The sequence below is a fragment of the Jannaschia aquimarina genome, assembly GCF_000877395.1.
Classification (GTDB): Bacteria; Pseudomonadota; Alphaproteobacteria; order Rhodobacterales; family Rhodobacteraceae; genus Jannaschia; species Jannaschia aquimarina.
In genome coordinates, this window is the sequence record NZ_JYFE01000036.1 from 1 (window position 1) to 57,671 (window position 57,671).

The 57,671-nt window shown below is 64.6% G+C and carries 48 protein-coding genes (1 of these 48 running past the window's edge); 22 read left to right on the forward strand and 26 right to left on the reverse strand.

Annotation, left to right across the window (positions count from 1 at the left end):
* Nucleotides 1-114 precede the first annotated feature (114 nt).
* A complete protein-coding gene (locus tag jaqu_RS09355; protein WP_052500881.1) occupies nt 115-2,844 on the reverse strand; it encodes a S8 family serine peptidase in 2,730 nt (909 codons plus the stop codon).
* A gap of 511 nt (nt 2,845-3,355) precedes the next feature.
* On the opposite strand from jaqu_RS09355, the gene jaqu_RS09360 reads away from it, so the two are divergent.
* Nucleotides 3,356-4,513 (forward strand): polysaccharide pyruvyl transferase family protein, encoded by a 1,158-nt coding sequence (locus jaqu_RS09360; protein WP_052500882.1) that lies wholly within the window; start codon nt 3,356-3,358, stop codon nt 4,511-4,513.
* On the opposite strand, the gene jaqu_RS09365 is transcribed toward jaqu_RS09360, so the two are convergent.
* The gene (locus jaqu_RS09365; protein ID WP_052500883.1) at nt 4,486-5,706 is read right to left on the reverse strand and encodes a glycosyltransferase family 4 protein; all 1,221 of its coding nucleotides are present in this window, start codon (nt 5,704-5,706) and stop codon (nt 4,486-4,488) included. The genes jaqu_RS09360 and jaqu_RS09365 overlap by 28 nt on opposite strands.
* Before the next feature lie 244 nt (nt 5,707-5,950).
* Here jaqu_RS09365 and jaqu_RS09370 point away from each other — a divergent pair, with 244 nt between their 5' ends.
* From jaqu_RS09370 to jaqu_RS09380, 3 genes are read left to right on the forward strand one after another with little or no spacing between them, the layout of a single operon-like run.
* Nucleotides 5,951-8,164: a GumC family protein gene (locus jaqu_RS09370; RefSeq protein ID WP_043918717.1), complete on the forward strand. Its 2,214-nt coding sequence runs from the start codon at nt 5,951-5,953 to the stop codon at nt 8,162-8,164.
* Entirely contained in the window at nt 8,151-9,377 is a 1,227-nt protein-coding gene (locus jaqu_RS09375) for a polysaccharide biosynthesis/export family protein (protein WP_043918718.1), read from the forward strand. Before jaqu_RS09370 ends, jaqu_RS09375 begins: the two co-directional genes overlap by 14 nt.
* Complete coding sequence (locus tag jaqu_RS09380; RefSeq protein WP_043918719.1) at nt 9,374-10,501, forward strand: glycosyltransferase; 1,128 nt, start codon at nt 9,374-9,376, stop codon at nt 10,499-10,501. The genes jaqu_RS09375 and jaqu_RS09380 overlap by 4 nt, the downstream gene beginning before the upstream one ends.
* A gap of 21 nt (nt 10,502-10,522) precedes the next feature.
* Here jaqu_RS09380 and jaqu_RS09385 read toward each other — a convergent pair whose 3' ends face one another.
* Both jaqu_RS09385 and jaqu_RS09390 read right to left on the reverse strand, forming a co-directional pair.
* Entirely contained in the window at nt 10,523-12,067 is a 1,545-nt protein-coding gene (locus jaqu_RS09385) for a glycoside hydrolase family protein (RefSeq protein WP_141134365.1), read from the reverse strand.
* Nucleotides 12,068-12,237: 170 nt separating this feature from the next.
* Nucleotides 12,238-13,638, reverse strand: coding sequence for a protoporphyrinogen/coproporphyrinogen oxidase (locus tag jaqu_RS09390; RefSeq protein ID WP_052500885.1), 1,401 nt, complete (start codon nt 13,636-13,638; stop codon nt 12,238-12,240).
* 96 nt (nt 13,639-13,734) lie between these two features.
* Between jaqu_RS09390 and jaqu_RS09395 the strand changes: the two genes are divergently transcribed.
* Nucleotides 13,735-14,649: a glycosyltransferase family 2 protein gene (locus jaqu_RS09395; RefSeq protein WP_043918720.1), complete on the forward strand. Its 915-nt coding sequence runs from the start codon at nt 13,735-13,737 to the stop codon at nt 14,647-14,649.
* A gap of 199 nt (nt 14,650-14,848) precedes the next feature.
* Nucleotides 14,849-15,514: a calcium-binding protein gene (locus jaqu_RS09400; protein ID WP_043918721.1), complete on the forward strand. Its 666-nt coding sequence runs from the start codon at nt 14,849-14,851 to the stop codon at nt 15,512-15,514.
* 76 nt (nt 15,515-15,590) lie between these two features.
* On the opposite strand, the gene jaqu_RS09405 is transcribed toward jaqu_RS09400, so the two are convergent.
* Both jaqu_RS09405 and jaqu_RS09410 read right to left on the reverse strand, forming a co-directional pair.
* On the reverse strand, nt 15,591-16,670 hold the full coding sequence (locus jaqu_RS09405; RefSeq protein WP_043918722.1) for a glycosyltransferase family 4 protein: 1,080 nt from the start codon (nt 16,668-16,670) through the stop codon (nt 15,591-15,593).
* Nucleotides 16,667-17,437, reverse strand: a complete 771-nt coding sequence (locus tag jaqu_RS09410; protein ID WP_141134364.1) for a hypothetical protein — start codon at nt 17,435-17,437, stop codon at nt 16,667-16,669. The genes jaqu_RS09405 and jaqu_RS09410 overlap by 4 nt, the downstream gene beginning before the upstream one ends.
* Nucleotides 17,438-17,673: 236 nt before the next feature.
* On the opposite strand from jaqu_RS09410, the gene jaqu_RS09415 reads away from it, so the two are divergent.
* Entirely contained in the window at nt 17,674-19,110 is a 1,437-nt protein-coding gene (locus tag jaqu_RS09415; RefSeq protein WP_043918724.1) for a hypothetical protein, read from the forward strand.
* A 127-nt stretch (nt 19,111-19,237) separates the two neighbouring features.
* The gene (locus tag jaqu_RS09420; protein WP_043918725.1) at nt 19,238-20,734 is read left to right on the forward strand and encodes an oligosaccharide flippase family protein; all 1,497 of its coding nucleotides are present in this window, start codon (nt 19,238-19,240) and stop codon (nt 20,732-20,734) included.
* A gap of 5 nt (nt 20,735-20,739) precedes the next feature.
* On the opposite strand, the gene jaqu_RS09425 is transcribed toward jaqu_RS09420, so the two are convergent.
* The 3 genes from jaqu_RS09425 to jaqu_RS09435 all read right to left on the reverse strand — a co-directional run bounded on the left by jaqu_RS09425 (nt 20,740) and on the right by jaqu_RS09435 (nt 24,194).
* Nucleotides 20,740-22,185 carry a mannose-1-phosphate guanylyltransferase/mannose-6-phosphate isomerase gene (locus tag jaqu_RS09425; protein ID WP_043918726.1) on the reverse strand — a complete coding sequence of 482 codons (1,446 nt, stop codon included), beginning with the start codon at nt 22,183-22,185 and terminating at the stop codon, nt 20,740-20,742.
* Nucleotides 22,186-22,302: 117 nt separating this feature from the next.
* On the reverse strand, nt 22,303-22,995 hold the full coding sequence (locus jaqu_RS09430) for a sugar transferase (RefSeq protein WP_052500886.1): 693 nt from the start codon (nt 22,993-22,995) through the stop codon (nt 22,303-22,305).
* Nucleotides 22,996-23,270: 275 nt separating this feature from the next.
* Entirely contained in the window at nt 23,271-24,194 is a 924-nt protein-coding gene (locus tag jaqu_RS09435; protein ID WP_052500887.1) for a sulfotransferase family protein, read from the reverse strand.
* 212 nt (nt 24,195-24,406) lie between these two features.
* On the opposite strand from jaqu_RS09435, the gene jaqu_RS09440 reads away from it, so the two are divergent.
* Entirely contained in the window at nt 24,407-25,186 is a 780-nt protein-coding gene (locus jaqu_RS09440; protein WP_052500888.1) for a sulfotransferase family protein, read from the forward strand.
* 9 nt (nt 25,187-25,195) lie between these two features.
* Here jaqu_RS09440 and jaqu_RS09445 read toward each other — a convergent pair whose 3' ends face one another.
* The 3 genes from jaqu_RS09445 to jaqu_RS20620 form a co-directional block, all read right to left on the reverse strand.
* Entirely contained in the window at nt 25,196-25,918 is a 723-nt protein-coding gene (locus jaqu_RS09445) for a metallophosphoesterase (protein WP_052500889.1), read from the reverse strand.
* Between the two features lie 186 nt (nt 25,919-26,104).
* Nucleotides 26,105-29,746, reverse strand: a complete 3,642-nt coding sequence (locus tag jaqu_RS20615) for a sialate O-acetylesterase (protein WP_052500890.1) — start codon at nt 29,744-29,746, stop codon at nt 26,105-26,107.
* A 30-nt stretch (nt 29,747-29,776) separates the two neighbouring features.
* Complete coding sequence (locus jaqu_RS20620) at nt 29,777-30,019, reverse strand: DUF2793 domain-containing protein (RefSeq protein WP_052500891.1); 243 nt, start codon at nt 30,017-30,019, stop codon at nt 29,777-29,779.
* Between the two features lie 192 nt (nt 30,020-30,211).
* On the opposite strand from jaqu_RS20620, the gene jaqu_RS09455 reads away from it, so the two are divergent.
* Genes jaqu_RS09455 through jaqu_RS09465 form a run of 3 tightly spaced genes read left to right on the forward strand, consistent with a single transcriptional unit; the run spans nt 30,212 to nt 33,230 of the window.
* Nucleotides 30,212-31,177: a Bug family tripartite tricarboxylate transporter substrate binding protein gene (locus jaqu_RS09455; protein ID WP_043918729.1), complete on the forward strand. Its 966-nt coding sequence runs from the start codon at nt 30,212-30,214 to the stop codon at nt 31,175-31,177.
* Between the two features lie 54 nt (nt 31,178-31,231).
* On the forward strand, nt 31,232-31,684 hold the full coding sequence (locus jaqu_RS09460; protein WP_043918730.1) for a tripartite tricarboxylate transporter TctB family protein: 453 nt from the start codon (nt 31,232-31,234) through the stop codon (nt 31,682-31,684).
* A 10-nt stretch (nt 31,685-31,694) separates the two neighbouring features.
* Nucleotides 31,695-33,230: a tripartite tricarboxylate transporter permease gene (locus jaqu_RS09465; protein WP_043918731.1), complete on the forward strand. Its 1,536-nt coding sequence runs from the start codon at nt 31,695-31,697 to the stop codon at nt 33,228-33,230.
* 18 nt (nt 33,231-33,248) lie between these two features.
* Here jaqu_RS09465 and jaqu_RS09470 read toward each other — a convergent pair whose 3' ends face one another.
* From jaqu_RS09470 to jaqu_RS09525, 12 genes are all read right to left on the reverse strand, one after another.
* Entirely contained in the window at nt 33,249-34,250 is a 1,002-nt protein-coding gene (locus jaqu_RS09470; RefSeq protein ID WP_043918732.1) for an ABC transporter ATP-binding protein, read from the reverse strand.
* Nucleotides 34,247-35,218, reverse strand: a complete 972-nt coding sequence (locus tag jaqu_RS09475) for an oligopeptide/dipeptide ABC transporter ATP-binding protein (RefSeq protein ID WP_043918733.1) — start codon at nt 35,216-35,218, stop codon at nt 34,247-34,249. Before jaqu_RS09475 ends, jaqu_RS09470 begins: the two co-directional genes overlap by 4 nt.
* Nucleotides 35,218-36,159: an ABC transporter permease subunit gene (locus tag jaqu_RS09480; RefSeq protein ID WP_084629655.1), complete on the reverse strand. Its 942-nt coding sequence runs from the start codon at nt 36,157-36,159 to the stop codon at nt 35,218-35,220. The genes jaqu_RS09475 and jaqu_RS09480 overlap by 1 nt, the downstream gene beginning before the upstream one ends.
* 4 nt (nt 36,160-36,163) lie before the next feature.
* Nucleotides 36,164-37,087 (reverse strand): oligopeptide ABC transporter permease OppB, encoded by a 924-nt coding sequence (oppB, locus tag jaqu_RS09485; RefSeq protein WP_043918734.1) that lies wholly within the window; start codon nt 37,085-37,087, stop codon nt 36,164-36,166.
* A 46-nt stretch (nt 37,088-37,133) separates the two neighbouring features.
* A complete protein-coding gene (locus tag jaqu_RS09490) occupies nt 37,134-38,750 on the reverse strand; it encodes a peptide ABC transporter substrate-binding protein (RefSeq protein WP_043918735.1) in 1,617 nt (538 codons plus the stop codon).
* Between the two features lie 266 nt (nt 38,751-39,016).
* The gene (locus tag jaqu_RS09495) at nt 39,017-40,735 is read right to left on the reverse strand and encodes an ABC transporter substrate-binding protein (RefSeq protein ID WP_043918736.1); all 1,719 of its coding nucleotides are present in this window, start codon (nt 40,733-40,735) and stop codon (nt 39,017-39,019) included.
* A gap of 37 nt (nt 40,736-40,772) precedes the next feature.
* On the reverse strand, nt 40,773-41,048 hold the full coding sequence (locus jaqu_RS09500) for a DUF2160 domain-containing protein (protein WP_043918737.1): 276 nt from the start codon (nt 41,046-41,048) through the stop codon (nt 40,773-40,775).
* 52 nt (nt 41,049-41,100) lie between these two features.
* Complete coding sequence (locus jaqu_RS09505) at nt 41,101-41,391, reverse strand: GIY-YIG nuclease family protein (RefSeq protein ID WP_043918738.1); 291 nt, start codon at nt 41,389-41,391, stop codon at nt 41,101-41,103.
* Nucleotides 41,392-41,469: 78 nt separating this feature from the next.
* On the reverse strand, nt 41,470-42,360 hold the full coding sequence (locus jaqu_RS09510; RefSeq protein ID WP_043918739.1) for a carbohydrate ABC transporter permease: 891 nt from the start codon (nt 42,358-42,360) through the stop codon (nt 41,470-41,472).
* The gene (locus tag jaqu_RS09515) at nt 42,357-43,232 is read right to left on the reverse strand and encodes a carbohydrate ABC transporter permease (protein ID WP_043918740.1); all 876 of its coding nucleotides are present in this window, start codon (nt 43,230-43,232) and stop codon (nt 42,357-42,359) included. Before jaqu_RS09515 ends, jaqu_RS09510 begins: the two co-directional genes overlap by 4 nt.
* Nucleotides 43,229-44,314 carry an ABC transporter ATP-binding protein gene (locus jaqu_RS09520; RefSeq protein WP_043918741.1) on the reverse strand — a complete coding sequence of 362 codons (1,086 nt, stop codon included), beginning with the start codon at nt 44,312-44,314 and terminating at the stop codon, nt 43,229-43,231. The genes jaqu_RS09515 and jaqu_RS09520 overlap by 4 nt, the downstream gene beginning before the upstream one ends.
* Nucleotides 44,314-45,402 (reverse strand): ABC transporter ATP-binding protein, encoded by a 1,089-nt coding sequence (locus jaqu_RS09525; RefSeq protein WP_043918742.1) that lies wholly within the window; start codon nt 45,400-45,402, stop codon nt 44,314-44,316. Before jaqu_RS09525 ends, jaqu_RS09520 begins: the two co-directional genes overlap by 1 nt.
* 253 nt (nt 45,403-45,655) lie before the next feature.
* Here jaqu_RS09525 and jaqu_RS09530 point away from each other — a divergent pair, with 253 nt between their 5' ends.
* The 3 genes from jaqu_RS09530 (at nt 45,656) to jaqu_RS09535 (ending at nt 47,004) form a co-directional block, all read left to right on the forward strand.
* Entirely contained in the window at nt 45,656-46,414 is a 759-nt protein-coding gene (locus jaqu_RS09530) for a DeoR/GlpR family DNA-binding transcription regulator (RefSeq protein WP_043918743.1), read from the forward strand.
* Nucleotides 46,415-46,549: 135 nt separating this feature from the next.
* Entirely contained in the window at nt 46,550-46,741 is a 192-nt protein-coding gene (locus jaqu_RS21360; protein ID WP_141134363.1) for a hypothetical protein, read from the forward strand.
* Complete coding sequence (locus jaqu_RS09535; protein ID WP_043918744.1) at nt 46,738-47,004, forward strand: DUF1289 domain-containing protein; 267 nt, start codon at nt 46,738-46,740, stop codon at nt 47,002-47,004. The genes jaqu_RS21360 and jaqu_RS09535 overlap by 4 nt, the downstream gene beginning before the upstream one ends.
* Nucleotides 47,005-47,030: 26 nt before the next feature.
* On the opposite strand, the gene jaqu_RS20625 is transcribed toward jaqu_RS09535, so the two are convergent.
* Nucleotides 47,031-49,337, reverse strand: a complete 2,307-nt coding sequence (locus jaqu_RS20625; RefSeq protein ID WP_052500892.1) for a calcium-binding protein — start codon at nt 49,335-49,337, stop codon at nt 47,031-47,033.
* A 217-nt stretch (nt 49,338-49,554) separates the two neighbouring features.
* Between jaqu_RS20625 and jaqu_RS09545 the strand changes: the two genes are divergently transcribed.
* Complete coding sequence (locus jaqu_RS09545) at nt 49,555-49,869, forward strand: TraR/DksA family transcriptional regulator (protein ID WP_043918745.1); 315 nt, start codon at nt 49,555-49,557, stop codon at nt 49,867-49,869.
* A 138-nt stretch (nt 49,870-50,007) separates the two neighbouring features.
* The gene (locus jaqu_RS09550; protein ID WP_043918746.1) at nt 50,008-52,023 is read left to right on the forward strand and encodes a M3 family metallopeptidase; all 2,016 of its coding nucleotides are present in this window, start codon (nt 50,008-50,010) and stop codon (nt 52,021-52,023) included.
* Between the two features lie 641 nt (nt 52,024-52,664).
* Here jaqu_RS09550 and leuC read toward each other — a convergent pair.
* Nucleotides 52,665-54,071, reverse strand: coding sequence for a 3-isopropylmalate dehydratase large subunit (gene leuC, locus jaqu_RS09555; RefSeq protein WP_043918747.1), 1,407 nt, complete (start codon nt 54,069-54,071; stop codon nt 52,665-52,667).
* Nucleotides 54,072-54,393: 322 nt separating this feature from the next.
* On the opposite strand from leuC, the gene jaqu_RS09560 reads away from it, so the two are divergent.
* From jaqu_RS09560 to rlmH, 5 genes are all read left to right on the forward strand, one after another.
* Nucleotides 54,394-55,731, forward strand: coding sequence for a mechanosensitive ion channel family protein (locus tag jaqu_RS09560; protein ID WP_043918748.1), 1,338 nt, complete (start codon nt 54,394-54,396; stop codon nt 55,729-55,731).
* A gap of 35 nt (nt 55,732-55,766) precedes the next feature.
* Nucleotides 55,767-56,003 (forward strand): hypothetical protein, encoded by a 237-nt coding sequence (locus jaqu_RS09565; RefSeq protein ID WP_043918749.1) that lies wholly within the window; start codon nt 55,767-55,769, stop codon nt 56,001-56,003.
* Between the two features lie 111 nt (nt 56,004-56,114).
* Nucleotides 56,115-56,921 carry a methyl-accepting chemotaxis protein gene (locus jaqu_RS22300; RefSeq protein ID WP_084629661.1) on the forward strand — a complete coding sequence of 269 codons (807 nt, stop codon included), beginning with the start codon at nt 56,115-56,117 and terminating at the stop codon, nt 56,919-56,921.
* Between the two features lie 243 nt (nt 56,922-57,164).
* On the forward strand, nt 57,165-57,575 hold the full coding sequence (rsfS, locus tag jaqu_RS09575) for a ribosome silencing factor (RefSeq protein WP_084629673.1): 411 nt from the start codon (nt 57,165-57,167) through the stop codon (nt 57,573-57,575).
* A protein-coding gene (rlmH, locus tag jaqu_RS09580; RefSeq protein ID WP_043918751.1) for a 23S rRNA (pseudouridine(1915)-N(3))-methyltransferase RlmH crosses the window boundary here: on the forward strand, nt 57,576-57,671 show its beginning. 357 nt of this gene lie beyond the right edge of the window; only the first 96 of its 453 coding nucleotides appear in the window; the start codon lies at nt 57,576-57,578; its stop codon lies beyond the right edge, outside the window.

A 57,671-nucleotide genomic window follows, 5' to 3' on the forward strand; every position in this document is an offset into this window, starting at 1 on the left:
ATCCGTGATCGTGGCGGGCCCGACATTTTGCCGAAGGAGATGGGCCCGCCCGATGCCGCCTCCGCATGTGGAAGCGGAAACGGGAACGGGTGGGCCCAGATATTCGTCGGTGCCTCAGGAGAGGATGAACGTGTCCTCACCCATGACGTTCACGGAGATATCGCTGAGATCTTCGCCGCGTACTTCGGCAATCCGATAGGTCGTACCACCGGTCCGGACCTCCAGGAAGGTATCGGCGTTCTCGACAACGAAATCGACGTCGAAGTCGGAGCCGGTATCCACGCTCTCCACGGCGATCGCGTCACCTTCGGACGCATTGAAGTCGAGGATGAGGTCGATGGACCCGGCGCTCGCATCGGCGAGGTCGAAAACGAACAGGTCGGCTCCTTCGTCGCCCTTCAGAACGTCGTCATCCGCCCCGCCTTCGAGGGTATCGTCCCCTTCACGGCCGCGAAGGACATCGGATCCGGTTCCGCCGCGCATGACATCATTGCCGCGACCACCAATGGAATTATCGTTCCCCGCGCCGCCTTCGAGGGTGTCGTGGCCATTGCTGCCACGCAGGCTGTCATTGCCAAGCCCGCCGAAGATGTAATCGTCGCCAGCCCGTCCGTGCAAGTAGTCGTCGCCCTTCAATCCGTCGATCGAGTCGTCACCGGCGGTTCCGCGCAAGCGATCGTTCGAGGTCGTTCCTTCCAGAACTTCGTCGAAGACGGGCTCCGGTTCGGGCTCGGGCTCCGGTTCGGGCTCGGGCTCCGGTTCCGGCTCAGGCTCCGGTTCCGGCTCGGGCGTCGGTTCCGGCTCGGGCTCGGGCTCGGGCTTGGGCTCCGGCTCGGGCGTCGGTTCCGGCTCGGGTTCGGGCGCGGTTTTCCCGCCGTCCTTGATCCAGGCCTTCATCTCATCGAGCGTGAGAGTGACATCCGTGAACCGGTAGGTCTCGATATCCAGGATCAGGCTGGTGCCGAAATCCGCCAGGCCGATCATCATCTCGCCCGCCTTCGTCAGGAAGGCCTCGACGGAGCCGATCTTGGCGTCGACGTGCAATGTGTCCTTTCCGGCTCCACCGTCGAGCGTGTCGTTGCCCGCGCTCATGTAGAGCGCATCGTTCCCGCGGCCGGCAGACAGGTGGTTGGCCGCCTTGGAGCCCTTGAGCGTATCGTTCCCGTCGCCGGTGAATGCGTTCTCGATCCGATTGCCGGTGATGTCGACATTGATCCCGGCGATCATCGATGCACCGCCCGAAAGGTCGATCATGCTATCGGACGTGACGGCCGCAGCATTCAGGGTATCGGTCCCACCATCGGTGTCGGTCAGGTCCTTGCGGCGTTCCAGATCGGCGCCGTCGTAGAGCGAGCCGAATTCGTCCGTATAGACGTACAGGTCGTTCTTGATATCGGCGTCGCCATGCGCCTGGAACTTGTACCCTTTGAGATAGCCGGTGCGGCCCTCGGTTCCCTCGCTGTGATCCTTGATCTCGACGGTCCAGGTGCCTGCGGACATCTCGCCCATCGTGGCGACCGAGCTGAGCGTGAAGTCCCGGATCGACTCGCGGCTCGTCCCGCTGAGGTTGTAGACGAGATGGACGCTCGTTCCCTCGGGTGAGGTCAGGATCAGATCCATGTCGCCGGCATAGGCCCAGCTCAGGTCGAGCGACAGCTCGACATGCTCGATCTCGACGTCTTCCTTCACTTCGAAGCTGAACTTCAGCGTGTCCTGCTTGCCGCCCTGGATCTGCTTGTCGAGGCTTCCGGACTTGGTCACCGTGGCACGGTTCTCGAAGGTGGACTGCTCGGTCCAGGTTTCGGCCAGGCGGACGGCCGAGGTGGCATCCACCATGCCGTAGCCGAAGACATCGCTGTGGTGCAGCCCGCCGCCGTTGAAGCCATCGGATCCGTTCGTGATCCAGCCCTGGCCGATCTTGTGCGTGTCGGCCAGGCCTTCGCGCTTTGCCGTCAGGGCGAGGATCTGCTGAATGTCGCGGTAGCCAAGCTCGGGATTGGCCTCGAGCATGAGACCGATGACGCCGGACACGGCCGGGGCCGCGAACGAGGTTCCGTTCGCAAAGTCGTAGCGGTCGCCGATGGTCGTCGTCATCACGTCCACGCCCGGCGCGGAGACCAGTACGTTCGCGCCGATGCTGGTGAACTTCGCGCCCGCGCCGTCAGGGGCGACTGCGCCGACGGCGATCGAGAACGGCGAGTTCTGGAAGTTGTGGTAGTTCGACGATCCCCACTCGCTATTGTTTCCGGCGGAGAAGACGGCGGAAGTGCCAAGGCCGTCACGACCGTTGACGGCGAGGTTCTTCAGCGCCGCCGCCATGTCGGAATAAGTCTTGCTCGAGAAGTCGTCCGCGAAGTTCTGGGTGAAGCTCCAGCTGTTGTTGACGACGTCAAGGTCGGCTGCGGCCCAGAGCCCTTCGACGATCTGATCGACCACGTTGCTGGCGCTGTAATGGACGCCGAGACCGACGAGCGTCGCCCCGGATGCCACACCGGCCGAGCCGATCTCGTTGTCCTTTTCGCCCGAGATGATCCCCGCGACCCTCGTGCCGTGATCCGTCGTCAGCGCGCTGCCATCGCTTGGCACGTCGCCGGTATCCAGGTCGAAGTTGTAGTCCAGCTTGGTGTCGTAGGCCTTGGCCAAGTCGACATGCGTGAAGTCGATCTGCGTGTCGAGCACCCCGATCTTCACGCCCTTGCCCGAATAATCCTGCCAGGCGGTCTCGACATTGATGTGGAGTTCGGACTTGCTTGATTGTTCGAGATACCAGGTGGCACGGCCCTTCGGGTCGTTCACTTTCTGGTCCGCGGTCACTAGGTCGCCGGAGGGGGCGGATCGGATCATGGCTTTTCTTCCCTTCGAATATGCGGCCGCCGGATCCGTGAAGTGAGCAATCAAACCGGATCCAGGCCGAGCAAGCGGCGTTTGGAAACTTTGAAGTCGGAGAACGCGGCCTGAGATGGTCGAAATAATGGTAAGGCACGTTCGGTAGTGCGGGGTTTGTTTCAAAATGGCAGTTAATGGAACGTTAAGAGCGGCCAATAAATCGCGATCGGCAACAATCCACCGATCCGCCTTGGGCAGGACAAAATCGAGACACATTTTCAATGAGTTCGACCGAAATGAGACAATCGCCTCAGCGGACAATCCGCTCAAGATTCGTTGTCTGTTCGCACTGGTCTTTTGGGTGACTTTGCGTAATCGAGAGCGGCGCGCGCTTTACCCTTACGTCAATATCTCGCCGCTATTAACGTTAGGTCAATCTTTGCTAATGCGTCGTCAATCAAGATTAATTAACCCAAGGTAAATATCGCGTGCCACAATGACAGATTCGAACGCGCCAAAGATCCGCTGCATGAACGTCAAATACAGCCCGAACCTGGGAGACGGTCTTCTGTCGGAATGCCTCGAAGCCGCGCTGCTCGACTGTGGCGCGCTGGAAGCGGTCTCGATCGACCTGGCTGCGCGGGCCGACTACGGTAGCCAGATGGCGGGGCGGGGCAAGATCATGGCCGTTCTGTCGGCCATGCCCGACTGGTTGAGGCATCAGGCCGTTCGCGTGCCTCTGGCCCTCGCATCGCGCAGGATCTGGGGGCCGCATTACGCCGCAGGCCTCAAAGGGGCGAATGCGGTCGTCATCGGTGGAGGAAACCTCCTCTCCGATCACGATCTGAATTTCCCGACGAAGCTTGCGCTCGCGTTGGACACGTGTCGTGCGCGGAAGCTCCCCGTCGCGTTCTTCGCTTGCGGAATGGCTGCCCATTGGTCGGAGGAAGGTGACCGCCGTCTGAGGCGCGCGTTGAAGGATCATCCACCCGCCGCCGTCTTTCTCAGGGATCAGGCTTCGAAAGAGCGATGGGACGATCGTTTCGCGGAGGTGGCGGGGCTTGAGGCCGAGGTCGTTCGCGATCCGGGCCTGATGGCAAGCTTGCGATATGATCCGCCCGCTCGTCCCACATCCGGTCGACCGCGGATTGGACTGGGCATCATGAGCGATGTCGCCATACGCTACCATTCGGATGCCCGAATGGGCGCATCCGAACTCGGTCGGCGTTTTGTCGATCTCTCTCGCGCGCTTTTGGACAAGGGCGCGCAGGTCGTGGCCTTCACCAATGGCTCTCCGGAAGACATCGAGATGGCCGAGGCGATCCAGTCCGAACTCCGGGAGATCTCTGTTTCCGCGGAGCGACCAGCGCGACCGTCCGATCTGGCGGCGATCGTTGCCGGATGTCACGCGATCGCCGCCTATCGGATGCACGCGATCATCGCGGCGCATTCGTTCGGTGTGCCGCAACTCGCCTTCGCATGGGACGACAAGGTCGCTGCGTTCCTTGGATCCGTCGGGCGGTCCGATTGCCTGCACGACTTCGCTGCTCTGTCCGCTGAGGAGGCGGCGGACATCCTTTTGCGCTTTGCGGAGGAGGGAATGGAGGACACGGCGCGGGCGGCTGTCGTCGCCGAGGCGAAGGCGGATACCAAGCGCCTCTACGACGCTTTGATCGCCGCCCTGTAGAGCTCGATCTGTGCGTCGATCCATTGGTCGGGCGTCGTGCACAAACCGTGCGCGCCACGTGCGCCCGTCTCGCTCATCGTCCTGATCTCCGACGCGTCCATGTCGGCGACTTTGCGCAAACTGGCCGCAAAGGCGGCCGGGTTCCGCGTGTCGCAAGTGAAGCCAAGCCCAGCCGCTTCCATTTCCGGGCCGAGCAAGGCGGTCCGGGACAGGATCACGGGGAGGCCGGACAGACTGGCTTCGGCGGCGACGAGGCCGAACGGCTCCGGGTAGCGCGAGGGCATCACAAGCGCGCGGGCTTGTGCCATCTCGTGCGCGATCGCGTCGCGGTCGAGCCAGCCGGTGAAGCGCACCTTCGGATATCTGCGGGCCAGGGCCTCCCGTAGCGGCCCCTCTCCTGCGATGACGAGGGGGACGTCCGCTTCGGCGGCGGCTTCGACCAGGTCCTCGACGCCCTTTTCGGCCTCTACACGGCCCACGAAGAGGAACGTGTTGTTCGCTTCCGCCTCCACGCGCGCCTCGGTGGGGGCGGTCGCCGGGTTCCGAAGGGCGCGCAGCCGATCTGTCGGATAGCCCGCCTGAGCCAGAAGCGGCTCCATCCCGGGATGGATCATCAGGATCCTTGCCCAGGGGGCGGTCCGGGGCAGGGTCCGGCGAAGGATCAGCTGCCGGGTGACGCGCCACACCTTCTGCGCCCGGCTCCGCTTGTCGCAATGTGTCGTGAGGCAGTCGACGGACAGGGGAATCCGGGCGCATGGCTCCATCGCCTGGTAGTCCATGTATCCCCCGTTGGGACAGGCGAGAAAGAAATCATGCGCGTGGATGAAAACCCGGTTCGCGACGTCCGAAAGCGGGGCGAAGACCGCCGCCGTCAGGGTCTTGGACCACGAATGCACGTGGTAGACCGTCTTCCCGTCGTCGTGAGACGCGATCAGGTCCGAGAGCTCGGCCGCGACCTTGCGATTGTAGAGCCCTCGCGTCGCGGCCACGTGAGGCGGCGCTTTCATCAGCGGATCCGCGCCGGCGTTGCGCCAAGTCACGCCGAGAGATGTCAAATCCGGGTTCGGATCCCGATCGGCGGCGAAGAACGTGCACTCGATCCCCCGCGCGGCAAGCTCGCGGGCCTGCAAGAGGGCGAGCCCGGTCGCACCGCCGCGCGCGACGCTTGCATCGTTGACGATGACGACACGCATCCGCCAGTCCTCTCGGGTCCCGATTTTCGCGCACTCTTTCCGGTGAGGCGGGCGAAGACAAGGCAAGCGGCGAAAGCGCCGCATTCAAGATGTCCGACGGGGTGCGACCCTTGCAACGAAAGCCATGCCGTGCGAGCGAATAAGGCGTGGTATGAACTCCGCCGGGGTCGGAAACGTCCGAGGGACCTCAGATCCGGGAAAACCGGGCGGCGTGCGGATTTCTCGGTTCTTGGGACGTCCTATCGTGAACAGCAACGCAGACAATCTGACAGTGCCCCAGTTCGGCCCGCCGATGCGGCCGGCGCCGACGCAGGATACGGTCGACCTTCGCCGGCTTCTCATTGCGCTGTGGCGGCGGAAATGGCTGATCGTCGGCGCGACGGTCATCGGCATGCTCATCGCCTACGCGATCGTCTCGCGTCTGACCCCGCAATACACGGCCAGAGCGAGCGTGATGCTCGACCCCCGGACGGTGCAGGTCGTCACATCGGACGAGATCATCTCTGACCTGACGCTGAACAATTCCGTCGTCGACACGGAACTCGCCGTCCTGCGGTCAAACCTCCTTCTCGAACAGGTGATCGCCAGCTTCGGTCCCGGAGAACTGGATCCCATCGATCCCGCCAATGATCCCCCTGGCCTACTGTCCCGGCTCAGGGGCGCAATCGGCCTGGGCGGCTCTGGCGGCGGGGCCGAGGGGGCCAGCGCGCCGATCACGCAGGAAGAACGGCGGATGCGCCGCCTTCTCGTCTCCATGCGCCGCAAGGTCACGGTCTGGCGGGAGGGGCAATCCTATCTCTTGTCGATCGGGGTCACGACGACCGATGCCGTCCTGTCGAAGGAGATCGCGAACCGGATCGCCGAGACCTACATCTCCAGCCAGATCGAACAGCGCAGTGCGACGATCCGGTCCGCGTCGAGCTTCCTGACCGAGCGGGTCGAGGAAATCCGCGCCTCGGTCGAGGCCGCGGAGGCGGCCGTCGAGGAGTTTCGCCGGAGCCAGCTCGAAACGGCGGGCGTATCGGCGGAGACGCTTGAACAGCAGCTGCTCGAACTCAGCTCGCAGGTCTCGGTCGCCAAGGCGGACCTCGCCTCCGTCAAATCGCGCTTCGACCGGATCCAGACCCTTATCGACGCCGAAGGCATCGAGGCGGCATCCGAACTGCTGTCCTCGCCCCTCGTCGTCGCCCTGCGGGAGCAATTGCTTGCCCTGCGGCGCGAGGATGCCGATCTCGCGACCCGTCTCGGTCCGGAGCACCCGCAACGGCAGCGCTTGCAGGCACAGATCGACGCCATCGTCGAGGATCTCGCCGCAGAGGTCCGCAAGATCGTCGCGGGCCTGCGGAACGACGCCGAGGTTGCCCAGATCAGGTCCGAGTCTCTCGAAAGCAGCCTTTCGGAAATCGAGGAACGTGCGGGCGCCATGTCGAGATCGTCGCTCGAGCTGCGGCAACTCGAGCGGGAGGCCGAGGCGATCCGTTCAATCTACCAGATGATGCTTGAGCGACTGAACGAGACCCGGTCGGTCGAGCAGTTGCAGCGCGCGGACGCCCGAATGGTGAATACCGCGCAGGTGCCCGGCGCTCCATCGGCGCCGCGCACGACGCTGTTCTCCGTCCTAGGCGGGACCGTCGGCTTCATGATCGGCGTCATCGCCGCTCTTGCCGGTGCGATCTCGACGCGGGGGTTCAATCGGGCCTCCGAGATCGAGCGCTCTTTCGGCATCACCGTCCTGACGTCGCTGCCGCTCGGCGCCTGGCGATCCTTGCGTGGGATGCAGAAGTCGATCCAGAAACTTCCCTATCAGCCGTTCGCCGACAGGCTGCGGATCCTGCGGGAGAACATTCGGCCGCGTCACATCTCCGGCACGCAGCGAACCGTCCTGATCACATCTTCCGTTCCCGGCGAGGGCAAGACGACCACGGCCGTCGGATTGGCCACAGTCGAAGGTCTGGCCCACCGTCGATGCGTCCTTCTGGATTTCGATCTGCGGCGGTCCAACCTCGGACGGGAACTGGAATACGATCCCCAGGGTGGCGGAGATCTGACGGCCCTGTTGCGCGGCGAATGCAACGTCGAGGCTGCTGTCCACCGGGTCGATCCGTTCGGGTTCGATCTGATCACGACGCGCGGACGGAACCCCCAACTGATCGACGACACCTCCGTCGAGCGGCTGCGGGAGGTCATCAAGGACCTCGAGTCCCGCTATGAGATGGTCATCGTCGATACCCCGCCCGTCCTGCTGGTCGCGGATACGCTGACGCTCGTCGGTCTGATCGATACCGTCCTGATGGTCGTCAAACAGACGACCACCCGGCGAAATGCGGTTCAGGATACTCTTCGGACGGTCGAGGATGCGGGTGCGCGGTCGATCGGCCTTGTCATGTCGATGGTCGACTCGCGAGATGAGCAGGAAACCTACGGGACTTCCGGAGACTACAGCTATGCGAATCGCTAGAACCTTCGTCCTCTGTGCCGGCATTGCGGTGCCGGCAGGTCTCGTGGCGACGGCCGGGGCCGCTCAGGAAGGTGGATATCGGCTGACCCAGGGGGATCGGATCCAGGTCAACTACACCGGCGCGATCGACCCGGTCATCGTTCAGGTCGATATCGACGGAGAGGTGCGGCTGCCGGGCATCGGCGGCGTCGCGGCGGCCGACCTGACGATCGACGAAGTCGAGGACGCGGTTGAAGCGACGATGACCGAGGAGGGTCTGTTCGTCGACCCCCAGGTCAATATCTTCGTGACCGAATATGCCCCGGTCATCGTCACCGGCGACGTCAGCGGGCCGGGCCGTTTCGATTTCATCCCGGGAATGACCGTCACGACGGCCCTGGGCCTGGCCAAGGGAACGCAGACAACCGGCGTGAGCCGCTTCGAGGTTGAACGGGCGCGGGTCGCGAACGAAGGCCAGCTTCGGATCCTCAACCTGGAAATCGCGGATTCCATCGTCGAACTCGCGCGTCTCGACGCTGAACTCGCCGGAGAGGCGATCGTCGAGTTGGACATGGAACTGCGCCAGCGGATCCCGATGCCCGCAGCCCTTGATCTGGATGTGCTGATCGCGAACCAGCAGCAGGCGTTGGACAACGTCAGGGGTCGTGAAGAGGAACTGTTGGGGATCTGGGCCCGCATAATCGAGACAGCCGAGGCTCAAAGCGAACTGTTCGCCCAGCGCATCGCCGTGCAGGAGGAATCCGCCGCCCGGCTTGCCGAGGATCTGCAGAACGCACAGGACTTGCAGGAACGTGGGTTGCAGACGGCCCAGCGCCTCCTGAATGCGGAACAGCGCGAAGCCGAGGCGCGGTCGCGCATTCTCGAACTCGAATCCGCTCAGATCGTGGCCGCGAATACGATCGCGGATGCGGAGCGGTTGAGGACGCTCTTCCTGCGCAACCGCCGTGAGGACGCGCTCAAGTCACGTGCGGAGGCCCTCGTCCGGCTCGAAGACACCAAGTTGCGCTACGCACGGGAGCTGGAGCAGCGAGGGGTCCTGTCGGGTGGCAATGTCGAGGCGCTCATCACCGCCGAATTGATCGACGTCACCTTCGAGATCTTCTCATCGCGCGATGCGGCCCCGGATCGCGATCCGGTCGAACAGACGACGCCGCTTCTGCCCGGCGATACCTTGGTCGTGACTGTGGACGCCTCGTCTGCGGTCTCGCAATGAGCCACCCGAGTCTGGGCGGCCCTCGGGTCGCCATCATCCATTACTGGCTCGTCGGCATGCGGGGTGGCGAGAAGGTCGTCGAGGCCCTTTGCGGCATGTTCCCGCAGGCCGATATCTTCACCCATGTCGTCGTACCCGAAAGCCTGAGCCCCATTCTGAGATCGCACCGGATCCAGACGACCCGGATCGGCAGGCTGCCGATGGCGCCCAAGCTCTACCAGAAGTACCTGCCGCTGATGCCCCGCGCCCTCGAAGAGCTGGATCTGACCGGCTACGATCTGGTGCTCTCGTCAGAGGCCGGACCAGCCAAGGGCGTGATCCCGCCGCCGGATGCGCCGCATCTCTGCTACTGTCATTCGCCCATGCGGTACCTCTGGGATCAGTATCATGTCTACCGGAACGGAGCCGGTGCATTGACCCGTGCCCTGATGCCGCCTCTTGCCCATCGTCTGCGACAATGGGACGTGACGAGCGCAGCCCGGGTGGACGGCTTCGCGGCCAACTCCGCTCATGTCGCGGCCAGGATCCGGAAATACTGGCGCAGGGAGGCGGATATCGTGCCTCCTCCGGTCGCCGTCGAGGAGTTCGCGCCGGTCGCTGCCTCCGAGAGAGGTGATTTCTATCTCTGGGCGGGGGAATTGGTGCCCTACAAGCGGCCGGACCTTGCGGTCGAGGCATTCAAGAAGCTGGACAAGCCCCTCGTCGTGATCGGTGGGCCGGACGAAACGGTCAGGCGGCTTGCGAAGGATGCGGGCCCCAAGACCAAGTTTCTGGGCAAGGTTCCTTTCGCCACGCTGAAGGATCATCTGGCCCGGTGCCGTGCCCTGATCTTTCCCGGAGAGGAGGATTTCGGGATCGTGCCCGTCGAGGCGATGGCCTCTGGCAGACCCGTGATCGGGTATGGACGCGGTGGCCTGCTCGATACCGTGGTCGAGGGCGAGACGGGACTGTTCTTTCGGGATCAGAGCGTCGAAGCCATCATCGACGCCGTGGAACGCTTCGAGAAATCGGATCTCTTCGATGCCGATCCTGACGGCCTGGTCGCACATGCGAGGAATTTCGACCTGTCCGCTTTTCAAACGGGGATACGCAGGTCGCTCGATCAGATCGGCGCGCCCGCTTGATGACCGGAGGCGGACCCCCGCTCAGCTCTTGGACAAAGTGATCCGGTACCGCGTCACGTCGCCCCGAGGCGTCAGGTTCGGACCGACGGCGATATCGAGCGTCTGGCCCGCCGCAAGCTCTACCGCGTTCATCGCCAGCTCGATCGGTTCCCTGTCGACGATATCGGCGAGGATCTCTTCTCCGCGCGTCACACGCACCCTGATCCCGTCGGCGCTGCGCGCCGCTGCCGCAAAGCTGGCGGCCAGATCGAGAACCTGATCGGTTTCGGCCACGTAGCGATGCAAGATCTCGACCGGATCGTCATCGGTGCCCGCGGGGACAAGGCTGTCGGCCGAGAGACGGGCCGGGTTCATGCCATTGGGGGCCCGGTAGGGGAACCAGGGAACGCCCCCGGTTTCCTGGCCCGGACGGGTCAGGAGGGGGTGCAACTCCCCTCCGCGGCGCGCGAAACGCTCAAAGGGGTCCGCCGGACCCTGGGTCTCGTCTCCGCGGGGATACCCGTAATGGTCGAAGCTGTCCGCGAGGATGCCATGGGCACCGAGCTCGATCTCGTTCGAAATGTCCCCTCCTTCCCGGGTGAAGATCAGGGGCTCGTCACGGTCTAGTCGGTACGGGGGAGAGGTCGGTCTGCCGTTGGCCGAAAACACCTGGACGTCGTCTCCAATGCTGACGTCCCGCGGCGCGCCCCACAAGACGAGGACATCTTCGCCATAAAGGCAGCCATAGGTCACCGCATCGGTGGATGCGTCCGAGAGGGGTCGATCCTCCATCCGGGCGGCGATCAGACGATAGGCCCGGCCCGCAGGCGTGACCCGTCCGTCCGGGGTGAACAGCGGCACCATTCCGTCATCGCGCCGGTTCATCGGATACCAGATCGCACGGGTCACGCCCGCGAGACCCATCTGGCAGTAATTCCGCACGAAGTGAGCGGCCGCCCTTCGGGGATCGGGATGACCGAATTCGGTCACTTCAAGGGGGAGATCCCGTGCGAGCGGATGACGGCGCAGAACCTCTACCTGACGGACGAGCTGCTCGGCAGGTGTGGTGTAGGGATGGATGGCGAGCGCATCCAGAAACGGCGCGCCGCCCGCTTCGAGAACTTCCCAGAGATATCCGGCCGGCAGCGAATGAGTGGAGCCGCCGATGATCCGGATATCCGGGTTTTCGAGCCGGGCTTCGATCGCCGCTTCCCGGAGCAGCGGGACGTAGGCGCGGGCCCGCTCCAGCGGGGACATGCGGGCGATGGGGCCGCGCACGAAGTTCGTCCCGTTGAATTCGTTTCCGATCTCCAGATTGTCGATCTCCGGGAATGCCGACACGAGCGCGCCCGCGAGCGATCCGAAGGCGCGTATGCCCTCGGGAGAGGTCGGCGTGTCGCCCCCTTCGTAGATCGGGTTGCCCCAGTTCAGGACGACCCCCACATCCGCATCCGTCCGTAGGAGAAGCCGGGGATAACCGGTCCGGGGCGTCGTGAAATCGAACACACCGGGACGTTGTTCGACGCGTCGCCAAGCCATCCCATCCCTGAAATCCGTCACGCCCAGCCGCCGGGCGAGCCGGATCACGTCAGGCTGAGAGCCTTGGGACAGGTTTGACGCCGCTCCCAGCGCCGGCCCCCGCATCCCGTCTGCCCAAGCTGCCAGCGGGAGGGATGCCAAACCGGCGACAAAAGCCACGCAAAGGCCACGGATCGCTCGTCTGAGAGGGAAGGCGCCTGGGGCTCTCATCGCGTAGGCTAACTTCTCGCTGGATCGGTCGTTTCGCTATTGGAAACACTTAGGGGCACGAGGTCGGAACTCGCAAGCTCCTCCGAGACGCGGCGGATGACACCGGTGGATGTCGGCAGATATTCGAAGCGGCCCTGTCGGCCGAGGCTTACGATGCCGAACTCGGAAATCCTGTCCAGGATCCGCTGAACTTCGTCCTGCAGCCCGACCGAGTAGACGGGATAGGCATGCGGCACGACCGTATGCCCTTCGAATGACATTCCTTCGGCCAGACCAAGCCCCTCCATATGGGCAGCCGTCTCGGTGAAGGCCTTCTCCGGGTCGGGCGATGACCCGGGGGGCAACGTGATTTCGACCGCGAAGAAGGCACGGCCGTCGCCCTGCTCGGGGTAAAGGCGAGAGTAGATCGTCGCGCGTTTCCAGGCTCCGTCACGCTCGAAATTGTAGAGGACGTTGCCTGCCTCTTCCGTGATCGATGCGGCAGAGACGAAGAGCGTCAGGAGGTTCAAGGAGACGAGACCGGTCGTTTCTCCGAAGAGGAGCCTGTGCACCACCTCCACCGGGATCGTGCTGACTACAGCATCCGCTGAATATCGGGCTTTCGCAGTTTCGACGGTCAGGCCCGCCGCGCCTCGCGCTATTCCGGTCACGGGCTCTTCGAGGTTGAGGGAGACGCCAGCGTCGGACAGTTCACGCGCGATCGCACCGAAGATCGGAGCGTACCCCTCGGCCGGGCGGATATACAGTGGAGGCCACACCTTTACCTGGCGTTTCTTTAGACGCAGGATCCGAAGTCCCTGGTCGAGAATGGCCTTGGAGCGTGTCGCCCGGTCGATCTGCGACATCCGGCTGAAGAAGAAGGCTTCGTCGATCTGGTTGGCCGGGATGTGGTGAAAGCGCGCGATGTAGTCGGACAGGCCAGTCCCGGCATAGATCGTGTCCCCGAGCCTCCGACGGCAGATCGCGTCGAGCGTCCCGTCGCGTCGATGGCGCATCCGGGCGGTTAGAAGATCGAAGAGTCCCACGACCAGCTGCCGCGGGGGCCAGCGACGCAGTTCAGACAGGGTGAAGGCATAGGGCTGGATCTGCCCCCCGCGCGCCACGCGCCGTAGGATCCGCTTGCGGGTCTGGCACATCTCTTTCAGACCCGGTGCGAGATCGAAGAGCCGCGCCCCACCTTCGTAGAAGAATGAACCTGCATCGAAAGTGTAGGGGCCGATCCGGAAGTCCCGATGCGTGCCGCCCAGCCTGCCCGTCGCCTCGAGCAGAGTCACAGCATAGCCGGCCCGGTTCAGCCGATAGGCTGCCGAGAGACCCGCGATGCCACCCCCAAGCACCACGACATGCTTTTTCCCGGCGCTCGCCCCCTCATTCAACGCGGGGGGCGTCGGCGCCTCTTGCGGAGCCATACCATTTCCAGTTTTCCAACCGGCCCTTGCACGCTTAAGACGACTGCCTATCAACGCAAAGAAGAAAACGCGGACGATCCGTCGGGACGGGACCGAATGACACAGCGCACCTTCGCGAAATCTCGCCTGGCCGTCGCGATCTGTTCTGTCGGCCGTCCGGATTGTGTGCGGGATCTGATCGAGCCGCTCGTCCGGCAGACACGGCAGGCGGATCTGATCGTCTTTGCCGTGACGCGGCCGGAAGATATTGGCTTCGACCCATCCGAACTCTTTCCGGACGAGACGGAGGTTTCCGTCGTCCTGTCCGAGAAAGGCCTGCCCCGTCAGCGGAACGCCGCTTTGGACAAGATCGGAGACAGGGCAGACATCGTGGTTTTCTATGACGACGACTTCGTGCCCACGAAGACGTCACTCGCCGGTGTCGAAGCGTTCTTCGACGCGTTTGCCGATGTGAATGGGGCGACCGGCGATCTCATCGCGGACGGGATACACGGCGCGGGTTACTCACACGGGGACGCGATGGACCTCGTGACGGCGTACGAACGGGATCACTCGGAGCAAGCCCCGACGATCATTCGCGAGGGTCTCGCCGGCCTCTATGGCTGCAACATGGTGTACCGCCTCACGGCGGTCGGGACGGAACGGTTCGACGAGACCCTTCCGCTCTATGGGTGGCAGGAGGATATCGACTTTGCGGCCCGGATCCCGGGGCGACGGGTCAAGACCGATGCGTTTGCCGGAGTGCACCGGGGCGCGAAGTCGGGGCGAGAGACCGCGGGCCGGCGGCTTGGATACAGCCAGATGGCAAATCCCTGGTATCTCTGGCGCAAGGGAACCATGACGAGGCGGTTCGCCCTGCGGCTCATGTCACGCAACCTGGTCGCGAATCATATCAAGATGTTACGTCCGGAGCCTTGGATCGATCGCCGTGCCCGCGCCAGGGGAAACTGGAAGGCATTGGCCGAAATCGCCACTGGAAGGGCCGATCCGCGCCGTATCCTCGATATGTAGGTGCGAAAACGCGAACAATAGGATTGACGGCTCCGTAAATGACTGTGTTTCCGAAACAATCTGGAACGAATCACTGCGGATTATCGTGTCAAGTGCTGGAATCCGGCAAGAAATTTCTTACCCTTCGGTCGGTAAATTTGGTAGGAACATGGCAGCAGTTAGACTGACTGCGTGTTTTTAGTTCCGAAAGGGGGAAGTCATGAGTGCAATTATCGGTACGGACGGTCCGGACGATCTCGTAGCAGGTCTTGGTGGTGACACGGTCGACGGCGGTGCCGGCGACGATACCATCCACGGTTCCAGTGAAAGCGATCTTCTGATCGGCGGCGATGGAAACGACTCTGTGGCCGGCGGTCACGGTTCCGACAAGATCGAAGGCGGCGCCGGTGACGACACGCTGGACGGCGATGCCGGCCAGGACCGGATTCGTGGGGGCGAGGGCAATGACCTCTTGCTCGGCGCGACCGGCAGCGAGCGTCCGAACGAGGACGGCGAAGAAACGCTTCCGTCCGCAGACCGCCTGCAGGGCGGTGACGGCGAGGATACGCTGATCGGCGGGAACGGCGACGACATCCTGTTCGGCGATTCGACGGCCGGCGGTCGTACGAAGTACAGCGACACCTACGTCTTCGACAACGACGACGGCAACGACGAGGTCGTCCGCTTCGACGATGGCACCAGCGAAGATGGTGTCCAGGACGTGCTCGTCTTCGTCGGCGCGGCCGAGGCGGATGTGATGGTGGCGCAGGTCGGCAAGCACACGATCCTGACCTATGGCGACACGACCGTGAAGCTGCGCGGCCAGGATGCCGACGAGATCACGTTCCTCGGCTTCAACGCCGATGGCGACGCCACATTTGGCTGAATGAACGGCTGCCTCCTGTGCGGGGGCGATTGGAATGATGAACGGGCCGTCCTTCGGGGCGGCCCGTTTCTTTCGTTCAGAGCAATGGTTGAAGGCACGACCAGACGCGCGCGCCTGCCGAGGCCCACGTCAATTGCTCCGCCCTCGCCTTGCCCTTTGAGATCAGGTCGGCGGACAGGTCCGGTTGATCGCAAATCGCCTGCAATGCCGCTCTCCACGCCCGGGTGTCGGCGGGATCGACGAGGATCGCACCGTCGGTGCAGACCTCCGGCATCGCACCCGCATCCGCGGCGACCACGGGCGTGTCGCAATGCATGGCTTCGACCGGCGGCAATCCGAATCCTTCGGTCAGGGACGGAAACGCAAAGAGGCTCGCACCGGCGTAGAGGCTGCGGAGTTCCGCGTCGGATACGAAGCCCGTGAAGACCGTCCCCGCCGGAGGTGTCCACCCCCGCGCTTCGTAGGCAGTCGCCGGCGGCCCTCCGGCGACCACAAGAGGCAATTCTTCCGCCAGAGGTTCCCGCATCGCGTCGAAGACCCTGCGGATATTCTTGTAACCCTTTGCCGAGCCGAGGGTCATCACGTAGCGGCCCCGGGTCAGCCCATGCCGTGCGAGGATGGACGGATCGGGCGCGACATCGAGGATGTGGTCCGTGCCGTTGTGGACAACGTCGATCTTCGCTTCGGGCGCGATGCCATATTTCGCGAGCATCTTCCTCGAAAAGTCCGAGACGGTAAGCACCCGGACCGCCCGGCGTCCGATCCACGGCAGCAGCATGCGGTAGGCCACCGCCTGCCGCCCCGTGTAGTCTTCGGGGTAGAGATACGTCTGGACGTCATGGATCATGACGACCGATCGCGGGTGCAAAAGCGGCGCGAGATTGCAGAAGTTGACCAGCAGTCCGTCGCGCGCTGCGCGGGGCAGGGTCAGCATTTCCCATCCCTGCCCGGGGCCCAGCCGACCCTGCACCACGCGCGGCACGAGGCGCGGAAAAGCCGGGTCGGGCGAAAAGGGCCGGGGGGCGAGAAGCTCGATTTCGGTCTGCCCGCCGCCCTGTCGCAGAAGCGCATCGGAAAAATGGGCGGCTGTCCGATGCACGCCGTTCAGGCCGGCGCCAAGAAACTTGCCGTTGACGTAGATCTTGCTGGCCGTCATTCGCTGGCGCTTTTCCGGTCGATGCCCGCGAGCGACTCTTCAAACATCTTTTGGTCGGAGGCGTAATAGGACGCGATGAAGTCCTCGACATCGGATCCCAGATCGACCTGCGCATAGCCACCCGCCGCGTCCGCGAACGCGCCGCTGCGCGCCCAGATCGGATGAAGGGCCCGCTTGATGGCATGGGGCATCAGGTACCTCCCCGCGAAGCGCGCGATCGGCTGTATCGGACGAGCCCATGGCTTCGGTTGGCGTCGGGCATGGTCGTGCGTGATTTCGATATGCAATCCGGCCTCATCCAGCCAATCGGCGACGGCATCCATCCGGTCGGTCGGAAAGATCGCGTTCACGATCCGACGTCCGTCCATGTCTATGAAATGGCTCTGCGGGATGAAGTGGACGTATTCCAGCGCGACCGGGCGAGCCTGCGTCGCAAGCCATTCGCAGACGCGCGCCGCCTCTTCCCGAACCACCGGATCGTCGGAGCGGATCGGGCCCGTGTCACGAAACTCCCGCAGGCGCTGCATCACCGCGGACAGGAAACGGGGGCGGACAGCTCGAACGAGCGCAAAGCTCTGCGCGTCCCTCAAGATCCGCCAAGATGCCGGGAACCGTTCCTTAAGAAGCCACAGCGGCAGATGGGCAGGATGGATCATGCCGAGTTTCGGAACGTCCATGCCCTTCTCGACCGCCACCTCCGCTTCGGCCTCGGAGATGCCGAGATCCTTGGCAAGCGGCGCGTAGGAGATCGCCGTCGCCCTAGCCATCGCGTTCCGCACGCTCTGGCCTGCGTTTTTTGGGATATGAATGAAGACAATGTCCGCTTCGGGGGCATATCGCATCGGAGAAAACCACCTTCTTGAACGAAACGCTTGGCACACCGAGAAATCCAGGCGAACCCGCAGACACCTCCCTGCTCCCCTGCTATAGACGATCCAATGCCGTAAGGTACAACCGCCTGAGTTCCGAGCGGCCTTTCCCCGCGCACCTGAACCGACACATCATGCAGATCCTCGTCAGCACACCGATCGTGTTCGCCTTCCTCATCCTGCTGGCGATCCGTGGTCCCTATGCGGGCCTCACCGCGCTGGCGGCGATCCTGCCCTTCGGAATGATGGCCGCCATCAACATGCCTGCGATCGGCAACACGTCGATTCTGGGGATCGACCTCGCCGTGCTCACGATGTTCGTCCTTATGTTGCTGCGTCAGGGCATCTGGACGGATATCGGAACGGTCTTCTCTCCGGGTCGGATCGCTGTCCCGCTCCTGCTGCTGCTCGTCTGGGCGATCTTCGTCAGCGCCTTCATGCCGCGCGTGTTTCAGGGTCAGACCGAGGTCTTCAGCCTGAGCCGCGCTGCGAACGTGGACGGGATCATCTCCATTCCTCTCAGGCCGACCACGGGAAATCTGTCGCAACTCTATCGGTACATGCTGTGCCTCTGCATATTCCTCGTGGTCGCGCTCGTGATTTACCGGGATCCCCGTGCGGGTCGCCTTCTGACTGCGATGAAAGTGGCGACGGGTGTCCATGTCGCCTTGGGTCTGGCGGATATTCTGAGCGCAGGCGCCGGGCTGTCCGCCCTCCTGTCTCCGATCCGAACAGCGAACTACGCGCTCACGCTCGGTCAGGAGATGGCCGGCCTCCGGCGGATGATCGGCGGGTTTCCGGAGGCGTCGAGCTACGGAGCCTTTGCGCTTGGCCTCTTCGGTTTCTGGCTGAGCCATTGGTTCACCGGCAGCGCGACGGGACGGCGCGGATCGGGGATCTGGCTTGCCCTTGCGACGTTCGCTCTGATCCGGTGCACGTCGTCCTCGGCCTATGTCGGGGCAGCCGGGTTCGTCTTTGTGTTCGCTTTGACCCAGATCTTCTCGGGGCAATCGCCGGGCCTCACGCGCGGGTCAAGCCGCATCCTGATCTCGGCCATGGCGACGCTGCCGCTCGTGATTGTCGGAAGCTACGCGGTCTATTCCCTCGTCCCGGCCGTCGAGTCCTTCATCGACCGGTCCCTGCTGGACAAGCTGGACAGCAATTCGGGCGTCGAACGGATGAGCTGGAACCGGCAGGCCTTCCAGAACTGGCTCGATACGAACCTGCTGGGCGCGGGTCTCGGATCGGTCCGAGCGTCCAATTGGGTGCCGGCGGTGCTGGCGACATTGGGGCTGCCCGGCATGGTCTTCATGCTGATCTTCTACGCGCGCCTTCTTGCGACCCGCCTTTCCGGGGCGGATTACGAGACGATCCGCGTCGCTTCCGCCCTCAAGATGGGATGCGTCGCTTTGATCATGCGCTCGCTCGTCGTGCAGGCGTCCCCGAATATGGGTTTTCTCTTTTTCTTCATGGCGGGCGGTGTCGCCGGCCTTGCGAGTGCCTATTGGTGGGCATCTCAGCAGGACGATCTGCCACCGAGGGAGAAGGCCGTTTCGATTGGCGCAGGCTGAGGACCCGGTTATGGATCGCGGAGCCGTTCGGCTGACCCGAGTTTAGAAGGCAGAGCTTTTTGATTGCATTTACGATTTTGGCGGGCAGCGGAAGCCGCGCCGCGTTGCTGTTCGGGACTGGCGGGGCGTGACGGATCTTCCTCCGGAAGGCGGCAAGACACTCGGTCGGCGGACGCTTGCCGGATCGATCTGGATGCTTTTCGCGCGGCTCGTCGTCCGGGGATCGGACTTCATCGTGCTGCTAGTCCTCGCCCGCCTCCTCCGGCCCGAGGATTTCGGCCTCGTCACCATCGCGATGGCAATCGTCACGATCCTCGACGTCGTGACCGACCTGCCGTTGACCACCCCCCTGGTTCGGCTCGACAAGGTCGAGGACCGGCATTTCAACACGGCCTTCACTCTCGGCTTGCTGAGAGGGACAGTCTTGTTCGCCATAGTGGCGCTGCTGGCCTACCCCGTTGCCGCCTTCTACGACGACCCGCGTCTTGCGCCGCTGTTACTGGTCCTCGGTATCGGCCCCGCGGTTCGCGCGATGATGAGCCCGAAGATGTCGGCCTTCTTCAAATCGCTGCTTTTCAGACAAGCCTTCATCATGGATGTGGGTGGCAAGTCGCTCGGTGTCGTCGCCGCCATCACCTTTGGCCTTCTGACGCAAAGCTACTGGGCGCTCGCCGTCTCTCCGCTGGTGACACGCGTATCGGCGGTGTCGTTGTCCTACTGGCTTGCCCCCTACCGACCCCGTTTGTCACTCTCGGAATTCCGCTACTTCTGGGCGTTTCTCGGGTGGATGTTTCCGGCGCAGTTCACAGTTGCGATCGGCTGGCAGTTCGATCGGCTCTTTCTCGGAACATTCATCCCCACCGCAACTCTCGGGCTCTACGGCGTCGCGGCCAATCTGACGGGCATCGTCGAACAGTCGGTGCGGACGTCGGTCAACGCACCGCTCGTGTCGAGCTTCGTGATTGCGGGCAAGGACCGGGACAGGTTGCGAAGGGGGTATACCCTGGCGGATACGGCGATCCTGACGATGGGGTTGCTGGCCTACCTGCTGACGGCGGTCTTTGCGGAGCCGTTCGTCGCCTTGGCCTTCAGCTCGGAGTGGCAGGCCGCCGCCCCGTTCCTGCAATTGCTCGCCATCGCGATGATGCCAGCGCTTGTCCGCATCCCGTTCCGCGCGCTTGCGATGGCGGCGGGACGGACCGATCTCGTCTTCTTTGTGGCCGCGCTTGCCCTTGCGATCAGGGTTCCGGCCATTGCCTTCGGTTTCGCGTTCGCAGGGATCGAAGGCGTCATCGCTGGGATCGGGTTCGGGAACCTCGCGAATGCCGTGATCGCCATGGTGTTCGTACGAACGTTGACGGGCATGTCGGCGGCGGCCCAGCTCCGCTCCATGCTGCGTCCGGTGGTCGCCACGTTGGTCGGCGCGGGCATTGGCTGGACGATCCTCCGGCTCATCGTCCCGTCTGAAGGCCTGGCCCTGTTCGGCGGCCTCCTGTTCGGCACGCTTGCCGTCTCCCTGGCCTACCTCGGCACCGTGTTCCTGCTCTGGCGGCTCGCAGGGTCGCCCGCCGGGATCGAGAAAAAGGCGATCGGGCTCGTCGCGGACCGTCTCCGGCGGCGTTGATCGCCTCAATCCGCCAGGTCGGCGTTCCGCGCGTAGCGGTCCTCGTAGCGGACGATATCGTCCTCGCCGAGATACGAACCGGTCTGGACCTCGATCAGTACCATCGGGACCTTGCCGGGGTTCTCCAGCCGATGCGTCGCGCCGAGCGGGACGTAGATGCTCTCGTTCTCGGTCATCAGTCGGACGTCGTCATCGACAGTCACCCGTGCTGTGCCTTCGACCACGATCCAGTGTTCCGACCGGTGGACATGGCTCTGCAGGCTGAGAGCAGCACCCGGATGCACGTGGATGCGCTTCACCTGGAAGCGGGAGCCCGAGATCAGGCATTCGAACCAGCCCCAGGGCCGATGGTCGATCGGGAAGGTCTCGGCCTGAGCGGTCTTGCTTTCCCTCAGCGTGGTGACGGCTTTCTTGACGTCCTGCGTACGGCTCTTGTGCGCGACGAGAACGGCATCGTTCATCGCGACCGCGACGATGTCCTTCAGCCCGATCCCCACGACTTCCACCTGGTCGCTCTCGGATCGGAGAAGCGTATCCTCGCAATCGATCGCCGTCGCTCGATGGTCGGCGACGACCCCGACGGGATCTGGGGAAGAGGCACGCCAGACGGCCTCCCAGTCACCGAGATCCGACCAGCCCGCGGTGAAGGGGACGACCCGTAGATCGGGGACCTTCTCCATGACCGCGTAGTCGATCGAGATATCGTCTGCTTCTTTCCATGGCTCGGGGGCGAGACGCAGGAAGCCGAGATCGCTCTGCGCTTCGTCCAGCGCCCGGGTGACCCAGGGCATGATGGTCGGGGCATGTCGTTCGAACGCCGCGACGATGTCGCGGACAGCAAAGAGGAAGATGCCAGCGTTCCAGAGATAGCGGCCCGAAGCCAGCATCTCGGCTGCGCGCTGGGCATCCGGCTTCTCGACGAAGCCGCCCAGGGGCTGGACACCCGCGCCGGCCGCCTCGCTCAGTTCCAGATAGCCATAGCCCGTCTCGGGCCGGTCCGGAGCGATCCCGAAAAGACAGAGCTTCTCTTCCTCCACGGCCGCGAGGCCCGTGGCTACGGCCCGATGATAGGCGTCTGTATCGGGGATCATGTGGTCGGACGGGGCGACCAGCATGATCGCATCCGGATCCTGTCGCTGTAGATGCAGGGCGGCGGCCAGGACGGCTGGGGCCGTATTTCGCCCCTCCGGCTCGATCAGGACGGCTGCGGGATCGACCCCGACATCCATCAGTTGCGATGTCACGATGAACCGGAAATCCGAATTCGTGACGATGACGGGATCTGCGAACCCGAACTCGGCGGGGCCGCCTGTCATCCGCTGCGCAGTCGACTGAAACAGCGTCTGCTCGCCGGTCACCTGTGCGAATTGCTTCGGATAGCTCTTTCTCGACAGCGGCCAGAGTCGCGTGCCGGAACCGCCGCAGAGGATGACGGGAACAATGGTCTTCATGGTCGCTCCGATGGCGGACCCGGGATCGGTCCTGTTGGCGATGGCGTGTGACGCGGCCTTGAACCGCGTCGGTCACGGCAGGTCAACGGGAAGGCGGATCCGGGGCCGCCTGCGCTGTCAGCGACCGGTCCGAGCGATCACTGCGCCCAGCGTTCCGAGGATGATCTGGATATCCAGCCGAAAGCTCATCTTCTGCTGGTACTCGACATCCATCATGACCCGTTCGTCGTAGGAGACATCGTTGCGGCCGGATACCTGCCAGAGGCCGGTCACACCCGGACGCTCGGCCATGTACTCGGCGGCATGGCATCCATAACGCGGCAACTCTGCGCGGACGATCGGGCGCGGTCCGACGAGGCTCATGTCACCGCGGATCACGTTCCAGAGCTGCGGCAGTTCATCGAGGCTCGACTTCCTCAGGAACGCGCCCAGCGGGGTGACACGCGGATCGACCGTCAGCTTCTGATCCCTGGCCCATTCGGCCGCGGCGTCGGGGTTCTTGGCAAGATGCTCGACAAGGGCAGCTGCCGCATCGACGCGCATGCTCCGCAACTTCCAGCACTTGAAGGGCTTGCCATCCCGGCCGATCCGCACGTGCCCGAAAAAGCCCGGACCGCCATCCCTGCGGACGGCCAGCCAGAGCACGAGGACGATAGGGGCGATCAACGGAAGCAGCATGAGTGCGAACACAAGGTCGAAAACACGCTTAAATGTTGAACGATACATGCCGCCAGTCCTCCGCGAGGGATCGGCCTGATCTACGTAAGCGCCCAAAGCATCAACTGATATTGCTCCGAGTTCCTTCGACATGTGTTCCCCCTTACCCAATCACGCTGTACGGCCCGTTCGTACGGGAACGGGCGAGAGCAAGACGGCAGGTCTCTGCCGTTGCCTACTCCCACCAGTTGTAAGGTCAAGGGTGCCGACACAAGTAGGCAATCCCTGACCTATCTGTTGACTTTATGTGCACGACAATTTGCCGGCGCACATGATTCGAGCGTAGTTCTACCACATTTCCCGCGTCTTACACTGTGCGGCAGGACACCGTTTCGAATCGCGAAATTCGCTGATTCGCCGGGCAACCTTTACTTCCATTGGTTAATTTCTCGCCCGATCAGCCGTTCGAACTCTTTCGTCCGGGGGGCGAGTTGGTCCGTAAGCCAAGCCCGTGCCTCGCTTTCGTCGATGTCGGATTTCGAGAATTCCGTCGTGGCCGTCTTCCGCAACTGGGCGACGATACTCGCGGGAAGCCGCTTCCTCATGCTCGCCCAGAGCGCGGAATCCCGGAATGCCTTCACGAACGGCAGACGCTGCCGGCGGGAGACCGGCGGAGAGCGATGAACATCGGCGAGTTGCTCTTCGCTGTAGGCAAATGGCTCCAGCCCCAGCCAGACCATCAGGTCGTCCAGAACCTCTCTGCGGTTCTCGCGCAGTTCCTCGGCGACCAGCACATAGATCTGGCTGCGATCGAAATGCTCCAGATATTCGGACATCTGCAGGGCATAGTCCGACGTGGTCCGGTAGAGCGGATTCTCCCGGATCGCCCGGTCCAGGGGGAGGGGCTCGGCGAACTCCTTGAATTGCTGCCAGTAATGTCCGATGGCGCGGGTCACGGGCTCCCTTACAGTGTAGACGATCCGAGCATCCGGGCAGGCCGCGGCGATGCGTGCCGGGACGCCCGATCGGACCGGCGCCTGCGAATAGAAGACCGATCCCTCTCCGCGATACGTCGCGGCCTCTCCGCCCCGCCAGAGATCCAGATAGGCCTGCCAGTCATGGCTGCAGGCCTGCCGCGCCATGATCGGCCAGGCCTTTTCGAGTTCTTCCTGGTCCACGAAGAAGCAAGGCTCCTTCTCCCGGCTCATGTGGATCTCCGGATGGTGCCGAAGGTAGGCGTGCAGCGCGCTGGAGCCGGATTTCGATGCGCCGATCACGAAGAGATTGGGCATCAGGGCCCGCGATGCCGGGTCGGCCGGGGGCGGTATCAGTCCCTGCGCATGATGGTTCATCTCGCATCACCCTCTGGTCGGCGTCTCGATCGGCGCAATGAGGACCCATTCCGGATCGCTCGCCCTCGACGTGGAAAGCTGCGGCCGCCTCTTTCGGCTTGCACATCCGGGGCCCCTTGGCAAATGCGCCCCCCGCCGCCCCCGGCGCGCCTTGACTTCCCGGCCCGGACGCGCCGGTGTTTCCGGGTCAATTCAGGGGACACGGGAACAGCATGACCGTACGTGACACCGCCAAGAGGGCCTTGGGCGCATCTGTCGCCACGGTCAGCCCCCAATGTCGCTACGACCGGCTGATCGTCGTGGTTGCGCATATGCGGTGCGGCTCGACCGCCCTCAGCAACGTTCTGTGTTCCCGCCCCGATATCTCCGGCTACGGAGAGGCGCATATCAGGTATGACGGGCAGGGCGCGCTTGGACGACTACTGGTAAATCAGGCGCTCCGCCGAAGCTGGTCTCCGAAGGCGCATTCGCTGTTCGACAAGATCCTGCACGACCGCCACGATCTCGATGCGACTCCCGGGTTCTACCGCGCGCGGGCCATCTTCGTGGTCCGACCGCCGGGGGCGACGATCCGGTCGATCCGCAAGCTCTTCTCCTCGCTGGACCGCGGAGAATACGAGGACGACGAGGCGGCGGCCCGCTACTATGCAGACCGCCTCGCAACCATGTCAGACCACTGGTTCCGGTTTCCTGTCGACCGGCGTGTCGGAATCCTCCATCCACACCTAATCAGCGACCCGGAGGCGACCCTCGCGCGGATCTCGTCTGCGCTTTCCTTCGATCCGCCGCTCGAGAACAGCTATGTCAGCCGGGCCGTATCGACGAAGGGCGGCGCCGGCGATCCGACGGCGAGTGCGAAACACACCCGGATCGAACGGCGGACAGGGCCGGAACCGGCCGACACGCTGGAAGGTCTCGCGATCTCCGAGGCCACCGCGCGTGACGTGACGGAGGCCTACAGGGCCTTTGCTTCTGTGATCGCCGCATCCTGAGTGGCGTTTCTAAAGCTCGACGGTCATGAACCTCACGTCGCCGTCCACTGATATGGCGGCCGAGGTCAACCGGCCTGTCTCGTATGCGCCGGTATCGACGGCGATGCGGCGGTCTTCGACGACCGGTTCGTCGACGGTGGTGTGGCCATGCGCAACCCATAGGTCGTCCTGACGCGGTTCGGCCAGAAATCTGGGATGCCCCCAGAGCATCGCCTCCGGACGCTGCCGTTCCATCGGCAAGGCCGGGTCGAGCGCGGCGTGGACGCAGACCAGGTTGCCCGAAGACCAATAGGTCGGCAGCCCTTCGAGCCACGTCACCGTGTCCGGCGAGAGGGCCTTTCGGAGCGACCGCGCCGCCCTGCGAAGGTCGTCCGAACTGTCATCAGCGCGGACCGGAACGATGCCGTAACTCAGAAGCGTCCGGATGCCGCCATGGCGGAGCCACCGGCGGGCATCCCCCTCCGGCACGCGGATGAAATCCAGCAGCATCCGCTCGTGGTTCCCCATCAAGGCGACCACATCCAGATGAGGATACCGTCTGCCCAAGCGCCTCACGAGGTTCAGAACCCCGCGGCTGTCGCCGCCCCTGTCCACGTAATCGCCGAGCAGGACGAGGGCGCCCTTGTCCCCTGATCTCGACCCGGCTGACAGGTCCGCCTCGATCCCAAGAAGAGCTTTTTCAAGAAGATCCAGCCGTCCGTGAACGTCGCCCACAACCCAGACCGGCCGCATCGGTCGCAGCGACCTGTCTTGAGGCGGAACCCCCAGAACTCGGGACAGGATACGCATAGGGTGTTGAGTGTGCTCTCGGCTGGTTCGCTTTCGCTATAGCTCACCCTTTCTTTCGGAACCATTGAACGTGAGACGGCCCCGCTCCTTTCCGAAGCGGGGCCGTCGCGATGTTCGTTTTCGAAGGCGTCAGGCGAACGCCGCGTGAAGCGCGTTCACCGCTTGCGCAAGATCCGTCGCCTCTGCCGGCGACAGCGCTCCGCCAAAGGCGCCGATCCCCAGCCCGACCCCATCGCCGACGCCGCCATTCGGGTTGCCGAAATAGAGCTTGGGGCTTGTCGGCGCGATCGACGGCTGAACGGCGCTTTGCAGCAACGATCCGTCAGGCCCGTACACGCCCACCGTGTCTCCGTCGCGAACGACCAGCCGCATGCCCGCCACCGGCGCGGGGTCAGACAGGTTGTTGTTCGAACCGCTGTGCAGGTTCGCCCGGATTGCTCCGGAAAGGCGGGCGCGGAGATAGATCGAGGTGTCGTCCCCGATCAGCGAGGGCGCGGTATTGTCCTGCAACGTCGAGAACCATGCCGCAAACGCGCAAGAGGTTTGGGGCATGTCCACGACAGGGTTGATCTTCAGATCGAGGGCAGACCGGGATCCGGCGCCTGTCGCCCACCCCGCACTGCTCCATGGCATCGGGGCGACGCCGCCTTCATTCATGTTCGTCAGACTCGTGATCTGGTCGCGCAGATCCAGGGAAGACGAAACCTCGTCCGCGAGCCGCAGATAGAGGCGCACAGTCTTGGGCCACCAGGACGACGTCTTCGCCGCGACAAAGAACGCATCCAGAGCACCGGCGCGGGCGCCAGAGATCGTCAGGCCCCCATTGGCGACGACCTGCTGGATGAAGGCATCGGTTTCCGCCTCGTAAGAGGTCGCCCCAGCCGCCGTCGTCACCGTCCAGCTCGTGGTCACGCCACCCACCGACAGTCCGACCGAGCTCGCGGTAGCGGCGGCAGATGCCGAGGTCTGTCGCAATTGCAGCTTCTGAAACTTGTCCACAAAACCCGAGCTCTGCCAATCCGCGACGACGCTGTCTGCGTTCAAGCGATTGAGCGTCCGGAACTCGCCTCCGGTGGCCGTAACGGGTGTCCGCCGCTCGATCCCGGCCACTTCGACCGCTTCCGAGACGATCGAGGTGGCTTCCGGAACGTCCGGCTGATCGGTGAACGAGATCGCGTCCGGGACCGTATCGTCGATTGGGCCATAGATGGCATCGTATGTGCCCTGATAGGCCGCCCAGCTCCGCAGGCCCATTCCTTCGGTCCAAGGCTCGGTGGGATGAATGCTTCCGAAGTTACCCTGATCGAAGTCGGTGTCGATCGTCGTCGCGTTCCCGTCCGCCTCCGGGACCGCAACTTGGGCTTCGCGAACGTCCCACGCCCGCAACCAGCCTTGTTCGGTCGTCACCCCATCACCTGCATCGTAGCCGAGGGGACGGATACGCTGGACGATAATCCGCGCGCTTGCCGAAACACGGGCGCGCACCGCGGCGAACCAGTCCGAGAAGTTGGCGGCGTAGTCCGCGGCCGCCGTCCCCATCGGGCCGGCCCCGACATTCGCGTCCGCCTCGCCCTGGTTCCAGATGATCAACTCCTCGCCGAACCCGCCGGGTGTCAGCGTCCGGGCGCGCGCCACCTTCTCTTCAAAGCCTTCGAACTGCCCTGCCGTGGTATCGGGATGCCACTGATCGAAGAGGTTCTGGCCATTCCGGCTGTGCTTCACGAGATAGACGGGCCGCGTGTCGCCGGATTGACGCATCTGATAGACGAATTCCGCCTCGCAGCCCCAAGCGAACCCCGTATTGTCCGGGTCCGCATTCGAGGTGATGTCGTAGGGCTCGAAGGTCGCGTCCGAGATGTCGGTGCCTTTCACCAGGACGAAGACATCGTCGAACACGCCCGGTCCGGTGTATTTCGCTTGCGGGGTTCCCGACGAATTGCCCGCGACCCGGCTGTTCGACTGACCCGCGATCATCAGAAGCAGGGGCTCCGCCCCGGAGGCCGTGTTTTCTTCGACGGTAAGCGTGAACTGCTCCGAATACGCGCCTGCGGACACTGTCACCCCAAAGGATCCGGCCGCCGCGACGGTCGACCCGACCACGATCTGCGCGCCGTTCAGCGCCGCGCGGCCGCCGCCTCCGGACAGGGCGAAGCCACCGGTCCAGGGGGCGCCATCGGATGTCGTCGCCGTCAACGTGCCTACGGTCGTTCCGGCCGCTGCGCCTTCGAGGAATGTGTCGTTCGACAGCTGGATATCGGTGACGAAGTGAGGTGTGGGTCCGTCGCTTCCCACGAGATCGTCGAAGCTGAGGTCCGAGACCGGCGCGATGGTCCGCGTCGCCGCAGCCAGCGTCACCGATCCAGTATCATGGTCGCTCTGCGGGACCTTGAGCGCCATGGCCTTCGAGGTCTCCCGCCGCATCGTAGCCGAGGGAACTGGGAGCATCGACAGGCCCGCGAAACGGATCGCATGGGTCGGCCCCGTATCCGGGTAGCCATTCCATCCGCCGGACCGGTTGGAATAGTTGGGCCGGATCGCAAGCCGCACGGCCGCGGTTCCCGGCGGGAAGTTCAGCGCGGCGTTCGTCCCCGACAGATCGACGCCGCCGATGTAACCGGTCGCCTTGTACCAGTGTCCCGTCTCCGCCAGCGCGACCGAATTCATCACGCAGTTCTTGCGCGACAGACCCCGATCGGAGTTCGCGATCGGCGTGCCGGCGGGCCAGGTTCCCGATGGATGATCGGGGTTGCCCATCGAGGCGGGCAGGGGCGTCTTGAGCGTGATCTGTCCACCAGCCCGGTCCACGCCAGTCAGATCGAAGAGATCCGCTTCCACGATCCGGCTGTAGCCGCCCTGACGGACCCCTGCCGCATTCCGATACGCAAAGATCACGGCGCCCCGCGCCTCGGGATCGGTGTCCACATCGTTCCAGTTCGAGGCGTCGGTTACGCGAATGACCGTGTCCCCGGGGGACAGGGGGGCCGCCAGCGTGGTCAGGCTGTCACCGCCGACCCCTTGGAACCGCATGTGGTGGATTGGCCGGATCTGAAGGCCGTCGGAATCGTAGGCGATCAACCCGATCTGGTGCTGGTGGCGCGCGCCTTCCGCAAAGCTCGCCCAATCGCCCGCGATCGTATCCTGCTGGAGCATTGCCTGCAGCCGATAGACCTGATCGGTCTGAACGGGAATCGGCTCCGCGCTCAGAACCGTTTCGGCTCCGTAGCCGCGGAAGACGAACGCCCCCGGCAGGCCGGGCGTTTGCGAGGCATCGAAATCCAGGCCCGGAAAGTTGTAGCTGTTGCCCAGATACCCCGTGCCGTTCGTGATCAGATCGCCGCCGCGGGCCGTGACGTAGGCCGTCGTCGTCAATGGCGAGTCGCCGAATTCGGTGCTTGCGAGGCCATCGACGCCTTGGGGAAAGCGGACCCGTCCCGTCGCCCCATCTGCCTCGATGGCCTGATGCCAGGTCGCCCCATCCGGGCTGACCTTCACGCTGAACGCATCCGTCCCGGCGGTTCCCATCTCGGCCCGGCCGGAAAAGCCGGTCTGAAAGAGAAGCGTCGCGGTCTCGGCCTCGCCGGCCTTGTTGAGCTTGAGCTGGTGCCCGTTGCCATCGTGGTTGAGCAGGGTCGCGGGCGACGCGACGCTCAGCCGGTTGACCGGATCCGCGCCGGAATTGATGCCCAGCGTCTCCAGGCCGGACAGGTCGTTCTGTTCCACGAACCAGCGCGACCCGTCATAGGCCCAGACCGGGCCGCCGACCTGCCGCATCTGCCAGCCGGGTTTGGGAACCAGGAAGCTTTAGGCTCCGTCCGTCCTCCACGCGACCTTGCCGTCCTGTCCGGCCCAGTCGCCCGTCGCGGGATCGTCGACGATGTAGCGGGCGCCCTCCTCCGGCGTGCCGGGCGGAGCGGCAAGGGGTCGATCCGCCACCACCGGCTGAACCAGCGCGTCGAGGACGCGCAGCGCCTCGTTGTGGGTCACATGCTTCTGAGCCTGGGACGGCTGAATATAGGGTAGCGACAGATTGACCGAGCTTTCCATGACGGCCCTACCTCCTTGTACGAGAAGGGCGGAGACTCGGTTTGAGCGGTAAACGGATCGTTAATCGAAAGAGCACCGTACGGTGGGTCTTCGGGACCGGGCACTAAGGGGGTGGCGCAGGCCTCCCCATTCCCGTTAGCCTTTGCATCGTAGAAGATCCGCGCTCGATCGCGGACGGACAGGGAGGAATGAATGAAGACGATCCTAACCGGGGCGGCAGTTGCCCTCATCGCGCTTGCGGGCACCGCCCATGCGGACGGCCACCAGAAGGTGGCGGACATCCACTTCCTCATCCCCGGCGGCGCCGGTGGCGGCTGGGACGGCACCGCCCGCGGCACGGGCGAGGCTCTGACCGAGGCGGGTCTCGTCGGCAGCGCCACCTACGAGAACATGTCAGGCGGCGGGGGCGGCAAGGCGATCGCCCATCTGATCGAGACCGATGATGGCGGCACGATGATGGTCAATTCGACGCCCATCGTCATCCGGTCGCTGCAAGGCGTCTTCCCGCAGAGCTTCCGCGACCTCACGCCGGTCGCTGGCACGATCGGGGACTACGCGACGCTGGTGGTGAACACGGACAGCGACGTCCAGTCCCTCTCCGATCTTGTCGCGATCTATCAGGACGATCCCACGGCGCTCGCCATCGGCGGCGGCTCGGTGCAGGGCGGCATGGATCACCTCGTCGCGGCGCTGGTGATGAAGAATGCCGGGACCGATCCAGCGCAGATCAAGTACATCCCCTACGACACCGGTGGCCCGGCGATGGCCGCGCTGCTCTCCGGTGAAATCCAGGCGCTCTCGACCGGCCTCGGCGAAGCCATCGAACTGGCCCGTCAGGGCGAGGTTCGCATCCTCTGCCTGACCTCGCCAGAGCGGGTCGATGCCGTCGCCGACGTTCCGACCTGCGCCGAAGCGGGCTCCGAAGGAACAGAGTTCGTCAACTGGCGCGGCTTCTTCGCCGCCCCCGGCATCGACGCGGACACGCTGGCCAGCTATCAGGCTGCCCTCGAAGCGATGTACGACACCGACGCATGGGCCGAGGTGCGCGATCGCAATGGCTGGGTCGAGATCTTCAATTCGGGCGAGGACTTCACGACCTTCCTCGAAGGGCAGGAAGAGCAGATCTCCACGCTGATGCGAGAGCTCGGCTTCCTCTGATATCATCGCCAGAGGGCGGCGGCATCACGGCGCCGCCCTCGCTTCGGGGAAAACATGCTGACCAAGACCCGCATCGGCGGCGCCCTGCTGCTCGTATTCTGCCTGACATATTGGTGGCTGATCCGGGACATCCGGCTCCTGCCATTCCAGGTCAATCAGGCATTCACGGCCCGGACGATCCCGGAGCTCCTGGCGATAATCGGCAGCGGCCTCGCGGTACTCTGCCTCATCCTCCCCGGATCCGGAGAGAAACCCGATCTCAAGGGCCTCGACTGGCCGCGCGTGATCGGCTTCCTCGTCCTGATGAGCGCCTATGGCCTCCTGATCCGCCCCCTCGGATTTCTCCTGTCCACGACGGCGTTCCTGATGATCGGCTTCACGATGCTCGGCGAACGCCGGATCTGGATCAGTGCCGCCGTCGCCGTCCCCCTCGTGGTCGGATTCTGGGTCCTGATGACGCAAGGGCTCGACGTCTACATCGCGCCCCTTCCCGCCGCCCTGAACTGAGGTCGCCTGCATGATCGACGGCATCCTGATCGGCCTCTCGACGGCCCTTTCGCTCCAGAACCTGCTTTTCGTGATGATGGGCTGTCTGGTGGGCACCTTCATCGGCATGTTGCCCGGCCTGGGGCCGATGTCCGCCATCGCGCTGATGATCCCCATCGCCGCCACGCTGGACCCTGCGGCGGGGATCATCCTGATGGCAGCGGTCTATTACGGCGCGATCTTCGGAGGATCGACGTCGTCCATCCTGATCAACGCGCCGGGCGTCGCCTCGACCGTGGCCACGTCCTTCGACGGCTACCCGATGGCGCGCTCCGGGCAGGCCGGCAAGGCGCTGGCGATCGCAGCCTATTCGTCCTTTTCCGGTGGGGTGATCGCGGCGATCTTCCTGCTGGTGGCCGCGCCCTCGCTCGCCAGCGTATCGCTTGCCTTCCAGTCAACCGACTACTTCGCGCTGATGGTGCTGGGCCTCGTGGCCGTCGCCGCCTTCGCGGGCAAGGGCAGCATGGTCAAGGCGCTGCTCATGACGGTCGTCGGCCTGATGCTCTCGACCGTCGGTACCGACCAGACTCAAGGTGTCGCCCGGTTCACGCTCGGCATGATCGACCTCGTCGACGGGATCTCGTTCCTGCTTCTGGTGATGGCGACATTCGCCCTGTCCGAGGCGCTGATGGCGATCCTCAGGCCCAAGGACGACAGCGCCCGCCTCGAAGAGAAGGAAGCCTCGCAGAAGCTCGGCTCGATGAAGGTCAGCCGCGAAGAAGTGAAGGAGATGGTCCCGGTCATCAGCCGCTCCTCCGTTCTCGGCTTCATCGTCGGCGTCCTACCGGGCGCGGGAGCGACCATTGCGTCGTTCCTCGCCTACGGCACGGAACAGCGCATCGCCGGCCCGAAAAAGGGCGCCGAATTCGGCAAGGGCAGCGTGCGTGGCCTGTCCGCGCCAGAGACGGCCAACAACGCCGCCGCGACCGGCAGCTTCGTGCCCCTCCTGACGCTGGGAATTCCCGGCTCGGGGACGACGGCGATCATGCTGGGTGCACTGATCGGCTACGGCATCCAGCCCGGCCCGCGCCTCTATCTCGATCAGCCCGACGTCTTCTGGTCGGTGATCGTGTCCATGTGGATCGGCAACATCATCCTGCTGATCCTGAACCTGCCGCTGATCCCCTATATCGCGCGCGTCCTCGCGATCCCGTCGCGGTTCCTGTTGCCGCTGATCCTCTTCTTTTCGCTGATCGGCGTCTACTTCGTGTCGTTCAACACGTTCGACATCCAGTTGATGGTGCTCTTCGCCATCGCGGCGGTCGGATTGCGGCTGCTCGACTTCCCTATGGCGCCGATGATCCTCGGCTTCATCCTCGGCGGGATGATGGAAGAGAACCTGCGCCGCGCACTCCTGATCAACGACGGATCGTGGTCGTTCCTGTGGGAGCGAGGGCTGACCCTTTCGATCCTCGTCATCGCTGCTCTGTGCTTGCTGGCCCCGCCGCTGGTGGGTTGGATCACGAAGTACCGCAATCGCAACACGACGGACGCCACGCCCGACTGACGCGCCCAAAGGGGCGCGTCAGGAATTCACCGCGGCCCGGACGGGCTCCGAGTGGTAGGGGCAGGCCACCATCCGGCCCGGCGCCGGTTCCGCAAGGGCGGGCGCGCCGGCGGAGCAGTCGGGCCGCGCCACGGGGCAACGTGTGTGAAAAACACATCCCGACGGCGGAGCCAGCGGCGACGGGAGTTCTCCTTCCAGCGCGATCCGTGCGCGTTTGCGGGTCGGATCGGGGCGCGGGATGGCCGAGATCAGGGCCTTTGCATACGGATGCAAAGGGGCGCCCACGACCTCGCGGGCAGCGCCCTCCTCCATCTTGCGACCGAGATACATCACCATGATCCGGTCCGAGACGTGGCGCACCACGCTCAGGTCATGGGCGATGAAGATCATCGCCAGACCCATCTCCCGTCCGAGCCGGCGCAGCAGGTTGACCACCTGTGCCTGCACGCTGGCATCCAGCGCGCTGACCGGCTCGTCGCAGATCAGCAGCCGCGGCTCCAGGATCAGTGCGCGCGCGATACCGATCCGCTGGCATTGCCCGCCCGAGAACTCGTGGGGGTAGCGGTTCACGAGGTTCGGCAGCAGGCCGACCCGCTCCATCATCTCCTGCGAGGCGCGGCGCGCCTCGTCGCGGGTGACGTCCCGATGGGTCCGCAGAGGTTCCGCGATGATCTCGCCCACCGTCATCCGGGGATTCAGCGCGGCCAGCGGGTCCTGAAAGACCATCTGCACCTCTGCGCGATGCTTGCGGCGGGCCGCGACCGACAGGCCGGTCAATTCCGTTCCCTGCCAGACGACCCGCCCCGACGAGGCCGGGATCGTGCCGATCACCGCGCGCGCCAGCGTCGATTTGCCCGACCCGCTCTCGCCGACGACGCCCAGCGTCTCGCCGGCCTTCAGGTCGAACGAGATATCCTGCACCGCACGCAGCTTCTGCGGCGGCGTCCACGGCATCGCCCCCTTGCGCGGCACGTCGAAGGTGACCGAGAGATCGCGGACGGAGAGAAGCGGCGCGCTCATGCGACTGCCCTCGGTTCGGCATGGCAGGCCCGGCGCACGTCGCCCAACTCCTCCAACACCGGACGGACCTCGCGGCAGGTTTCCATCACCAATGGGCAGCGTGGCGCGAAGGGGCAGCCAGGCGGCAGGCGCGACATATCGGGCGGGTCGCCCGGGATCACGGCCAACTCGCTGTCGTCGCCATCGAGCCGCGGAACGGCCGACAGCAGACCCGCCGTATAGGGATGGCTCGGCGCCTCGAACAGGGCGCGGGTCGGACCCTGTTCCATCACCCGCCCGCCATACATGACGACCGTTCGGTCGCAGCTCTCGGCCACCAGCGCCATGTCATGCGTGATCAACAGCAGCGCGGTCCCGAACTCCGTACGCACGTCTTCCAGCAGGTCCATGATCTGCGCCTGCACGGTCACATCCAGCGCGGTCGTCGGCTCGTCTGCGATCAGCAGCTTGGGACGGCACAGCAACGCCATCGCGATCATCACCCGCTGACGCATCCCGCCCGAGAATTCGTGCGGGTATTGCGACAGCCGCCCCCGCGCATCCGGGATGCGTACCGCATCCAGCATCCGCGCGCTCTCGGCCAGGGCGTCGCGCCGGGACAGGCCTTTATGCAGTTCCAGAACCTCGGCCATCTGGGTGCCCACGCGCATGTAGGGGTTGAGCGACGTCATCGGGTCCTGGAAGACCATCGCGATGGATTGGGCCCGGATCCGGTTCAGCTCGGCCGAGGGCAGGTTCAGCACCTCGCGCCCCTCCAGCCGGACGGAGCCTTCGGCGCGACCGTTCCGTGCCAGCAGGCCCATGATTGCAAACGCCATCTGGGATTTGCCCGACCCGCTCTCGCCCACCACGGCCAGCGTGCCGCCTGCCTCCAGGCTCATCGAAAGGCCGTTCACGGCCTGGACGGGGCCGTCATTTGTCTCGAACGTCACGCGCAGATCCGTGACCTGGAGCAGCGGATCGGCCATCATCGGTCCTTCGGGTCGAGCGCGTCGCGCAGCCCGTCGCCCACGAAGAACAGCGCGAAGAGCAGCGTGCAGAAGAAGAAGAGCGGAAAGCCCAGCATCCAGGGCGTCTCGTTGCGCAGGTTCTGCGCCCCCCCGTTGATCAGCGCGCCCAGCGAGGTCGACGGCTCCTGCACGCCCAGTCCCAGAAAGCTGATGAAGCTCTCGAACAGGATCATGCTCGGCACCAGCAACGTGGCGTAGACCGCGACGATGCCCAGCAGGTTCGGCACGATGTGGCGCAGGATGATCCGGGGGGTCGACACGCCCGTCGCGATGGCCGCCTCGACGAATTCGCGGTTCTTCAGGGTCAGCGTCTGTCCCCGCACGATCCGCGCCATGTCCAGCCAGGAGATTAGGCCGACGCCCACGAAGAGCATGATGACCGACCGTTCGAAGACGACCATCAGCAGGATCAGGACAAACATGTAGGGGATGGCGATCAGCACGTCGACGATCCGCATCATCACCTGATCCGTACGCCCGCCCACATAGCCCGACACCGCTCCGTAGAGCGTGCCGATGATCACGGCGACCAGCGCGCCGACGATGCCCACGGCCAGGCTGATCCGCGTGCCCTGCACCGTGCGGGCAAAGAGGTCGCGCCCCGTCTCGTCGACGCCGAACCAATGGCCGTTGGCGAGGCTCGGCCCGCCGACCTCGGGCACCCGGCCCAGCATGGCCCAGTCGATTTCCTCGTTGGACCATTGCGCGATCAGGTCGCCGAACAGCGCGAACGCGATCAGAAGCAGCAGGACGATCAGGCCCCCGGTCGCCGCCTTGTTGCGCAGGAACCTCGCCCGGGCATCCGCCCAGAGAGAGCGGCCGGCGACGATTTCCGTCGCGCCCTCGGGGTAGGGGTTCGTGGCCGGTGAGATGAAGGCGCGGGCGAAGCGGCGGAACATGGCGCTACAACCGGATCTTCGGGTCGATCCAGGCATAGGCCAGATCGACGACGAGGTTCAGCGCGACGACGATGATCCCATAAAGGACGGTCACGCCCATGATGACCGAATAATCCCGCCCCAGGGCGGCCGCGACGAAGAACTGCCCGATCCCCCCGGTCGAGAAGAAGACGTCGATCAGCACCGAACCGGTCAGCAGGAATGCAAAGGTGGGCCCGAGATAAGAGATCACGGGCAGCATTGCGGGCTTCAGTGCGTGCCGCAGGATCACTCGGCGCATGGGCAGTCCCTTGGCCTGCGCCGTGCGGATGAAGGGCGCGTTCAGCACTTCCAGCATCGAGGATCGTGTCAACCGCGCAATGGATGCCATGAAGGACGTGCTCAGCGCGATGACCGGCAGCACCAGGTAATTCCACTGCCCGCCCTGCCAGCCGCCGCCCGGCAGCCAGCCCAGCCACAGCGTGAAGACCAGCACCAGGATCGGCGCCATCACGAAGTTCGGCAATACCTGCGCCCCGATGGAAAAGCCCACCGCCAGATAGTCGATCCACGTGTTGTGCCGGATCGCCGCGACGATCCCCAGCGGCACGCCCACCGCGATGGCGGCGAGGCCGGACCAGATGCCGTAGGTCAGCGTCACCGGAAAGCCCTGCGCGATGATGTCGTTCACGGTGCGGTCGCGGTAGGTGAAGCTGGGCCCGAAATCGAACTGCGTGACGATGTTCCAGATGTAGATCCCCAACCGTTCGATGGCGGGACGGTCCAGCCCATACTTCGCTTCGAGATTGGCCAGGACAGCGGGGGGGATGCCGCGCTCGCTGTCGAAGGGCGAGCCGGGCGCGAATTCCATCAGCACGAAACTCAGCACGATCAGTGTCAGGATCGTGGGGATCGCGATGGCGATGCGGCGGAGGATATAGGCGGTCATGGCAAAGGGCTGGCGCCGCCCCGGTCAGGGGGCGGCGCCATGGGTCTCATTCGTCGGCGACGCGGTAGAAGTCCTTGACGTACCAGTTGTTCTCCACGTTTTCGCGCGGGAACCCCTTGATCGACGGGTCCAGCAGGAAGGCCAGCGAGTAGTGGTAGATCGGGACGATCGCCATCTCGTCGTAGAGGATCTGCTCGACCTGCGAGTAGTTCGGCTGCGGATCCTCGGCCGTCTTGGAGGCGACCATCAGCTCGTCCACCTCGGCGTTGGAAAACTTGCCGTCATTCGATCCATGCGTCGTCGTCACGAGGTCGAGGAAGGTCGACGCCTCGTTGTAATCCCCGCACCAGGCCGAGCGGGCCAAGTCGAATCCGCCCTCGCGGCGCTGGTCGAGATAGATCGCCCATTCGCTGTTCGACAGTTCCGTCTCGACGCCCAGCTTCTGCTTCCACATCTGGCTGATGACGGTGGCGATCTGCCGGTGGTTGTCGGACGTGTTGTAGATCAGGCGCAGCTCCAGGTCCGGGCTGCCCGCCTCTTCCCACAGGCGCTGGGCCTCCGCATCCCGCTCCGCCTGGGTCAGCTCGGCATAGGGGATCTCCGGCATCTCGAAGCCGGCGGTGGCCCAATGCGTGAAGTTGTAGGCCGGCTCCTGTCCGCCCTGCAGGATCTGGTCGACGATGACGTCGCGGTCCACGGCGTAGGACAGCGCCTTGCGCACATTCGGGTCGCGCAGCGCCTCGGGCACGTCGTCGCCGTCGCGGAAGTTGAACGCGTAATAGTAGCTGCACAGCCGAGGGACGCTGATCGCCTCTTCGGGCCGCTCCTGCTGCAGACGCGGGAAAGACCCCGCGGGCAGCGGCTCCAGCATGTCGAACTCGCCCGCCTCGTAGCGGGTCAGGGCCTGGTTTTCGTCGTTGATGACGTAGCCTTCGACGCGCTCGATGATGACGTTCTCGGCGTCCCAGTATTCCGGGTTCTTCACGAGCGTGAATGTCTCGTTCAGCGTCAGGCTTTCCAACGTGTAGGCCCCATTCGAGACCATATTTTCGGGCGCCGTCCAGTCGTCGCCATGCGCTTCGATGGTTGGCGCGTGGACGGGGAACAGAGTGGCGTAGGTCGTCATCGCCGGGAAGAAGGGGAGCGGCTGGGTCAGTGTGACGCGCAGGGTGCGGTCGTCCACGGCCTCCACACCCAGCGTTTCCGGGTCGGCCTCGCCGGCGACGATCTCGGCGGCGTTTTCCATCGAGGTCAGTTCGACATACCAGGCGTAGGGCGAGGCGGTGGCCGGATCGGCCGCGCGGCGCCAGCCGTTCACGAAGTCCTGCGCCGTTACCGGGTCGCCATTCGACCAAGCGGCGTCCTCGCGCAACGTGAAGGTGTAGACCGTATTACCCTCGGACGCCTCGAAGCTCTCGGCCACGCCCGGGACGAGGTTGCCCTGAGCGTCCTGGTTCATCAGCCCTTCGAACAATTGCCGGATGACGTGGGAACCCGCCGCCTCTTCGTTCAGCTGCGGATCCAGCGTCGGGAACTGGTCCAGAAGGCGGTAGCGGAACACCTGCTCTTCGGCCAGCACTTCGCCCGGCTGTGGTTGAGCGGCATGGGCGGGCGGCACGATCATCGTGGCGGCGGCAAGGGCGAGTAGCGTCCTGCGATACATCGAAATTCTCTCCTGTCGGGTGGGTCGGGCGCGTGGTCCGCGCCACTTCACTGCAACAAGAGTGCCCCCCTGTTCCGCGCCGCCGCAAGCGTTCCCGCGGACTTACCCCAGTGACGCGACGTCCATCGGCGAGACCCCGCCTATTGCCTGGACGGGCAGGTTGACAGGCGACTGCCAAATGGGCGCCACGCAACGAAAAGGGCCCGCCGCGGAATGAACCGGGCGGGCCCCCTGGGGGCGGGCGGAAAGGGCGCCCGCCCGTCAGCTCATTGCTGCCAGGACTGGATCAGCTCGTCGTAGCCGACGGTTTGTGGCTCCTCGTCCTCGTTCTCCAGCTTCGCCTTGGGCGAGCCGTCCTGCGACAGCCAGTACTCCGCTTCCCGCTCCTCGTTCAGGACCGGGCCGAGATCGCCCTGCACGCCGGCACGTTCCAGCCGTGCGAGCACCTGCTCCTGCTGTTCACACAGACTGTCCAGCGCCTCCTGCGCCGACTTCGCGCCTGACGAGGCGTCACCGATATTCTGCCACCAGAGCTGCGCCAGACGCGGATAGTCCGGCACGTTGGTGCCCGTGGGCGACCAGCGGACGCGGGCGGGCGAGCGGTAGAACTCGACCAGGCCGCCAAGCTGCGGCGCACGTTCGGTGAAGCTGTCGTGGTTGATCGTGGACTCGCGGATGAAGGTGAGGCCCGCATGGGATTTCTCGACATCCACCGTCTGCGAGGTGACGAACTGGGCATAGAGCCACGCCGCCTTGGCGCGGTCCACTGGCGTGGACTGCATCAGCGTCCAGGATCCGGCATCCTGGTAGCCGACCTTCATGCCATCCTCCCAGTAGACGCCGTGTGGGCTGGGCGCCATGCGCCAGCGGGGCGAGCCGTCCTCGTTCAGCACGGCAGCCGCACCGTCGCCCACCATGTCGGCGGTAAATGCGGTGTACCAGAACATCTGCTGCGCGACGTTGCCCTGCGCCGGGATCGGACCGGCCTCGCTGAAGGTCATGCCGGCCGCGGCGGGTGGCGCGTAGTTCTGCAGCCAGTCGACGTACTTCTCGATGGCGTAGACCGCCGCCGGAGAGTTCGTCGCTCCGCCCCGCGCCACGCAGGAACCGACGGGCTGGCTGTTCTCGTTGACGCGGATGCCCCACTCGTCGACGGGCAGGCCGTTGGGCTCGCCGACCGATCCCATGCCGGCCATCGACATCCACGCATCGGTGAAGCGCCAGCCCAGGCTCGGGTCTTTCTTGCCGTAATCCATGTGGCCGTAGATCTCGCCCTCGATGCCCATGTGGCTGAGGTCGCGGCCGGTGAAGAAGGCGGCGATGTCTTCGTAGGCGGACCAGGTGACCGGCACCCCCAGCGGGTAGCCGTATTCCGCCTCGAAGTCGGCCATGTTCTTTTCGTCGGTGAACATGTCGTAGCGGAACCAGTAGAGGTTCGCGAATTGCTGGGTCGGCATCTGGTAGAGCTTGCCGTCAGGTCCCGTCGTGAAGTCGAGCCCGATGAAGTCTTCCAGGTTGATCGTGGGCGAGGTGACGTCCGCGCCTTCTCCGGCCATCCAGTCGGTCAGGTTGCGCACCTGCTGGTAGCGCCAATGGGTGCCGATCAGATCGCTGTCGTTGACATAGGCGTCGTAGATGTTCTCGCCGGACTGCATCTGCGTCTGCAGCTTCTCGACCACGTCGCCTTCGCCGATCAGGTCGTGGGTGACGTTGATCCCGGTGATCGCGGTGAAGGCCGGGGCCAGGACGTTGGCCTCGTATTCGTGGGTGGTGATCGTCTCCGACACGACGGTGATGTCCATGCCCTGAAACGGCTCGGACGCGTCGACGAACCACTGCATCTCTGCTTCCTGCTCCTCGCGGGTCAGGGTGGAGCGTTCGATGTTCTCGTCCAGGAACGCGCGCGCGGCGTCCATGTCGGCGAAAGCGGGCAGCCCGGCGAATGCCAGGGCGAGCGCCGTCGCGGATGTGAGGGTCTTTTTCATTGGTATCCTCCCTTGGTGTTTCTTGTCTGCGCGTGTCTCAGACGTAGCGGAACACCGCTACGGCATAGGCGAGGCACGCGATCAGGGCGTAGGGCTGGGGACCGATTTCGAGCCCCAGCCAGATCAGGTTGATGAAGGCCGAACCCAGCAGCGTGATGAACAGCCGGTCGCCTCGGGTCGTCTCGATCCGCAGGATGCCGACGCGCGGCGTCTCGGGATACTTGATCGCAAGCACCGTCATCGTGACGAGCAGGCCCGCGATCACCGCGAAGAAGGCCGCCGTGGGCCAGGTCCAGGCCATCCAGTCTAGCATCCCGTGTCCTCCGGGTCGGATGTCATCGCCGGGCTCGACCCGGCGATCCACTTTACGACAGGCGCGAAATCCCAGACCATAGATCGCACCACTCGGGGTTCTCGCGTTCGATTAGCGAGATCTTCCAGGCACGCTTCCATTTCTTGATGCTCTTCTCGCGCTTGATCGCGTAAGGCGCCGCCTCGTGCCGCTCGAACCAGACCAGCTTCGTGACATTGCAGCGCGCGGTGAAGCTGTTTGGAGCGACGTGCTCCCGATGTTCCCAGACGCGGCGCACGAGATCGCTGGTCACACCCACATAGAGCGTACCGTTTCGCTGGCTTGCGAGGATGTAGGTCCACATGGCGGTTAGGGGTCGACAGGTAGGTGGCCGGGTCAAGCCCGGCCATGACGCCGTGAGAATGGTTAAGAAATGGTTCCATCACACCCTCCCCAACGCAAAGCCCTTGGCGATGTAGTTCCGCACGAAAAAGACAACGAGCGCGCCCGGAACGATGGTCAGCACGCCCGCCGCCGCCAGCACGCCCCAATCCAGTCCGCTGGCCGAGACGGTCCGCGTCATCGTCGCGGCGATGGGCTTGGCGTCCACGCTGGTCAGCGTCCGGGACAGCAGCAGTTCCACCCAGGAGAACATGAAGCAGAAGAACGCCGCCACGCCGATGCCCGACGCGATCAGCGGCATGAAGATCTTCACGAAGAATTTCGGGAACGAGTAGCCGTCCAGGTAGGCGGTCTCGTCGATCTCCTTGGGGACGCCGCGCATGAACCCTTCAAGGATCCAGACCGCCAGGGGCACGTTGAACAGGCAATGCGCGAGCGCCACCGCGATATGCGTGTCGAAGAGGCCGACCGACGAATAGAGCTGGAAGAACGGCAGGGCAAAGACCGCCGGCGGCGCCATCCGGTTCGTCAGCAGCCAGAAGAACAGGTGCTTGTCGCCCATGAAGCTGTAGCGGCTGAACGCATAGGCGGCCGGCAGGGCCACGGCGAGGCTGATCACCGTGTTCATGACCACGTAGATCAGCGAGTTCACATAGCCCATGTACCAGGACGGATCGGTCAGGATCTTCTCGTAATTCGCGAAGGTCAGATCGCGGGGCCACAGCGAGAAGGTCCCCAGGATCTCCGCGTTGGTCTTCAGGCTCATGTTCAGCAGCCAGTAGATCGGCAGCATCAGGAACAGCAGGTACAGCCCCATGACCACGGCCGATCCCTTCGGCCGCCACCGGCGCGTGCGCGCGGCGGGCGCGGCGTCGGTCACCTTGCCGGGAACGCCGGCGGCGCCGGGGGCCCTGACGGTCGCGTCGCTCATTGCGGGCCCTCCTGCCGGTCGAGATTGGTCATCACGGTGTAGAACACCCACGAGATCAGCAGGATCGTCAGGAAGTACATGATCGAGAAGGCCGCCGCCGGTCCCAGGTCGAACTGCCCCAACGCCATCTTGACGAGGTCGATCGACAGGAAGGTCGTCGCGTTGCCCGGCCCGCCGCCGGTGACGACGAACGGCTCGGTATAGATCATGAAGCTGTCCATGAAGCGCAGCAGGATCGCGATCATCAGGACGCCCGCCATCTTTGGCAATTCGATGTAGCGGAACACCTTCCACCGGCTCGCCTGGTCGATCTTGGCGGCCTGGTAATAGGCGTCGGGGATCGATTGCAGTCCCGCATAGGCCAGCAGCGCCACCAGCGACGTCCAGTGCCAGACATCCATGACGACGACCGTGATCCAGGCGGCGAGCGTGTTCTGGGTGTAGTTGTAGGGGATGCCCAGCGCATCCAGCGTATGGCCCAGCAGGCCGATATCCACCCGCCCGAAGATCTGCCAGATCGTGCCGACCACGTTCCACGGGATCAGCAGCGGCAGCGACATCAGCACCAGACAGACCGAGGCCCAGACTCCCTTCTTGGGCATGTTCAACGCCACGAAGATGCCCAGCGGGATCTGGATCGCCAGAATGATCGCCGAGAACAGCAATTGCCGCCCCAGTGCGTTCCACATCCGCTCCGACTGGAGCATGTCGCGGAACCATTCGAGCCCGGCCCAGAAGAAGACGTTGTCGCCGAAACTGTCCTGCACCGAGTAGTTGACCACCGTCATCAACGGGATCACCGCCGAGAACGCGACCAGCACCAGCACCGGCAGGACAAGGAACCAGGCCTTCTGGTTGACGGTCTTGTTCATGCCGCCTCTCCGTCGGGGACGACGCGCCAGTCGTCGGCATAGACGTTGACGCCCGCCGGATCGAAGGTCACCCGATCCGCATCCGCCGCAATCGCGGCGCCTTCGGGGGCGATGGCGCTCAACTCCACGTCGCCCGCCATCAGCCGGACGATCTTGTGGCGGCCCACATCCTCGATGCGGGTGACGCGCGCGGGCAGTCCCGCACCTCCGGTCGTCAGCCGCACGAATTCCGGCCGCACCCCGATCTGCACCCGCCCAGCGGGCGGCGCGTAGCCGGCGGCCAGCGGCACTTCGGCGCCGCCCACCCGGGCGACGTCGCCCGCGATCTCGGCATCCATGACGTTCATGCCGGGGGAGCCGATGAAATAGCCCACGAAGGTATGCGCCGGACGCTCGAACAATTCCTGCGGCGTGCCGATCTGGACCACTCGGCCGTCATACATGACGACGACCTTGTCCGCGAAGGTCAGCGCTTCGGTCTGGTCGTGGGTCACGTAGATCATCGTGTGACCGAACTCGTTGTGCAACGCCTTCAGCTGCGTCCGAAGCTCCCACTTCATGTGCGGGTCGATCACCGTAAGCGGCTCGTCGAAGAGCAGGGCGTTGACGTCCTCGCGAACCATTCCGCGGCCGAGGCTGATCTTCTGCTTGGCATCCGCCGTCAGACCCCGCGCCTTGCGGTCCAGCTCGGCCTCCATGCCGATCATCTGCGCGATCTCCTGGACGCGGCGGGCGACGTAATCAGGCTCGGCCCCCCTGTTCCGCAACGGAAAGGCGAGGTTATCGCGCACGCTCATCGTGTCGTAGACGACGGGAAACTGGAACACCTGCGCGATGTTGCGCTCGGCGGTCGGCGCGTGGGTCACGTCCACGTCGTCGAAGAGGATGCGCCCCTGGCTCGGCTCCAGCAGGCCAGAGATGATGTTCAGCAACGTCGACTTCCCGCAGCCCGAGGCGCCAAGCAGGGCGTAGGCCTCGCCGTCGCGCCAGTCGTGGTTCAGCTCCTTGAGGGCGAAATCGTCCTCCGAAGCCGGGTTTGGCAGGTAGGAATGCGCCAGATTGTCGAGCGTGATCTTCGCCATCACGCGGCCTCCGCATAGGGCGCGCCCGCGACCAGCGCGCCGTCCTCGGCGAAGACGTAAAGATGCACCGGGTCCACATGAACCGTCACATCCGCGCCGGGCGACAGGTCGCGCACGCCATGGACAAGCCCGACCCAGTCGCGCCCCGCATGGTCGAGATGGATGAAGGTCTCGGATCCGGTGATCTCGGTCACCGAAAGGCGCGCGTCGAAATCCAGATCGTTCGGCCCGCGCGCATGCAGCTCCAGATGATTCGGGCGGAACCCGGCGCGGTAGCGCCCGTCCGCCAGACCCGCCATCGCGCCGGGCGCAGGGCGCGCCGCGCCACCCTCCACCTCGATGGCATCGCCGCGCTTGGCGAAATCGAAGAAATTCATCGGCGGATCGCTGAAGACCCGCGCCGTGGTGGCGTCGACCGGGCGGCGATAGACCTCCGGCGTCGGACCAAATTGCGTGACCCGTCCCTCCCAGAGCGTCGCCACGTTGCCGCCCAGCAGAAGCGCCTCTTCGGGCTCGGTCGTGGCATAGACGAAGATCGAACCCGATTCCTCGAAGATGCGCGGGATCTCGGCACGCAATTCCTCGCGCAGCTTGTAGTCCAGATTGGCCAGCGGCTCGTCCAGCAGGACCAGACCGGCATTCTTGACCAAGGCCCGCGCCAACGCGCAACGCTGCTGCTGGCCGCCCGACAATTCCAGCGGCTTGCGGTCCAGCATCGGCGTCAACTTCATCAACTCGGCGGTCTCGCGCACGCGGCGATCGACCTCGTCGCGCGAGACGCCCATCAGCTTCATCGGTGAGGCGATGTTGTCATAGACGGTCATCGACGGGTAGTTGATGAACTGCTGGTAGACCATGGCGACCTTTCGGTCCTGCACCCGCATCCCGGTCACATCCTCACCGTTCCAGACGATGCGACCGGTATTGGGCTGATCCAGCCCGGCCATCAGGCGCATCAGGGTCGTCTTGCCCGACAGGGTCGGCCCGAGCAGCACGTTCATCGTGCCCTTCCGAAGCTCCAGGTCGGTGGGGTGGATATGGGTCTGCGCGCCGACGACCTTCGATACTCCGGCGAGATGCAGGCTCATGCGCCTCGCTCCCGGACCGATCCGAATGCCGAACGTTCGTAGATCACCCGCCCCTCCCAAGACCGACTAACCTTGGGTAACAGCCGCGAAACAGGCGGTGCAAGGCGATTTTTCGTTTCGCTTCGGTTTGCCGCCTTTTCGGGTGGCTGCTTTCGGATTGAGCCGGATCATCCCCGATACCGCAAAGAAAGTTGAGGTGTTCGCGCATTTTCGCATAGAAGATTCGAACGGAACCTGTGGGAGGGGGCCCGGTATGTCGCAGACCTTTCGCCATCCAGAGATCCTCGAAATCGCGCGGCGCGAGGGGAAGGTCACGGTCGAGGATCTCGCAAGCCGCTTCGGCGTGACACTCCAGACGATCCGCCGCGACTTGGCCGACCTGTCGGACCTGCGCAAGCTCGAAAGGGTTCATGGCGGCGCGGTCCTGCCATCGGGCACGACCAATATCGACTATCAGGAACGGCGCAGCCTGAACGAAGAGGCCAAGGCCCGGATAGCCCGTATCTGCGCACGGGAAATTCCTGATGGCGCCGCGCTGTTTCTGGGCATAGGCACCACGACCGAGGCGGTTGCGCGTGAATTGCTCCACCATCGCAGCCTTCTCGTCATCACCAACAACATGAACGTCGCGAACATCCTGATGGGGAACGCCGAATGCCAGATCATCGTGGCCGGCGGCGCGCTCCGGCAGCGCGACGGCGGTCTGGTGGGGGCTCTGACGGTGGACGCCATCCGTCAGTTCAAGTTCGATATCGCCGTGATCGGGTGTTCGGCGGTGGACGCCGACGGGGATCTGCTCGATTTCGACGTGCAGGAGGTGGGCGTCAGTCGCGCGATCCTCGAACAGGCCCGCCGCACGTTCCTCGTGGCGGACCGGTCGAAATTCAGCCGCAACGCCCCGGCGCGCATCGCCCCGCTCTCGGAACTGGATCGTGTCTTTACCGACGCGCCGCTGCCGCCGGATCTCGAAGCGTTCTGCCGCGACGGCGGCACACAGGTCGATATCGGCTGACCCGACCGCACACGCCTACAATCCGCGCCGGCGCGACGTACCCTGCGATGTGGCTTGCAATGCCTGACGTCTTTTGTCAGAAATAGACATCCCAGCCAGCCCCCGGCGAGCCCGGACCTCTCAAGGGGATCCGACATGCCCAGCACATACAGACCCGATCCGATGGTCGGCCCTTCCGAACCGGTCGCGACCGCCTCGCTCTGTCACGAGGTGCTCTACGACCTCCTCTTTTCGGGCCTCGCGCCTTCGGAAAGCAGGATCGAGGCCCTTCTCGACCGGGTCGAAACCGGCACCCGGGCCAGCGACCCGCCAAAGGACAGTCCATGAGCAAGACCCCGAGCCCCTGCATCGACGTCTGCAAGTTCCGGCGGCCCGGCCCCGCCGGATCCCATTGCATCGGATGCTCCATGACGAAGGAGCAGAAGAAGATCTCGAAGCGGGTCAAGGGCAAGGCGCGGGAAGCGTTCGTCGCGCTGGTCGTGTCTCAGCAGAAGGTGATGGGCCGCTACGATCATTGGCGGGGCGCGTACCTGAAACGGTGCCTGAAGAAGGGCGCCCGCGCTCCGGAGATCGTCCGAAAGGCGGGCTAAGGCGGACGCCCCGGCCCGCCCGCCGGTCACAATACGATCAGACCGTTCTCCACAGCCTGCGCGCCACCGGACGGCAAACCGGCGACGTCGCCTTCCAGACGTGTCAGCATATCCCATCCGTCGCCCTGGTCGACCTCGAGGAAGGTGCGGGTTCCGGCAGTCGCGATCCGCACTTGGTCGGCCGAGGCCAGATCCAGCCCGCCCAGGTCGATGACATCGCCGTCCTCCGCGTCCAGATCCTTGATGATGTCATTGCCCGAAAGCTCTCGGAACTCGAAGGTGTCGGCGCCTTCGCCACCGATCATCACGTCCTTACCCAGACCCGAGATCAGCCTGTCGTCGCCCGCTTCGCCCTTCATCCGCGCGGTCCCCTCGCCGCCGACGAGGACGTCCTGACCCTGCCCGCCATAGAGACGGTCGCGTCCCGCCCCGGCCTCCAGCCGGTCGTCGCCCTCGTTGCCGCGCAACGCGTCGTCGCCTGCGCCGGCCACCAGCAGGTCGTTGCCAGCCCCACCCACCAGAGTGTCGTCGCCCGCGCCACCCAGCAGGGTCTCTCCTCCGGGGGTGCCGCGCACGACGTCCAGGTCCTCTTCTCCGGACTCCAGCGGCGGGGGGGTCTCGTTGCCGTCGATAATGTCGGTGACGCTGTGTTCGTGGACGAGGCTTTCGGTCGATCGTGCGGGATCGGCCTCGAGGATGCGGACATGGCGCGTCAGGACGTCGCCGTTGTCCGATCCGCCGTCCCGGACCACGAAGTCCAGCTCGTCCCCGGCCTCGACGGTGACATCCCGCAGGGCGATCACCTTGCGGCCGTCGATCTTCACCGCCTTGATGGTCTCGCCGTTCAGCCGCAGCTCCAGCACCACGCCGTCCGTCGAGGATCGCGCCAGATCGTAGCTGGCCACGATATCCAGCGCGCCGCTTTCCTCGACCGTGAATCGCTCCACCACGGCGCGTTCGTTGGTCCCGTAATCGTTGAAATCTGCCGGTCGCACGGTCTTGGCGGTGACGGCGAAAGGCCGGAAATGCGTACCGCCCAGATAGGGGTTCCACAGGTCGGCCATCCGGTCCTGCCCGTCCATCACCTCGAGGTCGATAATGCCGGTCTTGCCGCGCGCCGTCTTCTCGGCGTGATAGCTCCAGGACGTGTCCCCATCAGGATCCAGGCTGAAATCATAGAAGCTGTCGGCCAGAACGCCTGGACCGTCGCCGGCCGAGATCTCGATCTCCCGACCGGTCACAACGACAACGGAATCGTCGATCCGCTCTGGCCGGGGAATCGGTCGGCCGTCAGCGGACAGAAAAGCCAGATCGCGCCCTTCGATGGAGATCGCCTGCGCCGACCCCCAGACCATCATCGTGCCGTCCTCGAAGCGATACGCCTCCAGCCCCGCGCCCAGATCGACCTCGACGGCGCGTCCCGCGCGGTCCAGCAGGTCTGCAACGAAGCGGAACCCCGCGACCATGTCGTTGGCCTCGCTCCGGCTCTGGTAGAGGCCCATATCCGGGGTGCCGGACCGATCCTCGTCCAGCAGGGCGTACCAGGCCGCCATCTCGAACCCCGCCGCCGACATGACGGCAGCCATCTTGGTCAGGTAGTCCGCATTCGACAGCGGATCGCCGGCCACGGCCGACTGGCCGAATTCCGTCGCGACCAATGTCGGCCGGATCTCCGCCGGCACCTCGTCCAGCACAGCATTGAGCCGCTCGAAGGCCTGCGCCGCCTCGGACGGGTCCAGGCCGTAGGGATGGATGTCGAGATGGTCCATATAGGCCATAGCGCCCGCTTCGATGAGGTGGGAGACATAGCCCGTCGGGGTCGAATGCATCGCGCCCCCGATGATCGCCACGTCAGGGTGATCGTCGGCCAGCCGATCGTGGACCGCCTTCAGGATGCGGGTCTGGTGTTCGGCGCGGACCGTCAGATCGTTGCTTGCGGCGGGGCCCGAGACGAAGCTGTCGTTCAGGCCGTTGAACTCGTTTCCGATGGCGATCCGCTGTATGTCCGGAAACCGGTCGAGTGTCGCGGCGACGTAATCGGCGAAGGCCGCGATGCCCTCGGCGCTATGGGCCGTCTTTCCGCCGTCATAGAGCGGGTTGCGCGCCATGAAGGTCAGCGTCAGGTCGAAACCTGCATCGGCCAGCGTATCGGCATATCCCTCGCGCCAGGCGTCGAAATCGTATTGGCCCGGCGACGCTTCTACCCGCGCCCAGCTCAGTCCGTCGCGGACGTTCTGCACGCCCAGATCGTCGATGAGCCGCAGCAGGTCGTCGGCCGTCTTGGCGGAGTAAGCGCCGCCATGGGAGAAGTGGGTGGCGATGGAGAGTTTCATGGAACTGCGATCCTCGGTACGGGCAGAGTGTTGACGAACAGTTTCCAGTGCCGTCGCATGGCGAGGATTGGGCATGGATCCAGCCGCACGGCGTCGGTCGTCGCGGATTTTTCCGATCTGCCGCGCCCGAGGCGTCTCTGGCGCCTGCCCCGCGGCTGACGCAGATCAGGGTTCGGCCCGTCCACTCCCGTCACCTTCTGCCAAAACGGAGGATCCCATGACCGACATCGCCGCGCGCAAGGACGCGCTTCTCGCCCGCCGGACCGAACTCACCGGAGAGATCGCGCGCATCGAGGACCAACTCGACGATCCCGCGCCTCCCGACTGGGAGGATCGCGCCTCCGAGCGCCAGGGGGACGAGGTTCTCGAGTCGCTGGGAACCCACGACTTGGCGGAAATCCGCGCCATCGACGCCGCGCTCGCCCGGATCGAGGACGGAAGCTACGGCACCTGCGTGGCCTGCGGCAAAGCCATCAGCCCCGAGCGGCTGGACGCCGTCCCCACTGCGGCGCGCTGCCGGAACTGCGCCTGACGGAGAGCGGGGCGACATTTTCGCAAACCTTGTTTGCACGTTTTGGTCTGCAAAGGGGGTGCGCAGGGGGTGCACGGGGGGTGCACCCCTGTCAGACGCCGATCCGATGTCCTAACTAGCTCCGAAAGGAGCTTGCCCATGCCGAACCCTCTCCTCGCCGATTGGACCGCCGAATTCGCCATTCCGCCCTTCGACCGGATCGAGGACGAGCACTTCGCGCCCGCGCTCGAAGCGGGCATGGAAGAGGGCCGCACGGCAATCGGGAAGATCGCCGAAAATCCGGAAAGTCCGAGTTTCGCCAACACGATAGAGGCGCTGGAACTTGCGGACCGCACGCTCGACCGCGTGGCGGGGGTGTTCTACAACCTCGCCGGGGCCGACGCGACGCCCGCCCGCGAGGCGCTGATGCGGGACATGGCCCCCAAGCTGTCGGCCTACGGCTCCGAGATCACGATGAACGCGGCTCTCTTCGCCCGGATCGAAGAGCTGTGGCAGACCAGGGAAGCCCTTGATCTATCGGAAGAACAGGCCCGCGTCCTCTACCTGACCCGCCGCTCGTTCGTCCGCTCCGGGGCCGCGCTGAAGGGGGCCGAAGCTGACCGGCTGAAGGAAATCAAGTCCCGGCTGGCCACGTTGGGCACTGCCTTCACCCAGAACCTCCTCGCCGACGAGCGCGAATGGTACATGGATCTGACCGAAGAACAGGTCGCGCAACTTCCTGATATCGTAGCGGACTCGCTGCGCGCTGCCGGGGCCGAACGCGACCGTCCAGGGGCCGTCGTCACGCTCAACCGCTCCCACATCACGCCCTTCCTCGCCAACCATCCCGACCGCGACCTGCGTCGGCGTGCCTTCGAGGCCTGGATCAGTCGGGGTGCCAATGGCGGCGAGACCGACAACCGCGAAATCGCCAGTGAAATCCTCAAGCTGCGCGAAGAGCGGGCCAAGCTTCTAAGCCACGACACCTTTGCTGACTACAAGCTCGAGACCGAGATGGCGGGCACCCCCGATGCCGTCCGCGACCTGCTCATGCAGGTCTGGCAACCCGCTCGCTCGGCTGCCCTCGCCGATCAGGAAGCCCTGGCCCAGATGGCCCGCGAGGACGGTCTCGTCGGCCCGCTGGAGCCTTGGGACTGGCGCTACTATTCCGAACGCCGCCGGCGCGAGTTGCACGATCTGGACGAGGGCGAGGTGAAGCCCTTCTTCCGTCTGGACCAGATGATCGAGGCCAGCTTCGCATGTGCCAACCGCCTGTTCGGGCTGGAATTCTCACCCATTGATCCGCCGATGTATCATGAGGATGTCCGCGCATGGGAGGTGACGCGGAACGGGGATCACGTCGCCGTCTTCCTGGGCGACTATTTCGCCCGTCCTTCCAAGCGATCGGGCGCGTGGTGCAGCGCCATGCGCTCTCAGCAGAAGCTGGCAGGCGACATCCGCCCCATTGTCGTCAACGTGTGCAACTTCGCCAAGGGTGATCCGGCGCTCTTGTCATATGACGACGCGCGCACGCTCTTTCACGAATTTGGGCATGCCCTGCACCAGATGCTGTCGGACGTGACCTATCCGTCGATCAGTGGCACCTCCGTCGCCCGCGACTTCGTGGAACTGCCAAGCCAGCTCTATGAACACTGGCTCGAGGTGCCCGAGGTCCTTTCGGAATTCGCGACCGATATCGACGGCAATCCGATCCCGGACGCTTTGCGCGACAAGGTGCTTGCGGCGGCGACCTACGACATGGGTTTCCAGACCGTGGAATATCTCGCCTCTGCTCTGGTCGATCTGGCCTTCCATGACGGCCCTGCGCCCGCCGACCCGATGCAGAAGCAGGCGGAGGTGCTGGAGCGGATCGAGATGCCGCGCGCTATCGTGATGCGCCACGCGACGCCGCATTTTGCCCATGTCTTCGCAGGCGATGGCTATTCGTCAGGCTATTACAGCTACATGTGGTCCGAAGTGATGGATGCCGACGCCTTTGCCGCCTTCGAGGAGGCGGGGGACGCCTTCGATCCAGATATCGCCAAGCGGCTCGAAGCCGATATCCTGTCGCGCGGCGGGTCCGTGGACGCGGCCGAGCTGTACACCCGGTTCCGCGGCCGCTTGCCAGGGGTCGAGGCGCTGCTCAGGGGGCGGGGGCTGGATCGAGCCGCCTGACACGGCCGCCTGACCAGAGGTTTTGAACGTGATGGAGGCCGGGCGGACGATGCGTCCGGCGTTCCCCGTCGGCCTGAATCGGATTGGACCCGAGGCGCCATAAATGCAGGCCGCTTCGCCCCGTGAAGCCATGGGCCACCGTCGCCGTAAGTATTTGACCGAGTGATAAAAAACCTAAGGATGAGAATATTACGTAAATAAATCAGAAATTTATTCGGTCCCATTTTGTCAATATCTGGTGATCAGTCAGGTTGCACACGCGTGATCCTCCGCCGAGAGCGACCGATTGCGCCATCCGAGCGCCGCAATGTCAGGGCATTCAGGTGTCGGGAATCGGGTACATTTGGAGCATCCTAATGACTTATCGCAGTAATTCGACGAATCTCCGTCGGGAGAAGCCGGCTGGTTTCCAGACCGCGTTTGGAAAGTTGACAGCTACTCTTGCCGAGCCCGGAATGGCAGTGCCCGCCGTGGCCGCGACCGCCATGCTCGGCCTGGGGATCTTCCTCTTCGTCTAAATGTTCCGTCCCGCTCAAGTGTGGGGGCGGCTTGGTTCAGGTAACGAGTAAAAGACGCCCGGCACCGCATTACGGTGCCGGGCGTTCTTCGTTTCCGGGCGCGGCGGCGCGAGCGGCTGCTCTCTACATCAGGTCGCGGACATCGGTCAGCTTGCCGGTCACCGCAGCGGCGGCAGCCATCGCAGGCGACATCAGATGCGTGCGTCCTCCGCGACCCTGGCGCCCTTCGAAGTTGCGGTTCGACGTGGCGGCGCAGCGCTCGCCGGGGGAAAGCTGGTCGGGGTTCATCGCGAGGCACATCGAACAACCGGCGAGCCGCCATTCGAACCCGGCTTCCTTGAACACGTCGGCCAGCCCTTCTTCTTCGGCCTGGGCGCGCACGAGGCCGGAGCCGGGCACAACCATCGCCCGCATCCCGTCCTTGATTTTCTTGCCCTTCAGGATGGCCGCGGCGGCGCGCAGATCCTCGATGCGGCCGTTCGTGCAGGAGCCGATGAAGACCGTGTCGATCTCCACTTCGTTCAGAGGCGTTCCCGGTGTCAGGCCCATATAGTCGAGCGACCGTTTCGCAGCGTCGACCTTGCCCCCCTCGAAATCGGTCGGCGCGGGGACGGAGGCGGTGATCGGCAGCACATCCTCTGGCGAAGTGCCCCAGGTCACGACCGGTGCGATGTCTTCGCCCGCGATGGTGACGACCTTGTCCCAATGCGCGTCGTCGTCGGATTTCAGCGTCTTCCACCATGCCAGAGCGGCCTCCCACTGGGCGCCCTTGGGGGCGTGGGGGCGGCCCCTGACGTAGTCGAACGTCTTCTCGTCGGGCGCGATCAGCCCGGCGCGGGCGCCGCCCTCGATGGCCATGTTGCAGACCGTCATCCGGCCTTCCATCGACAGGTCGCGGATCGCTTCGCCGCAATATTCGATGACGTAGCCGGTGCCTCCGGCGGTGCCGGTCTTGCCGATCACCGACAGGGTGATGTCCTTGGCGGTGACCCCGGGGCGCAGCTTGCCCGTGATCTCGACCTTCATGTTCTTGGACTTCTTCTGGATCAGCGTCTGCGTGGCGAGCACATGCTCCACCTCGCTCGTGCCGATCCCGTGGGCGAGCGCGCCGAACGCGCCATGGGTCGCGGTGTGGCTGTCGCCGCAGACGACGGTCATGCCGGGCAGCGTCCAGCCCTGTTCGGGCCCGACGATGTGAACGATGCCCTGCCGGATATCGCTGACCGGGTAGTAGTGGATCCCGAAGTCGCGTGCGTTCTTGTCGAGGGCCGCGACCTGGATGCGGCTATCCTCGGTCATCTGGTCGGGATTCTCACGCCCAAGGGTGGTGGGCACGTTGTGATCGGGCACGGCGATGGTCTTGTCGGGCGCGTGAACCTTGCGGCCCGCCATGCGCAGGCCCTCGAAAGCCTGGGGACTGGTCACCTCGTGCACGAGATGGCGGTCGATATAGAGGAGAGAGGTGCCGTCCTCGGCCTCGTGGGCGAGATGGGCGTCCCAGATCTTGTCGTAGAGCGTCTTGCCGGCCATGGGCTCGGTCCTTCGGTCGGGAATGTCTGGTCGTTCGAAGTGCGGGCAATGCCCGGAGGGCGCGGATCAGCCGCGTGCTGTCACACTCCGGGCCCGGCCGAAGAACCGCCAGGGCAGGAAGTCGTGATCGCAGAGGTCATGCACCCGTTTCATCGCCGTCTGGATACCGCGCCCTCTCAGCCGAGGCAACGCCGCGCACGCATACCCGGACGGACCTCGCGTTCCTTGTCCGAAGGGCGATCGGCGCCCCGTGGCAGGAGAGCGCAGGCCCGCCGGCCGAGAGACGGATTGCCCGCTGCAGAGGCGCGCCGCATAACAGGGCATGGACGAGACCCTCCAGGAAGCCATACCGCCTTCGCTTCGCGATGAATTGCTCGCGCTCTGGTCGCAATTGAGCACGTTCGGAACGGATCTGCTGCAGCCGGGCTGGAAGCTCTGGCAGGTTCTGATCGTGCTCGCCCTCATCGCGGCGGCGTTCCTTATGAAGAAGTGGGCCGCAGATCGCATGACGGCCTGGATGCGGACCTTGCACGACCGCCCCAAATGGCAGCTTCGCGCGCTGGTGATCTTCCGGAACCGGCTGGGCCTGATGATCTTCGCCGTTCTCGCCTGGGCTGTCTATCTGACGATGCAGCAGATCACCTGGCCGTCGCGATCCTACCTCATCGGTCTGGCGGCGACGATCGGCACCGCCTGGGTGGCGGTCAGCTACGTGGCACGGATCGTCCGGAACCCGTTCCTGAGGACGATCGTGACCTGGGGCCTGTGGATCTGGGTGACGCTGTTTTATCTCGGCATCCTGGACGAGACGCAGACGGCTCTGGACTCGATCGCCTTCGAGGTGGGCGACATTCGGATTTCGGTGCTGGGCCTTCTCACGGCGCTGGTCCTGATCGGTCTGCTCTTCACCGTCGCGCGCTTCGTCTCGACCACGACAGCGGCGCGGGTGCAGCGCAACGAGGATCTCAGCCCGTCCATGCGGGTGCTGGTCGTCAAGATCGTCCAGATCATTCTGTATGCGGGCGCCTTTTTTCTTGGCCTGAAGGCGGTCGGGGTCGATCTGACCGGCCTCGCCGTCCTGTCCGGTGCCATCGGTGTCGGGCTGGGCTTCGGTCTGCAGAAGGTCATCTCGAACCTCGTCTCGGGCGTGATCATCCTTCTCGACAAGTCGATCAAGCCCGGCGACGTGATCTCGATCGGAGAGACCTTCGGATGGGTCACGACCCTGACGGCGCGCTACGTGTCGATCACGACGCGGGACGGCAAGGAATATCTGATCCCGAACGAGGATCTGATCACGGGACAGGTGGTCAACTGGTCCCACTCGAACGATTTCGTCCGCCTGGATATCTTCTTCGGGACGGCCTACGGCGACGACCCCCACGCGGTCCGGCGCATCGCGGTCGAGGCCGCGAAGTCGGTCGAGCGGGTCCTGTCGGTGCGTGCGCCGGTCTGCCACATCGTCGGGTTCGGCGATTCTTCCGTGGACTACATCCTGCGCTTCTGGATCGCGGATCCGACGGGCGGGCTGACGAACATCCGGGGCAATGTCTATCTGGCGCTCTGGGATGCGTTTCAGGAGAACGGCATCTCGATTCCGTTCCCGCAGCGCGAGGTGAAGGTTCTGGACAGCGTGAACGTGAAAGGACCGGCGGATTAGCGCGATGTTAAGCCCGTCTGCCTAGGGCGGATGGGATGAATGCCTACATCCCGAGTTTCGAGATCGAGTTGCCGGCGGGCCTTTTTCAGTCGGCCGACGATCAGGCCGCGATGCGTGCTGCGCTTCAACTCCCGAACATGGCGCGGGCGCAGGGCCTGCGCATGGTTCTCTTCATGGCGACCTCGATGCTGACGCGCGATCCCGATCTGCCGGCATCTGGTCGATTGAACCGCGCCCCGAAACGGGTCGGACCCCACCACGCAGCTTCCTGACGTCGCCGTGGGAAATGGAAGGCTCCGGTGCATCCCACGCCTCGGCGACCGTGCCGAAAGGTGTCCCCGACCTTAGGCTTCCGTTTATCCTCCGCTGCTACGGCTGCTTCCATGATAAACCCCCAAATCTCATCGGACCCGGATCACGCGGCTGCGGCTTTGCCATTCGTTCCCCGGTTCGAGGTCGATCTCGATCCGGACCTTCGGCCGGATGTGGATCTCGGCGTCGCGATGCGGGCGGTGGTGACCCAGCCCTTCGTCCTGCGGATGAATGGGATGCGCATGATGATGTATCTTGCATCGATGATGCTCGCCCGGGATCCGGCGCTTGCGGCCGCCTGTCGTGAGGGGCTGGATCGCGCGACGAAGGGATTGGAGGTCATCACGACGCTCTACACTGACATCGACTCCGTCGGGGAACTCCATCCCCTCTCCCGTGATTGCCTGTTGCAGGTCGCGGCGGCTTGCCCTTCGCTTGGCTCGGTCTTCGCACGCCACCGCGAGAACGTCGCCACCTGCAGGGACCGACATGCGCGCGGCGAAGATGCGCAATCCGAGTTCGAGCGTGCGGCGAACTACGCGAACGGTCCGATGACCGACGAAATCATAAAATTGCACGACGAGAGCGGTGCGATCGTCCAGAAGGCGCGCAACCTCATCGAGGAAGAGGCGCGCCGCGCCCAGACCCGGGCGATGGAGGCCCGCGACAGGATCTCCGAGGCTGCGAAGACGGTCCAGATCATCTCGCTCAACGCGCGCGTCGAAGCCGCACGGGCGGGCGAGGCCGGCCGGACATTCGGCGTCATCGCACAGGAGATCCGCGAACTGAGTCGAGAGACCGAAGAGGCGGGGCTTGAAATCGGCGAGGCGGTGGACTGGATCATCGACCGCATCTTCAGCAGGCCGACGAAGCGCTGAGCGACGCGCGGCCGCGCAATCCCCACATCAGGGCTCGGGGCACCGCGTAAGGTGCACTTGGGACGCTGACTCGTGTTACGCGTCCGTCCCGACCCCTATAAGGCGACGGCGCCGACCGTTGCCGAAGGGCCTCTTCACATCACCGCCCGGACTGCCCATCTCTTAGAATAGATTGCCCGGTTGGGACGCCGATGTTACCTTCGTTCGGCGTTTCCCGCTGGGAAGACCAAACGGACCCGGAGGATCGGACCCCTGTCTGCACAGACATTTGCGGCACATGATGCCGCCTCGGCCCGGAAGGGCGACACCAGCTCCAGCGATGCGATCCTGGACCTGATTCTGAAATCCCTCGACGACGACAAGGCCGAAGACATCGTGCAGATCGATCTGCGCGGGAAGTCATCCGTCGCGGATCACATGGTGATCTGCTCCGGCCGATCGACCCGGCAGGTCACGTCGATCGCCGAGAAGCTTGCGGACCGGCTCAAGCCCGTCCTCGGCCGCGCGCCAAAGACCGAGGGCAAATCCCAGGGCGACTGGGTGCTGGTCGATGCGGGCGATGCCATCGTCCATATCTTCCGCCCAGAAGTGCGCGAATTCTATCAGCTCGAGAAGATGTGGATGGATGGCGCGGACGCCGCGCCCAAGCACTGAATGCGCCTCACCCTGCTCGCGGTCGGGCGCCTGCGCCGCGGCCCCGAGAAGGAGTTGATCGACGACTACCTGTCGCGCTTCGCCAAGGCGGGGCGC

Coding starts and splice junctions, on each gene's coding strand:
- jaqu_RS09355 (WP_052500881.1), bottom strand. CDS start 2,844: ATGATCCGATCCGCCCCCTCCGGCGACCTAGTGACCGCGGACCAGAAA.
- jaqu_RS09360 (WP_052500882.1), top strand. CDS start 3,356: ATGAACGTCAAATACAGCCCGAACCTGGGAGACGGTCTTCTGTCGGAA.
- jaqu_RS09365 (WP_052500883.1), bottom strand. CDS start 5,706: ATGCGTGTCGTCATCGTCAACGATGCAAGCGTCGCGCGCGGCGGTGCG.
- jaqu_RS09375 (WP_043918718.1), top strand. CDS start 8,151: ATGCGAATCGCTAGAACCTTCGTCCTCTGTGCCGGCATTGCGGTGCCG.
- jaqu_RS09380 (WP_043918719.1), top strand. CDS start 9,374: ATGAGCCACCCGAGTCTGGGCGGCCCTCGGGTCGCCATCATCCATTAC.
- jaqu_RS09390 (WP_052500885.1), bottom strand. CDS start 13,638: ATGGCTCCGCAAGAGGCGCCGACGCCCCCCGCGTTGAATGAGGGGGCG.
- jaqu_RS09395 (WP_043918720.1), top strand. CDS start 13,735: ATGACACAGCGCACCTTCGCGAAATCTCGCCTGGCCGTCGCGATCTGT.
- jaqu_RS09400 (WP_043918721.1), top strand. CDS start 14,849: ATGAGTGCAATTATCGGTACGGACGGTCCGGACGATCTCGTAGCAGGT.
- jaqu_RS09405 (WP_043918722.1), bottom strand. CDS start 16,670: ATGACGGCCAGCAAGATCTACGTCAACGGCAAGTTTCTTGGCGCCGGC.
- jaqu_RS09410 (WP_141134364.1), bottom strand. CDS start 17,437: ATGGCTAGGGCGACGGCGATCTCCTACGCGCCGCTTGCCAAGGATCTC.
- jaqu_RS09415 (WP_043918724.1), top strand. CDS start 17,674: ATGCAGATCCTCGTCAGCACACCGATCGTGTTCGCCTTCCTCATCCTG.
- jaqu_RS09425 (WP_043918726.1), bottom strand. CDS start 22,185: ATGAAGACCATTGTTCCCGTCATCCTCTGCGGCGGTTCCGGCACGCGA.
- jaqu_RS09430 (WP_052500886.1), bottom strand. CDS start 22,995: ATGTCGAAGGAACTCGGAGCAATATCAGTTGATGCTTTGGGCGCTTAC.
- jaqu_RS09435 (WP_052500887.1), bottom strand. CDS start 24,194: ATGAACCATCATGCGCAGGGACTGATACCGCCCCCGGCCGACCCGGCA.
- jaqu_RS09440 (WP_052500888.1), top strand. CDS start 24,407: ATGACCGTACGTGACACCGCCAAGAGGGCCTTGGGCGCATCTGTCGCC.
- jaqu_RS09445 (WP_052500889.1), bottom strand. CDS start 25,918: ATGCGGCCGGTCTGGGTTGTGGGCGACGTTCACGGACGGCTGGATCTT.
- jaqu_RS20615 (WP_052500890.1), bottom strand. CDS start 29,746: ATGCGGCAGGTCGGCGGCCCGGTCTGGGCCTATGACGGGTCGCGCTGG.
- jaqu_RS20620 (WP_052500891.1), bottom strand. CDS start 30,019: ATGGAAAGCTCGGTCAATCTGTCGCTACCCTATATTCAGCCGTCCCAG.
- jaqu_RS09455 (WP_043918729.1), top strand. CDS start 30,212: ATGAAGACGATCCTAACCGGGGCGGCAGTTGCCCTCATCGCGCTTGCG.
- jaqu_RS09460 (WP_043918730.1), top strand. CDS start 31,232: ATGCTGACCAAGACCCGCATCGGCGGCGCCCTGCTGCTCGTATTCTGC.
- jaqu_RS09465 (WP_043918731.1), top strand. CDS start 31,695: ATGATCGACGGCATCCTGATCGGCCTCTCGACGGCCCTTTCGCTCCAG.
- jaqu_RS09470 (WP_043918732.1), bottom strand. CDS start 34,250: ATGAGCGCGCCGCTTCTCTCCGTCCGCGATCTCTCGGTCACCTTCGAC.
- jaqu_RS09475 (WP_043918733.1), bottom strand. CDS start 35,218: ATGGCCGATCCGCTGCTCCAGGTCACGGATCTGCGCGTGACGTTCGAG.
- jaqu_RS09480 (WP_084629655.1), bottom strand. CDS start 36,159: ATGTTCCGCCGCTTCGCCCGCGCCTTCATCTCACCGGCCACGAACCCC.
- oppB (WP_043918734.1), bottom strand. CDS start 37,087: ATGACCGCCTATATCCTCCGCCGCATCGCCATCGCGATCCCCACGATC.
- jaqu_RS09490 (WP_043918735.1), bottom strand. CDS start 38,750: ATGTATCGCAGGACGCTACTCGCCCTTGCCGCCGCCACGATGATCGTG.
- jaqu_RS09495 (WP_043918736.1), bottom strand. CDS start 40,735: ATGAAAAAGACCCTCACATCCGCGACGGCGCTCGCCCTGGCATTCGCC.
- jaqu_RS09500 (WP_043918737.1), bottom strand. CDS start 41,048: ATGCTAGACTGGATGGCCTGGACCTGGCCCACGGCGGCCTTCTTCGCG.
- jaqu_RS09505 (WP_043918738.1), bottom strand. CDS start 41,391: ATGTGGACCTACATCCTCGCAAGCCAGCGAAACGGTACGCTCTATGTG.
- jaqu_RS09510 (WP_043918739.1), bottom strand. CDS start 42,360: ATGAGCGACGCGACCGTCAGGGCCCCCGGCGCCGCCGGCGTTCCCGGC.
- jaqu_RS09515 (WP_043918740.1), bottom strand. CDS start 43,232: ATGAACAAGACCGTCAACCAGAAGGCCTGGTTCCTTGTCCTGCCGGTG.
- jaqu_RS09520 (WP_043918741.1), bottom strand. CDS start 44,314: ATGGCGAAGATCACGCTCGACAATCTGGCGCATTCCTACCTGCCAAAC.
- jaqu_RS09525 (WP_043918742.1), bottom strand. CDS start 45,402: ATGAGCCTGCATCTCGCCGGAGTATCGAAGGTCGTCGGCGCGCAGACC.
- jaqu_RS09530 (WP_043918743.1), top strand. CDS start 45,656: ATGTCGCAGACCTTTCGCCATCCAGAGATCCTCGAAATCGCGCGGCGC.
- jaqu_RS21360 (WP_141134363.1), top strand. CDS start 46,550: ATGCCCAGCACATACAGACCCGATCCGATGGTCGGCCCTTCCGAACCG.
- jaqu_RS09535 (WP_043918744.1), top strand. CDS start 46,738: ATGAGCAAGACCCCGAGCCCCTGCATCGACGTCTGCAAGTTCCGGCGG.
- jaqu_RS20625 (WP_052500892.1), bottom strand. CDS start 49,337: ATGAAACTCTCCATCGCCACCCACTTCTCCCATGGCGGCGCTTACTCC.
- jaqu_RS09545 (WP_043918745.1), top strand. CDS start 49,555: ATGACCGACATCGCCGCGCGCAAGGACGCGCTTCTCGCCCGCCGGACC.
- jaqu_RS09550 (WP_043918746.1), top strand. CDS start 50,008: ATGCCGAACCCTCTCCTCGCCGATTGGACCGCCGAATTCGCCATTCCG.
- leuC (WP_043918747.1), bottom strand. CDS start 54,071: ATGGCCGGCAAGACGCTCTACGACAAGATCTGGGACGCCCATCTCGCC.
- jaqu_RS09560 (WP_043918748.1), top strand. CDS start 54,394: ATGGACGAGACCCTCCAGGAAGCCATACCGCCTTCGCTTCGCGATGAA.
- jaqu_RS09565 (WP_043918749.1), top strand. CDS start 55,767: ATGAATGCCTACATCCCGAGTTTCGAGATCGAGTTGCCGGCGGGCCTT.
- jaqu_RS22300 (WP_084629661.1), top strand. CDS start 56,115: ATGATAAACCCCCAAATCTCATCGGACCCGGATCACGCGGCTGCGGCT.